Origin of the sequence: Streptomyces griseus subsp. griseus (assembly GCF_003610995.1) — a bacterium.
Taxonomy (GTDB): Bacteria; Actinomycetota; Actinomycetes; order Streptomycetales; family Streptomycetaceae; genus Streptomyces.
In genome coordinates this window covers 4,980,306-5,036,303 of sequence record NZ_CP032543.1, presented here as the reverse complement: position 1 = coordinate 5,036,303, position 55,998 = coordinate 4,980,306, and the positions used below count along the sequence as shown (strand labels likewise).

The window sequence follows — 55,998 nt, the reverse complement described above, 5'->3', positions numbered from 1 at the left end:
ACCGGCTGCATCGGGTGCACCTGGCCGTGCGCGGTGCACTGCCAGGCGTCGGCGAAGAGACCGGGCACCCTGACCCGGCCACCGCACTTCGGGCAACTGGGTTCGCCCCTCATAGAGCCCAACGGTCCTCCCCGCCGGTCGCCCCGTCAAGGACGATCACCCGTCCGCAGCGTGGCCGCTCCCGGGCCGCGGCCGCGGGAGGGCCGGAGAAAGACCGGAGAAAAGTACATGTAGCTTGCATTTATTAGTTCGCCTAACTTATTCTGTGCATGACGCATCGACCTGGAGGAGAGAAGGAGTCAGCCCATGCCAGGACCCACGCCAGGAGCGGACCCGTTCGACGAAGGGACCACGGCCACCGGCATCCTGCGCCAGCCGAAGGCCGTCTGGGCCACGGCGGGCGCCTCGGTGGTCGCCTTCATGGGGATCGGTCTGGTGGACCCGATCCTGCCGTCCATCGCCCAGGGTCTCGACGCCACGCCCAGTCAGGTGTCGCTGCTGTTCACCTCGTACTTCCTGATCACCGCCGTCGCCATGCTCGTCACCGGCTTCGTCTCCAGCCGCATCGGCGGCCGGAAGACCCTGCTCTCCGGACTCGCGCTCGTCGTCGTCTTCGCCGCGCTCTCCGGCACCTCGTCCTCCGTCGCCGAACTCGTCGGCTTCCGGGCGGGCTGGGGCCTGGGCAACGCCCTCTTCGTCTCCACGGCGCTCGCGGTGATCGTCGGAGCCGCGGCGGGCGGCAGTTCCGCCGCGATCCTGCTGTACGAGTCGGCGCTCGGCCTCGGCATGGCGTGCGGGCCGCTGCTCGGCGCCCTGCTCGGGAACGCCAGCTGGCGCTACCCGTTCTTCGGTACGGCGGCGCTGATGGCGATCGGCTTCCTCTGCATCGCCGCGTTCCTGAAGGAGCAGCCGAAGCCCGCCCGTAAGACGTCACTGCTGGACCCGGTGAAGGCGCTGGGCCACGGCGGACTGGCCTCGGTGGCGGCCTCCGCCTTCTTCTACAACTACGCGTTCTTCACGATCCTGGCGTTCACGCCGTTCGTGCTGGACATGACCCCGTACAAGTCGGGGGCGGTCTTCTTCGCCTGGGGCCTGCTGCTCGCGGTCTTCTCCGTGCTGGTCGCCCCGCGCCTCCAGCGCCGCTTCGGCTCGCTCAAGGTGCTCGGCGCCTCGCTGGTGCTGCTCGCCGCCGACCTGCTGGTCCTCGGGTACGGGAACCACACGACGGCCATCCTCGCCACGGTCGTCTCCGGTGCCTTCATCGGCATGAACAACACCGTCTACACCGAGCTGGCCCTCGGCGTCTCGGACGCCCCGCGCCCGGTGGCGAGCGCCGGATACAACTTCGTCCGCTGGTTCGCAGCCGCTGCCGCCCCCTTCCTCGCCCCGAAGATCGAGGAGTGGACCGACCTCCACATCCCGTTCGTGGTGGCCGCGCTCGCCGCGCTGGCCGGAGCGGCCGTCGTGGGCCTACGGCGTACGGCGCTGACCCACGAGGCGGAGGAGCTGGAGCCGGTCCACGCCCTGGAGGACAGCGTGACGGTCTTCGCCGAGCGGTGAGCGGCGGGGGGCTTCAGTCCAGCGGTACGGACGTGCGCAGCGGGTCTCGCAGGTCCGTACCGTGTGTGAGCCAGCGCTCCTGGAGCTCCTGCGCCCCGCGCACCCGCTTCCAGGCGGCCTCGTTGGGGGTCATCGGCAGCAGCGGCAGGAAGCGGACCGGGTCCATCGGCTCGTCCAGCTCCAGGTCCTCGACCAGCCCCCCGGGCTCCGCCACCAGCACCGAGGTGAACGGCGCGCCCGGCCAGAGCGGATCGCCCAGCTCCAGCGAGGCGCCCGGGGCCACGATGAGCCCCTCGACCTGCGGGGAGGCGGCGAGCACGGCGAGGGGGCGCAGCACCTGGTCGGTGCCGGCGAGCCCCACCCGTACCGACAGGACCAGCTCGGCGCGGGGGCCCTTCACCGGGTCGGCGAGCGGTGAGGTGGGGTCGGCCATCGGCTGGCCGGACATGCCGAGCGTGGCGTAGCGCACCACGTCGCCGTCGAGGAAGCGGAGCACCTCGATACGGTCCGTGCCGAGGAACGTCACATCGGCGCGGGCGTCCGGTTCCCCGAGGGCCGAGCGGAGCCGGGCTTCGACCAGAGCGAGAATTTCTGCCATCCGGCGAGCATAGAGTGCGCATGGAGTGGGCAAAGTAAGGGATTCGGTCGGGGACGGCTGATAGCCTGGCCGCCGGTCGGGACAGCGCGCAGAAGCGTCGCTCTCTCTGTCCCGACGACACGTCGTCCCCCACGGGGGACCGGCCGGAGGAGGTGGGGACTGCTATGGATCCAAGTCGACCGTGCAGTACCGATCACCCTTCCGCGTACCGCTGTTCCCGTTGAACCTCCCGCTGAACTGACGCCTCGCCGGCCATCGTCGATGGTCCCGTGACGGTCGTTCGCACCACGGAGGAGCCCCAGGAATCCGTGGAAGAGTCTCTCGTTCTTTTGCCTGTCTGTTGCGAACGCCGTCATCGCGCCTGCGCGGTGGAGCCCGCTTTGCGGACGTGAGCGCACGTCCCCATTCCGGGCTGTTCCACGCCCTCGCCGACGGCCCTCCGTGAAGGAGCCAGCCATGTCGATGATCCGTGACCTGCGCGCCGCCGTGCGCCCGTCCCTGCGTCCCTCCCTCCGTAAGAACAGCACTCCCCACAACGCGTACGACACCACCCGCGACCCGTCCGCCTCCAGCGCCGTCGTCGACTGCGCGGTCTACCGCGACGGCAGCCGCGTGGCGGGCTCCGCCACCCTGACCCCGCACGAGGCGATGCTCCAGGTGCGCGAGGAGGGCGGCTTCGCCTGGATCGGGCTGCACGAGCCGACGGAGGAGGAATTCGCGGGCATCGCCCGGGAGTTCGGGCTCCACCCGCTGGCCGTCGAGGACGCCGTCCACGCCCACCAGCGGCCCAAGCTGGAGCGGTACGACGACACGCTGTTCACCGTCTTCAAGACGATCCACTACGTGGAGCACGCCGAGCTGACCGCGACCAGCGAGGTCGTGGAGACCGGCGAGGTGATGTGCTTCACCGGCCGGGACTTCGTCATCACCGTCCGGCACGGCGGGCAGGGCTCCCTGCGCGCCCTGCGCCACCGCCTCCAGGACGACCCCGAGCTGCTCGCCAAGGGCCCGTCCGCCGTCCTGCACGCCATCGCCGACCATGTCGTCGACGGGTACATCGCGGTGGCGGAGGCCGTGCAGGACGATATCGACGAGGTGGAGATCGATGTCTTCTCCACCCCGGTCAAGGGTGGCCGGCGCGGTTCGGACGCGGGACGGATCTACCAGCTCAAGCGTGAGGTGCTGGAGTTCAAGCGGGCCGTCTCGCCGCTGCTGCGCCCGATGCAGCTGCTGAGCGAGCGGCCGATGCGGCTGATCGACCCCGACATCCAGAAGTACTTCCGGGACGTCGCCGACCACCTCGCCCGGGTCCAGGAGGAGGTCATCGGCTTCGACGAGCTGCTGAACTCGATCCTCCAGGCCAATCTGGCGCAGGCGACCGTCACCCAGAACGAGGACATGCGCAAGATCACCTCCTGGGCGGCGATCATCGCCGTACCCACGATGATCTGCGGGGTCTACGGCATGAACTTCGACTACATGCCCGAGGTGAAGTGGAAGTACGGCTACCCGCTGGTGCTGGGCGCCATCGCGGCCGTCTGTTTCTCCATCCACCGCATCCTGAAGCGCAACGGCTGGCTGTGAGGGCGACAGGACCTATGCTCCCGGCCATGAGCGATGCTGCCGAAGCCCTGCTGGAGAAAGCCCTCGTCGAGGAGGCCACGAAGAAGTCCGGCCTCATCTGGGTCCGGGCCGCCGGGCCCGCCCGGGCCGTGTGGCACATCTGGCACGAAGGCGCGGCCCACCTCGTCGGGGGCGGTCCGGGCGAGCAGCCGCTGCCCGAAGGGCTCACCGACGGCGGCCGCGCCGAGGTGACCGTACGCAGCAAGGACAAGGGGGGCCGGCTGGTCGCCTGGACCGCTTCGGTACGGGTCCTGGCTCCGCACTCCGAGGAGTGGGAGGCGGCCGTCGCCGAGCTCAAGGGCAAGCGGCTGAACGCGCCGGACGCCGAGGTGATGACGGAGCGCTGGGCGCGGGAGTGCACGGTGGTACGGCTGACGCCCGAGGCCATCAGCACGCGGCTGCCGGACACCTCGCTCGCCGCCGCCCCACTGCCGACCGGCGCGACCACCCGGCAGCCCGTACCGGCCGCGCTCCCCCGGCTGCTGCTGAAGCGGCGCCGGAAGGGCTGAGCGGACGCCGGAAGGGCTGAGGGGGCCGCTCAGCCGGAGGACTTGGGGAGCTTGCCGCCGTAGTCGACGGTGTCGTCGTCCTCCGGTGCCTCCAGCGGGACGGCGCCCCCCCAGTCGGCCAGGGTGACGGTGCCCCCGCCGCCGCCCCGGGCCACCCGGACCGGATACGGCTTGCCCTCCAGGGAGACGTCCAACGCCCCGCCCTCGCCCTTGCCGCCCAGCAGCTGGATGGTGCGGTGCCCGGTGACGGTGTCCCGGGCCCCCTTGTTCAGGGTGCCGTGCAGCGTCAGCAGGCCGTCGAGGAGGACCTTCTTGTCGGTGAAGCCGCGCAGCTGGCGGTAGCTGGGGTCGTCCTCGGGGACCTTCACGTACTTGCCGCCCAGCTTCTCGGCGGCCTCCTGGTCGGAGCGGCCCGACTTGCCGTCCTCCTCGTGCAGCCAGAAGTCGGCGTCGGCCTTGATGAACAGCTCGTCCTCGATCCGCAACAGCGCGAAGCTGCGCTTCTTGGAGGAGACCGACCCCATGCCGCCCTTGTCGCTGAGCTTCATGTTCAGCATGTAGGTGCCGCCCTTGCTGACCAGGGTGCCCGCCAGCCGCACCCCGTCGGCGCTGTCGGCCGCCGCCCTGGCCTTCGTGTCGATCTGCTCGGCCGGGAGTTTCCCGATCCCGTTGGTCCCCTTGTCCGGGTCCTCGCCCGCGCAGGCGGTGAGGGCCGCGATGAGCCCCCCACAGAGCACGACTGCGAGCGCGGTCCGGCGGTGATTCCGGACGGCCGGGGCAAAAGAGGTCACGGGCGTACTGCCTCTCAACTGCGATCGGGGGGCAGAGCGCAGCGTACCCGGGGTCCGCGCACCGTCCGGCAGCCAGCCGTACGGGCGGGTCCGCCGGGGCGGGCCATGACGGCAGGGGCTAGCCTGATCATGACGTACGGCGGTTCGGAGAAGGAGGCGGAGCATGGCGGCAGGAGCCCCCAGGGTCTTCGTCTCGCACCTCTCCGGGGTGCCCGTGTTCGATCCGAACGGGGACCAGGTCGGCCGGGTCCGCGACCTGGTGGCGATGTTGCGGGTCGGCGGACGGCCGCCGCGCATCCTGGGTCTGGTCGTCGAGGTGGTCAGCCGGCGACGGATCTTCCTGCCGATGACCCGGGTGACGGGCGTCGAGTCGGGCCAGGTCATCACGACCGGCGTGGTCAACATGCGACGCTTCGAACAGCGGCCCACCGAACGGCTCGTCCTCGGCGAGTTCCTCGACCGCAGGGTGCGGCTGGTGGAGAGCGAGACCGAGGTCACCGTCCTGGATGTGGCGATCCAGCAGCTGCCCGCCCGCCGGGACTGGGAGATCGACAAGTACTTCGTCCGCAAGGGGCGCGGAGGGGCGCTGCGCCGCAAGGGCGAGACGCTGACGGTGGACTGGTCGGCGGTGAGCGGCTTCTCGCTGGAGGAGCACGGGCAGGGCGCCGAGAACCTGGTCGCCACCTTCGAACGGCTGCGCCCCGCCGACGTCGCCAACGCCCTGCACCACCTCTCCCCCAAGCGCCGCGTCGAGGTGGCCGCCGCCCTGGACGACGACCGGCTGGCCGACGTCCTGGAGGAGCTGCCCGAGGACGATCAGGTGGAGATCCTCGGCAAGCTCAAGGAGGAGCGGGCCGCCGACGTCCTGGAGGCGATGGACCCGGACGACGCGGCCGACCTGCTCTCGGAGCTGCCCGAGGAGGACAAGGAGCGGCTGCTGACCCTGATGCGGCCGGACGACGCGGCCGACGTACGGCGTCTGATGGCGTACGAGGAGCGGACGGCGGGGGGTCTGATGACGACCGAGCCGATCGTGCTGCGCCCGGACGCCACGGTGGCCGACGCGCTGGCCCGGGTCCGTCAGCAGGACCTCTCCCCCGCGCTCGCCGCACAGGTGTACGTGTGCCGCTCGCCCGACGAGACGCCGACCGGCAAGTACCTGGGCACCGTCCACTTCCAGCGGCTGCTGCGCGACCCGCCGTTCACCCTGGTCAGCTCCATCGTCGACAGCGACCTGGTGCCGCTGCCCCCGGACACCCCGCTGCCGACCGTGACCAGCTATCTGGCCGCGTACAACCTGGTCTCCGCACCCGTGGTGGATGAGAGCGGGTCCCTGCTGGGCGCGGTGACGGTGGACGACGTCCTGGACCACCTGCTGCCCGAGGACTGGCGCGAGACCGACTTCCACGGCGAGGAGGGCATCCGCCATGGCCGAACGTGAGGAACGGTCGAAGGCCTCCTCCACGGGCGCCTCGGGCCTGATGCGCCCGCCGCGCACCCGGATCGACCAGCCGAAGTCGCCGCGGCGGCGGCTGCTGCCGGAGTACGACCCGGAGGCCTTCGGCCGGTTCTCGGAGCGGATCGCGCGGTTCCTGGGCACGGGCCGGTTCATCGTCTGGATGACGCTGATCATCATCGTCTGGGTGGCGTGGAACGTCTGGGCGCCCAAGGACATGCGGTGGGACGAGTACCCGTTCATCTTCCTGACCCTGATGCTCTCGCTCCAGGCGTCGTACGCGGCCCCGCTGATCCTGCTCGCGCAGAACCGGCAGGACGACCGGGACCGGGTCACCCACGAGCAGGACCGCAAGCAGAACGAGCGCTCCATCGCCGACACCGAGTACCTCAGCCGGGAGATCGCGGCGCTGCGGATGGGCCTCGGCGAGGTCGCCACCCGGGACTGGATCCGCTCGGAGCTCCAGGACATGGTGAGGGATATGGAGGACCGCCGGATCCTCCTCGGATCCGAGAGTGACGAAGGCGACCGCTGACGGGCTACCCGCCCGTAGGGCCGGGCGCCGTAACATCGTCGGTATGGCTACGGAAGACGCGGTGCTTGAGGCACTGGCGACAGTGAACGACCCGGAGATCCACCGCCCGATCACCGAGCTGGGCATGGTGAAATCGGTCGAGATCGATCCTGACGGTGTAGTCGCTGTCACGGTGTATCTCACCGTCTCCGGCTGCCCGATGCGCGACACGATCACCAGGAACGTCACGGAGGCGGTCTCCCGCGTGGAGGACGTCTCCCGCGTGGAGGTCACCCTCGACGTCATGAGCGACGAGCAGCGCAAGGACCTGGCGAACTCGCTGCGCGGCGGGACGGCCGAGCGTGAGGTGCCGTTCGCCCAGCCCGGCTCGCTGACCCGGGTGTACGCGGTCGCCTCCGGAAAGGGCGGCGTCGGCAAGTCCTCGGTGACGGTGAACCTCGCGGCGGCGATGGCGGCCGACGGGCTGAAGGTGGGCGTCGTGGACGCGGACATCTACGGGCACAGCGTGCCCCGGATGCTCGGCGCGGACGGCAAGCCCACCCAGGTCGAGAACATGATCATGCCGCCGTCCGCGCACGGCGTGAAGGTCATCTCCATCGGCATGTTCACCCCGGGCAACGCGCCCGTGGTGTGGCGCGGCCCGATGCTGCACCGGGCGCTCCAGCAGTTCCTCGCCGATGTGTTCTGGGGCGACCTGGACGTCCTGCTGCTGGACCTGCCGCCGGGCACCGGTGACATCGCGATCTCCGTGGCACAGCTCGTGCCGAACGCGGAGATCCTGGTGGTCACGACCCCGCAGCAGGCGGCGGCCGAGGTGGCGGAGCGGGCCGGTTCCATCGCCGTACAGACCCATCAGAAGATCGTCGGCGTCGTGGAGAACATGTCGGGCATGCCGTGTCCGCACTGCGACGAGATGGTCGACGTCTTCGGCTCGGGCGGCGGCGCCCGGGTCGCGGAGGGGCTGACGCGGACGGTCGGGGCGGAGGTGCCGGTGCTCGGGTCCATCCCGATCGACGTACGGCTGCGCGAGGGCGGCGACGAGGGCAAGCCGGTGGTCCTGTCGGACCCGGACTCCCCGGCGGGCAAGGCGCTGCGGTCGATCGCGGAGAAGCTGGGCGGCCGGCAGCGCGGTCTGTCGGGCATGTCGCTGGGGATCACCCCGCGCAACAAGTTCTGACACCCCTGCGTCCCTCAGGCGCCGGACGGGCTGATCGCTCCAGCCCGTCCGGACGCCCACCCGGCCCGTCCGGCGTTCGCGAAGGCGGCCCGCCGGCCGCCCCCGGCCCTACTCGTACGTCGCGATGTCCTTGATCACCGAGAAGCCCAGCCCGTACGCGCTCATCCCCCGCCCGTACGCCCCGATGTGCACACCCTCGTGCGCCGACCCGGCGAGCACCCAGCCGAACTCGGACTCGCGGTAGTGGAACTCCACCGGGACCCCGTCCACCGGCAGGGAGAGCGTCGACCAGGGCGCCGAGCCGAGGTCGTCGGCGAGGGTGAACGCCGTCTCGGTCTGCTGGTCCAGCCAGTCGTCGCGCAGCGTGTGGTCCATCTGCGGCGGCCAGGTGTACGCCAGCAGCCCCGAGCCGGCCAGCCAGGCGGCCGAGGAGACGGTGGTGGCGTCCAGGACCCCCGTACCGTCACCGCTGCGTCTGACCGGGCTGGCGGCCACCGTGATGACGGCCGCGAACCGCTCCTTCTCGGCGGTGGAGCCGTCCGTCTTCACCGAGGGCTCGTCACCGTGCCCGGTGGAACCGTGCTGCACGGTGCCGTCCGCAGCCGTGCCGACCTGCATCAGCCAGCGCGGTCCGGTGAACGCGTCGTCCAGCCCGTACCAGGGGAAATCGGCCTCCAGATAGCCGTCGACGGTACGCGGCCGGGCCGCCGGCACCTCCTCCGCCGTGACCGTGCCAGGGGCACCGTCCGTATCCACCCGACTCGTCGTCTCCATCTGAGCGGCCGCCTCCTCGATCAGTCCTGATCCGGAGCGGCCCGCCCCCCGCGGGCGTGGGCGTCCTCGCAACCGGACAGATGGAGAATAGCCATACCGTCCGGACGAGTCGGGATTGACCTGGTGTCAGGTGGCGTCCGCGTCGAACGGAGGCCGCTCGGGCTGCGCCTGCTGCGGGGTCTTCTTCAGCAGGTCAGGGGCGGTGTCACCGGTCTTGGTCAGGCTGGGTGACGTGGTGGTGCCCGATGCGCCCGCGGAGCCGTTCGCCGCACTGTTGGCGGAATCGGGCGCCGGCGTGCGCCCGTTGACCGCGTCGGTGACGTCGGAAAGCTCCTTGCGGAGGTCGAAGCTCTCGCGGATCTCCTTCAGCCCCAGGTCGTCGTTGCCGTCCATGAGCTGCTTGCGGACGAACGTCTTGGGGTTGAGGTCCTCGAACTCGAAGTCCTTGAACTGCGGGCCGAGCTCCGAACGGATGTCGTCCTTGGCGCTGTCCGAGAACTCGCGGATCTTGCGGATGGTCCGCGTGAGGTCCTGGATGAGCTTGGGGAGCTTGTCGGGGCCGAAGACCAGTACGGCCAGGACTCCGATGGTCAGCAGCTCCAGTGCGCCTATGTCATTGAACACCTAGCTGCTCCTCGTGTTCTCCGCCTGATCCCGGCTTCTCCGTCAGGTCCCGGCCAGGTGGGACGAGTGCCCGGACCCGTCAACGGTACCTGGCCGACCTGTCCGGGCGGTACCTTGCCGTGTCGTTCACGTGCCGCTGGCCGAGCCGAGTGTCAACGTGACGGTCAGCTCCTTGCCGCCTCGGGTGAGCCGCAGCTCCAGCCGGTCGCCCGGACGGTGGGCACGGATCTTCACTATCAGCTCCTCGCCGCTGTGCACCCGCTGGCCCTGGACGGCGGTGATCACGTCACCGGACCGGATGCCGGCCTTGGCGGCCGGGCCGTCCTTGGTGACCGCGGGACCGTCCTCGGCCTTCTCGCCGACCTTGGCGCCGTCGCCGGTGAACTTCATGTCCAGCGTGACGCCGATCACCGGGTGGGTCGCCCGGCCGGTGTTGATCAGCTCCTCGGCGACGCGCTTGCCCTGGTTGATCGGTATCGCGAAACCGAGGCCGATGGAGCCGGACTGGCCGCCGCGCTCGGTCCCCTTGCCGCTGTCGGCGGCGCGGATGGCGCTGTTGATGCCGATGACATGGGCCTGGGTGTCGACGAGCGGGCCGCCGGAGTTGCCCGGGTTGATCGGGGCGTCGGTCTGGAGGGCGTCGACATAGCTGATGTCGCTGCCGTCGCCCTTCTCACCGCCCGCCGTGATCGGCCGCTGCTTGGCGCTGATGATGCCCGAGGTGACCGTGTTGGACAGGTCGAAGGGGGCGCCGATGGCCACCACCGGGTCGCCGACCTGGACGTTGTCGGAGTTGCCCAGCGGCAGGGGCTTGAGGCCGGAGACCCCGCGGACCCGGACGACGGCGAGGTCGTAGCCGCTGTCCTTGCCGACCAGCTCGGCGGCGGCCGTCTCGCCGCTGCTGAACGTCACGGTGATGTCGCCGCTGGACCCGGCCGGGGCGACGACGTGGTTGTTGGTGAGGATGTGGCCCCGGGCGTCGAGGACGAAGCCGGTGCCGGTGCCGGACTCAGCGGTCCCGCTGACGTGCAGGGTGACCACGCTGGGCAGGGCGCTGGCGGCGATGCCCGCGACGCTCTCGGGCGCCCGGTCGGTGGTGGTGCGGCTCGCCTGGGGCAGTTCGACGGTGGTCAGGCCGCCGTTGCGCTCGACGTAGGCGCCGACCCCGCCGCCGATCCCGCTGGCGACCAGGGCCAGCAGCAGCGCTCCGGCGAAGGCCCCGCCGCGCCGGTTCTTCCGCCGCCCCGGCTCGGTGCCGACCGCCGGTCCCACCTGGGTCAGCGGCTGCCCCGGCGCACCCCACGGGTCGTACTGGAGCCACTGCGAGGCCCGCTGCTCCCCACCGGGCCCGGCCAGGGGCGCCCCGGCCCCGTCGGTGCTCCCGTACGGCGCCGGCTCGGGCCCGCTCCCGTACGGCGCCTGCTCCGAGGAGCTCTGCGGCGGTCCGGGGGCGGGAGGCGGGGACTGCGGCGGTACGGGGGCGGGAGGCGGCGGTCCGGGGGCGGCCTGCGGCGGCGACGGGGGTGCGGCCTGCGGGGGTACGGGGGTGCCGTGGGCCGGGGTCGGGCGCTGGACCGGGGGTGCGGGCGCCCACGGTCCGGGGCCGCCGTAGGGCGGGGTGCTGTAGGCGTCGGGCTCGTGCAGCGGCGGCCCGGGCGGGCGGACCGGCTCCTGGGCGGCGGCGGGCGCGGAGATGTCCGTCCGCCCGGCGTCGTCGCTCCGGCCCGACGGGGTTTCGCCCTCACCCGGGCCACGGCTCTCCGGCTCGTCGTGGCCGGGCCGCCCCGTCGTGGGGCGGCTCCACCACTTCGCCTGCGGCCCGGTGGGCTTCCCGTCGTCCATGCTCTCCCCGCAACTGGCCTCTGCACGCCCCACCGAGGCGTCCTTCCCCGGAATTCAACCAGGTTTGCGAATCCCTGCGCAGGGTCCCGTCCACGTCGGGCCGGGAGGCCGGTCAGCGTCGGGGGGTGAGCGGACTCGCCAGGTCGTTGGTCGGGGCGGGCTGCCCCGGCCCCGAGGGCACCGGTGGTGTGGTGAGCGCCTTCGCCGTCGAACCGCTGCCCAGCACCGCCGCGAGCAGCGGGGTGGAGCCACCGGTGGGACGTATCAGCGGCGGCACGGACACGTTCAGCACGGGGAACGTGAAGGGGTGCCCGCCCAGGGCCGAGCTGGAGAACAGCGGCGGGGCCGTCGTCTGCGCCCGCGCGGACAGGGGCGGCTTCACCCCCGGGGCGAGGGGGGCCGGTGGTGTGGTGAGCGTGGGTGCGGGCCGCTGCGAGCCGGTCGAGGACACGTCGGCCGCGGACCGGTTGACCGCCAGACGGTCGCCGCCCACCGACTGCACGCCGCCACGACGGCTGACCGTCTCGTTCGCACCGCCGGCGCGGGTCTCCGCGTCGAGGGGCGTCACGCTGTTGCCGCTGCCCTCGGCGCGCAGGACGGGGTCCGGGCCGGAGTCCAGCGGCAGGGTGCCACCGAGGGCGATGGCCGCCAGGGAGACCGCACCGGCCGCGGCGAAGGCGAAGCGCCGGCCGCGCCAGGGCGAGCGCTCGGCGTCCCGGGCCACCTCGTGGATACGGAAGGCGGAACGGGAGCCGCCGGGCAGCACGGCGGTGGAGCCATGGGCGGTCGGGAGATACCCGAAGTCGTCCAGCGGGGAGGGCCGCACGGTGTCGCGGTGGGTGGAGCCGGAGGACCGCAGCGGCGGAAAGAACTCGTCGGCGAACGGCCCGCCGGAGCCGAACGGCCCGCCGGAGCCGCTGCCGTCCGCGCCAGGGCCCCCGGGAAGGCCCTGCAGACGGGCCAGGAAGCCCTCGGAGGGCGAGGGCGCGGCGGAGGTGGCGAAGGCGCTCTTGAGGCGGCGCTGGGCGTCGGCCTCGACCTTGCACCGGGTGCAGGTCGCCAGATGGGCGAGGACCCGCTCGCGGGCGTCGTGATTGAGCTCGCCGTCGACCAGCGCGGCGAGCCGGTCCCCCAGGTGCGCTTCGGCAGGGGTGGGACCGGTCGGACCTGTGCCACTCACGCCAGTCCGCCCTCCCCCGTCAGGACCGCGTCCGCCAGTGAGCGCTGCTCGGCGCGGGCTTCGGGCGAACGGTGCTTGAGCGCCTTGCGCAGGTGCGAGCGGCCGCGGTGGATACGGCTGCGCACGGTGCCGAGCTTCACGCCCAGGGTCGCGGCGATCTCCTCGTAGCTGAGGCCCTCGATGTCGCAGAGGACGACGGCGGCGCGGAACTCGGGCGCGAGGGTGTCCAGCGCCTGCTGCACGTCGGCGTCGAAGTGGGTGTCGTTGAAGACCTGCTGCGGGGACGGCTCCCGGCTGGGCAGCCGCTCGGCCGCGTCGTCACCGAGGGAGTCGAAGCGGATCCGCTGCTTGCGCCGGACCATGTCCAGGAAGAGATTGGTGGTGATGCGGTGCAGCCAGCCCTCGAAGGTGCCGGGCGTGTATGTCGACAGCGAGCGGAAGACTCTGACGAAGACTTCCTGTGTCAGGTCCTCGGCGTCGTGCTGGTTTCCCGTCAGCCGGTAGGCAAGGCGGTACACGCGACCGCTGTGCGTGCTGACGATCTCTTCCCATGAGGGCGGGGTCCACGCCTGGTCCGCATCGGAGGCGAAGGTCGCGGTCGGTGCGGAGATTTCGGAAGAACGGTCAGCAGTGTTGGTCACGGATTTCGGCTCACCGGCCGACCTGAGAAGGCGCCGCAGCAGCCCGCCCTGATCCACAGGCGCAGCCGCACCTCCCCTATCGGCTCTGGTGGTGTCCAGCGGAGCCCCTACCATAGCCACCTCGCCCGTTAGCTCCGGATAAGCCTTTTCCCTGCTGGGGCCGGGCTTCACCCGGGACTTCGCACAGGCTCACCGGCCCGATCCGCGGGCCGGGGCGCTGCGCTTTCCCCACTCCTTGCACAACGCCCGGTCCCATCTGCGGGTTCCCGGGTCCAGCGGATACAGTCACCGTTGCGCCAACTACGGGGACAGGAGAGGGTCATTACCGCCAACCGGCAGACGAGCTGGGCGTTCGCCGACGCCTTTGTCGCCGAGGACGAAGCCCTGCACCGGGCCCGGGAACGGGCCCGTGAGCTGGGGCTCCGCTCGGTGTCACCGGGCACCGGCGCCGCGCTGCGCCTGCTGGCCGGCGCCGCGGATGCCAAAGCGGTGGCGGAGATCGGCACGGGCACGGGCGTGTCCGGCATCTATCTGCTGCACGGGATGCGTCCCGACGGTGTGCTGACCACGGTGGACCCGGAGCCCGAGCGCCAGCAGTTCGCCCGGGAGGCGTTCCGCGAGGCGGGCTTCGCCTCCAACCGGTCCCGTTTCATCCCCGGCCGCGCGCTGGACGTCCTGCCCCGGCTCGCGGACGGCGGCTACGACCTCGTCTTCTGCGACGGCGACCGGCTGGAGAGCCTCGACTGCCTGGCTGAATCGTTGCGCCTGCTGCGCCCCGGCGGGCTGGTCTGCTTCGAGGGCGTCTTCGCCGACGGCCGCACCGTCGACTCCGCCGCCCAGCCCGCCGAGGTGCTGCGGCTGCGGGAGCTGCTGCGCGCGGTGCGCGAGAGCCAGGAACTGATGCCGACGCTGCTGCCGGTCGGCGACGGGCTGCTCTGCGCGGTCCGGCGCGGCTGACCCCGAGCCCGGGCGCGGTCCGGCGCGGCTGACCCCGCACCCGGAGCGACGCCGGTGAACGCACCACTGCCCGGTACGGAGATCCGTACCGGGCAGTGGTGAAGGTGATGGGCGTTCCGCGTCAGCCGACGACCTTCTTCAGCGCGTCGCCGAGGGCATCGGCCTCGTCCGGAGTCAGCTCGACAACAAGCCGACCGCCGCCTTCGAGCGGAACGCGCATGACGATGCCCCGCCCCTCCTTTGTCACCTCGAGCGGGCCGTCGCCCGTCCGCGGCTTCATGGCCGCCATGCTCGTTCCCCTTCCTGAAACCAGCTCATCGCAACCGGCGGCCCCATGACAGGCGCTGCCTCACCGGCATCGAACACATTGCTTCTTCGCCATTATCCCGCATCAACGACCCCGATGACCAACATCGCTCTGCATCGCTTGCGCAACGCGCTCTCTCAAAACCACTCAATTCGGCGATCCGGCTGCGATACTGCGCCGCCCCGGGGCCCCAGGTGAGGGCCAATTGTTAGACGCAGGTCACATCTGCGCACCGGCCCGCGTCGGCCATGCTTGCCTCCAGTGGCAACGATGCCCGAGCAGTGAGGGGATGGGACCGCAATGGCCGACGAGCAGGCGAGCACCGTGCTGTACGACGTGAGCGAGGGTCTCGCGACGATCACGATCAACCGACCCGACGCGATGAACGCCATGAACACCGCGGCGAAGGTCGCCCTGCGGGACGCGCTGCGGGCGGCGGCCGCGGACACGGCGATACGGGCGGTTCTGCTCACGGCCACCGGGCGCGCCTTCTGTGTCGGACAGGACCTCAAGGAGCACGTCGCCACGCTGACGGCGACCCGTGAGTCGGGCAGCGGGAACGCGCTGAGCACGGTCCAGGAGCACTACAACCCGATCGTGCGGGCCATCACCGAGATGCCCAAGCCCGTGGTCGCCGGGGTAAACGGCGTCGCGGCCGGGGCCGGGTTCGGTTTCGCCCTGGCGGCGGACTACCGGGTGGCCGCCGACACCTCCTCGTTCAACACCTCGTTCGCGGGCGTCGCCCTGACCGCCGACTCGGGCGTGTCCTGGACGCTGCCGCGGCTGGTCGGGGCGAGCCGCGCCGCCGATCTGCTGTTCTTCCCGCGTTCGATCTCGGCCCAGGACGCCCTGGAGCTGGGCCTGGTCAACCGGGTGGTCCCGGCGGAGAGGCTGGCCGAGGAGGCCGCGGCGGTGGCCCGGGCGCTGGCGGACGGCCCGACGGTGGCGTACGCGGCGCTCAAGGAGTCGATGGCGTACGGCGCCGGGCACACGCTCGCCGAGACGCTGGAGAAGGAGGACGAACTCCAGACCCGGGCGGGCGCGTCGCAGGACCACACCATCGCGGTGGAGGCGTTCCTGAAGAAGGAGAAGCCCCTCTACCTGGGGAAGTAGCGGTTCACCCGGCCGGGGAGCCGCCACCCCGGGCCACGCAGTCGGCGAGGTGGTCGTCGACGAGGCCGCACGCCTGCATCAGGGCGTAGGCGGTGGTGGGGCCGACGAAGCGGATGGAGCGCTTCTTCAGCTCCTTGGCGAGCGCGGTGGACTCCGGGGTCACGGCGGGGACGTCGCCCAGGGCGCGCGGGGCGGGGCGGCCGGCCGGGTCGGGGGCGTACGACCAGATCAGCTCGTCCAGCTCGCCGGCCCGCCAGCCGGCGAGCACCTTCGCGTTGGCGAGGGTGGCGTCGACCTTGGCCCGGTTGCGGATGATGCCCGGGTCGGCGAGGAGCCGCTCCCGGTCGGCGTCGGTGAACTTCGCGACCTCGGCGATCTTGAACTCGGCGAAGGCCGTACGGAAGGTCTCGCGGCGGCGCAGGATCGTCAGCCAGGAGAGCCCGGACTGGAAGGCCTCCAGGCAGAGCCGCTCGAAGAGGGCGTCGTCCCCGTGGACCGGGCGGCCCCACTCGGTGTCGTGGTAGGCGAGGTAGTCCTCGGTGGACAGGCCCCAGGGGCAGCGCAGCCCGCCGTCGGGGGCGGCCACGGCTCCGCCGCTCATCGGCCGTCGTCCTCGCCGCGGGCCGGGCCGCCGGACTGCGGGTCGCCGGGCTCCGCGGGCCGGTCCCCCGGCTGCTTGAAGAGATCGGCGCCCGTGCTCACCGCGGAGGCCTGCGCCCCGGCCAGGGCGGACTCCAGCTCGGCGATCCGGGCGTCCCGCTCGGCCAGCTCGGCGCCGAGCCGGGAGAGCGCCTCGTCGACGTCCGCCATCCGGTAGCCCCGGGCGGCCATCGGCAGGCGCAGCGCCTCCACATCCGCCCGGCCGACCGGGCGGGTCGCGGGCAGCGGGTCGGTGAACCGCTCGGGCTCCACGTCCTGGAGCACGGCGCTCCCGCCACCGCCGACCACCGCGAGGGTGACCGCCGTAACGACCACGACCATCGTGAGCAGCAAGAACCAGAACACGCGCATCTCCCCGGGGGCGGAAACCTCGACCGGCTCCGATCGTGCCATGCGGCACCGACAAGTCGGGGCCGACCACGAAAGGCCTTAGGGTCGCAGACGGGCCATCTGCGGGCTATCTGAGGAGGAAGTACGGGATGCGGAGCGGTGCACTCAGGCTGGGGCGGCGGGAATTCGGGCCGCACGAGCCGGTGATCATGGCGATCGTGAACCGGACCCCGGACTCCTTCTACGACCAGGGCGCGACGTTCCAGGACGAGCCGGCGCTCGCGCGGGTGGAGCAGGCGGTGGCCGAGGGCGCCGCGATCATCGACATCGGCGGGGTGAAGGCCGGCCCCGGCGAGGAGGTGAGCGCCGAGGAGGAGGCGCGCCGCACGGTGGGGTTCGTCGCCGAGGTCCGCCGCCGCCACCCGGATGTGGTGATCAGCGTGGACACCTGGCGGCACGATGTGGGCGAGGCGGTCTGCGAGGCCGGGGCGGATGTGCTGAACGACGCGTGGGGCGGGGTCGACCCGAAGCTCGCGGAGGTCGCCGCGCGGTACGGGGCGGGGCTCGTGTGCACGCACGCGGGGGGTGCGGAGCCGCGGACCCGGCCGCACCGGATCGCGTACGACGATGTCATGGCGGACATCCTGCGCGTGACGGTGGGCCTGGCGGAGCGGGCGGTCGAGCTCGGGGTGCGGGCGGACGGGATCATGATTGACCCGGGGCATGACTTCGGTAAGAACACGCGGCACTCTCTTGAGGCGACGCGTCGTCTTGAGGAGATGGCGGAGACGGGGTGGCCGGTGCTGGTGTCGCTGTCCAACAAGGACTTCGTCGGCGAGACGCTGGACCGGCCGGTGAAGGAACGGGTGATCGGGACGCTGGCGACGACGGCGGTGTCGGCGTGGCTGGGGGCGCGGGTGTACCGGGTGCATGAGGTGGCGGAGACGCGGCAGGTGCTGGACATGGTGGCGTCGATCGCGGGGCACAGGCCTCCGGCGGTGGCGCGGCGGGGGTTGGCGTAGGCCGGCCGGCTGCCCGGCGTGCGGGACCCGGGGCGCTGCCCCTGGGCCCCGCCGCTCAAGCGCCGGACGGGCTGGAGAAGATGTCCTCGATCGCCGGACGGGCTTGGGGGTGGCCGGACGGGCCGAAAAGGTGTCCTCGAACACCGGACGGGCTCGGTTGCGCCGGACCGGCCGTGGAGCTCGGGGACGAGACGGCAGTTACCGTCCGACCTCCTTCGTCACCAGCGTCACCGCTTCGTCCACGTCGTCCGTCACGTGGAAGAGCAGCAGGTCCTTCTCCGAGGCCTTGCCGCCGGCGACCACCGTTTCGCGGAGCCAGTCGACCAGGCCGCCCCAGTAGGCCGTGCCGAAGAGGACGATCGGGAAGCGGGTGACCTTGCCGGTCTGGACGAGGGTGAGGGCCTCGAAGAGCTCGTCCAGGGTGCCGAGGCCGCCGGGCAGGACCACGAAGCCCTGGGCGTACTTCACGAACATCGTCTTGCGGACGAAGAAGTAGCGGAAGTTGACGCCGATGTCGACGTGCGGGTTCAGCCCCGACTCGAAGGGCAGCTCGATGCCGAGGCCGACCGAGACGCCCTTCGCCTCCCGGGCCCCCTTGTTGGCGGCCTCCATCGCGCCCGGGCCGCCCCCGGTGATCACCGCGAAGCCCGCGTCGACCAGCGCCTTGCCGATCCGGACGCCGGCCTCGTACTCCGCCGATCCGGCCGGGGTGCGGGCCGAGCCGAAGACGCTGATCGCGCTCGGCAGCTCCGCGAGGGCGCCGAAGCCCTCGACGAACTCCGACTGGATGCGCATCACCCGCCAGGGGTCGGTGTGCACCCACTCGGAGTCGCCCTCGGAGTCCAGCAGCCGCTGATCGGTCGTGCCGGCCTGGACCTGCTCCCTGCGGCGGACCACCGGACCCAGCCACTGTTCCCCGGGGGCCACCGCGCCCTCGGGGACCTCCGCGCCTTCGGGGATTCGTGCGTCCTCGGCGTTGCCCATGTTCCGCTCCCTCCACCGACCCGCGTCGTCCTGGGCCGGGCTGTGTCGTGCTGCGTCCGGCCAGCGTAGATCGGCGGAGGTTACGTACGGGGGAATGCCGTGCGTCGGGCGGTCAGAGGATCAGGACGTCAGCCAGGAGCGGAGGCGGTCCTCGCAGTGGGTGATCTTCTCGACCACCACGTGCTCGTCGCGCTTGTGGGCGTACATCGGGTCGCCGGGGCCGTAGTTCACCGCGGGGACGCCGAGGCCGCCGAAGCGGGAGACGTCCGTCCAGCCGAACTTGGGCCGGGCGGTGCCGCCGACCGCCGCCATGAAGGCCTTCGCGGCGGGGTGGGAGAGGCCGGGCATGGCCGCGCCGGAGTGGTCGTCGATGATCATCTCGGCGACCCCGCAGTCGGCGAAGACCTCGCGGACGTGGGCGATGGCCTCCTCCTCGGTGCGGTCGGGGGCGTAGCGGTAGTTGACGACGACGGTGCAGGCGTCCGGGATGACGTTGGTGGCGACGCCGCCCTCGATGCCGACGGCGTTGAGCCCCTCGTGGTATTCGAGGCCGTCGATGACCGGGCGGCGGGGCTCGTACGCCGCCAGCTTCGCCAGGACCGGGGCCGCCGCGTGGACGGCGTTGGACCCCATCCAGCTGCGCGCGGAGTGGGCCCGCTCGCCTGTCGTACGGAGGTGGACCCGGAGCGTGCCCTGGCAGCCGCCCTCGACCTCGCCGTCGGAGGGCTCCAGGAGGACGGCGAAGTCTCCGGCGAGCCAGTCGGGGTGGGCGGTGGCGATGTGGCCGAGGCCGTTGAGGTCGGCGGCGACCTCTTCGTTGTCGTAGAAGATGAAGGTGAGGTCGCGGTTGGGCTCGGGGACCGTCGCGGCGATCCTGAGCTGGACGGCGACTCCGGCCTTCATGTCGGTGGTGCCGCAGCCCCAGAGGACGCCGTCCGCGTCGAGGCGGGAGGGGACGTTGTCGGCGATCGGCACGGTGTCGATGTGCCCGGCGAGGACGACACGCTCGGTGCGGCCGAGGTTCGTGCGGGCGACGACGTTGTTGCCGTGGCGGTCGACGGTCAGATGGGGCAGGGAGCGCAGCGCTGTCTCGATCGCGTCGGCGAGCGCCTTCTCCTCCCCGCTGACCGAGGGGATGTCGACGAGCCGGGCGGTGAGCGCCGGGCCGTCCAGGGTCAGGTCAAGCGTGCTGTCGGACATGGCCACGACCCTAGAGGACCGGGGTGGGGGCCCTGCCGCGGCCCCGGAGGGCCGGGATATCGGCCCCCGGCCGTACCCTCCAGTACGGTGGGGCCCGTGCCCCGGACAGCCAGCCCCGCCCGCCGTCGCCGCAGCCGTCTTCTCCGCTACGCGGCCGCCTTCGCCGTGCTCGCCGCGCTGGGCGGTTATCTGGCCGTGCAGTACGACTCCTCCACCACCGAGTCCGCACCGCGCTGCGTGGTCCGGGCCCCCGAGGGGGACCACACCTACGAGATGAGCCTGCACCAGGCGGCCAACGCGGCGACGATCTCCGCCGTGGGGACCACCCGCGGGATGCCGGAGCGGGCGGTGACCATCGCGATCGCGACGGCGATCCAGGAGTCCACGCTCCGCAACATCGACCACGGGGACCGGGACTCGGTGGGCCTGTTCCAGCAGCGGCCCTCGCAGGGCTGGGGCACCGTGGCGCAGATCATGGACCCGGTGTACTCGGCCGGGGAGTTCTACGACCACCTCGCCGAGGTCCCGGGGTACTCGCGGCTCCCGCTGACCGTCGCCGCGCAGCGCGTGCAGCGCAGCGGTTTCCCGCAGGCGTACGCGAAGCACGAGCCGGACGCCGCACTGCTGGCCGCCGCGCTGACCGGGCGCGAGCCCGCCGCACTGAACTGCACGCCGTCGAAGAGGACCGCCCAGGGACCCGGGGACGCGGCGCAGGTGCGGGCCGAACTGGTCCGCGTCTTCGGCAAGGACGTCCTGCCCGCCCCGAAGGCGGCGGGCGCCGCGGCGGCCGCCACGGTCTCGGTGCCCGTACCGGCGACGGCCCGGGCGAAGGCGGAGGGCGGCCCTCGGCGCGGCTGGGAGCTGGCGCACTGGGCGGTGGCGCACTCCGACGAGCTGCGGGTCGACCGGGTGAGCTTCGCCGGCCGGGTCTGGGAGGCCGGTTCCGGCTGGCGGACGGAACGTACGAAGGGCGAGGAACCGGACACGAGGGCCGTCGGAATCCGGGTCGCTCAGTAGTACGATCCATCACCCGTACGGTCCCTTGAGGCGGCCGCCCGAGGCCCCCTGGACCCCCTCTTCGACGGTCCGTTCATCCCGCACCGATTCCCTTGCAGCCCAAGGGAAGTGACGGTTCATCGAACGGTTTCGGAATGGATCGTTTGCCCGGGTTCCTCCACTGCGGATTATCGGACGCGTTGCTCAGCTTTTACCTCTGCCCGCCGCAACTTTCCCTCCCCTCGGCCCTGTTGTTCAGTGCGTCCGGCTCACCGGACCGAATCACTGACCATCCCGTCGAAGGAGCACCATGTCCCTCCCCCTGACCCGTCGGATCGCTCGTACCGCGCTGCTGATCGCCGCGGGTGCGGCCCCCGTGGTCGGTGCGGCCGGCGCCGCGAGCGCCGCAGAGCTCCCGCAGACCCCGGACCTCGGCGGTCTGACCGCGCTGGACGGTGCCGGTCTCGGCAACACCGTGGACAGCGCCGCCCGGCAGGGCACCCAGGCCGCCGGTGACACCGGCGGCCGCCTCGTCGGCACCGCCCTGCCCGCCGCGGGCAAGACCGCGGGCCAGACCGCCAAGGTGGCCGCCCCGGCCGTCCAGGACACCGCCGGTCAGACCGCGGGCAGCGCGGGCGAGGCCGTCGGCGGCATCGCCGGTGCCGCCGGTGGCGGCCTGCCGACCGACGCGCTCGCGGGCGGCCTGCCCACCGACGCGCTGCCGCTGGGTGGCCTGCCGATCGGCTGACCCGCCGACGTACGAACATGCGAGAGGGGCCCGGGGGGTGCGCACTCCCCGGGCCCCTCTCGTACGTGCGCCTCACATCAGGGCACGCCCCGTACGCACCGGGTCAGGACAGCCGCTTGACCGCCGCCGCCACCCGCTCGTCGGTCGCGGTGAACGCCACCCGGACGAAGTTCTCGCCCGCCGGGCCGTAGAAGTCGCCGGGCGCGACCAGGATGCCCAGCTGCGCGAGGTACGCCACGGTCTCCCAGCACGGCTCGTCGCGGGTCGCCCAGAGGTAGAGGCTCGCCTCGCTGTGCTCGATCCGGAAGCCGTGCGCCTCCAGGGCGGCGCGCAGGGCCAGGCGGCGGTCGGCGTACCGGGCGCGCTGCTCGGCCACGTGCACGTCGTCGCCGAGGGCGGCGACGGCGGCGGCCTGGACGGGGGCGGGCGTCATCATCCCGCCGTGCTTGCGGATCAGCAGCAGCTCGCCGAGGACGGCCGCGTCGCCCGCGATGAAGGCGGCGCGGTAGCCGGCCAGGTTGGAGCGCTTGGAGAGCGAGTGGACGGCGACGATCCGCTCGTAGTGGCCGCCGCAGACGTCCGGGTGGAGGACGGAGACCGGCTCGGCCTCCCAGCCCAGCTCCAGGTAGCACTCGTCGCTGAAGACCAGCACACCGTGCTCCCGCGCCCAGGCGACGATCCGGACCAGCTCGTCCTTGGCCAGCACCTTCCCGGTGGGGTTGGAGGGCGAGTTGAGCCAGAGCAGCTTCAGCCCGGCCGGGTCCAGCTCGGTCGGGTCGTCGTAGACGACGGGCTCGGCGCCGCAGAGCCGGGCGCCGACCTCGTACGTCGGGTAGGCGAGCCGCGGGTAGGCGACCCTGTCGCCCGCGCCGAGGCCGAGCTGCGTCGGCAGCCAGGCCACCAGCTCCTTGGAACCGACGACCGGCAGCACGTTGGCGTGGGTCACACCGGTCGCGCCGAGCCGCCGCTCCACCCAGCCGGTGAGCGCGTCGCGCAGGGCCTCGGTCCCCCACACCGTCGGATAGCCGGGGCTGTCGGCGGCGGCGACGAGCGCCTGCCGGATCACCTCGGGCACCGGGTCGACCGGCGTACCGACGGAGAGGTCCACGATGCCGTCCGGGTGGGCCTGCGCCGTCGTCTTGTACGGCGTGAGCCTGTCCCAGGGGAAGACCGGGAGGCGGGAGGAGACTGCGGACACGGGACTCTGCTTTCTCGGGTTGCTCGGGGGCTCGGGCCGTTGACGGCCGTACGGGGAAACGCCTCGGTCCCGCACGGTGACAAGCCGTACGGGACCGGGCTGCGCACATGGTGCCGGTGGTTACGCGTTCTGCGGCGGCAGTCCTGCGACGAACGGGTGGTCACGCTCGATGAGGCCCAGCTTGGAGGCACCGCCCGGCGAGCCGAGGTCGTCGAAGAACTCGACGTTCGCCTTGTAGTAGTCCTTCCACTCCTCCGGGGTGTCGTCCTCGTAGAAGATCGCCTCGACCGGGCAGACCGGCTCACAGGCTCCGCAGTCGACGCATTCGTCCGGGTGGATGTACAAGGACCGCTGGCCCTCGTAGATGCAGTCGACGGGGCACTCTTCGATGCAGGCCTTGTCCTTCACGTCGACACAAGGCTGCGCGATGACGTAGGTCACGCTGTCGTTCCTCCTCGGTAGGGCGTTGGCTCTCGCGCGGGAGCGCGGCGTCGTCGATGCCCGCCCCTAGTATCTCCGTTCTCGGGCACGATCCGAACAGGAGGGGCGGACAGAGCTGTGGAATTCACCATGGGCGGACGGCTGGAAGTCCGCATCACACCGGCTGACGTGGGCAAACGCGTCTCCGTCCGGCGGCGTACCGAGAAGGCCGGCGCGGGCGCGGAGTTCACCGACACGGTCGGCGTTCTCACATCATGGGACGAGGGTGTGGTCGCGATCACACGAAAGAGCGGGGAGTCCGTCCACATCGCGGAATCCTCCCTGGTCGCGGGCAAGGTCGTCCCGGCCGCCCCGGCCCGTCGGCGGGGTCCGGCCGCCTCCTTCCAGGAGCTGGCCGCCGTCACCGCGCGGGCCTGGCAGCCGGTGGAGAGCGAGCCCCTGGGCGAGTGGCGGCTGCGCGCCGCCGGGGGATTCACCCGGCGTGCCAACTCCGCGCTGCCGCTCGGCGATCCGGGGATGCCGCTCGGCGAGGCGTTCGGGCGGGTCGAGAGCTGGTACGAGGAGCGGGGCCTGCCCCCGTACATCCAGACGGCGACCGGGGCCGGGGGAACGCAGGAGGCCCTCTGCGCGGAGCTGGAGCGGCACGGGTGGCGGCGCGAGGTCACCGCGGAGGTACGGATCGCCGCGCTGGCGCCGGTCGGTGACCTGGACGCGGAGGTGTCGGCGGTACGGCTGAGCCGCACGCCGGACGAGGCGTGGCTCGCGCGCTACCAGCGGTTCTCCACCCCCGGCCCGCATGTGCTGCGGGTGCTGGGCAGCGGGCCCTCGGTCTGGTTCGCCACGGTGGCGGGCGGCGGGGAGGCCGGTGGGGATGCTCCCGCGGCGATCGGCCGGTGTGTCGTGGACGGGCGCTGGGCGGGGTTCATGGCCGTCGAGGTCGCCCCCGAGCACCGGCGGCGCGGGCTGGCCACGTCCGTGATGGCGGCACTGGCCCGGCGGGCCCTGGACGAGGGCGCCTCGGCCGCCTGGCTCCAGGTGGAGGAGGACAATGGAGGGGCGCGGGCGCTGTACGACGGCATGGGCTTCGCGGCGCACCACCGCTACCACCACTTCCGGCCCGCATAGCGGGGACCGCAGACCCCCCTGGCCGGGCGGGGGCAGCCAGCAGCAGGGACGAGCAGGGGCATGGGTCGCATATGAGCGCGCAGGATTCCGGTACGGCCGACCGCCGGCGGCAGTTCGCCGAGGAGGCCCGGTCGGAGCGGCCGGATCTGGCGCTGCTCTGTCTGCTGCTGGGCGCGGAGGCAGGCCCGGTCGGCCCGGAGGAGCCCCGCCCGGTCGATCCGGACCACACCTCCCCCGACCCGTACGGGATCGACGCGGCCCAGATCGAACTGGACCGGCTCGCCGGGCTGCTGCCGTACGGCTCCCGCTCCCCCGCCGGCTGGGCCTCCGCGCTGGCGGAACTGCTGGGCGGGCGGTTCGAGTTCGGCGGCTCATCGGGCGACTACCAGCGGCTGGAGTCCTCGCTTCTCCAGCAGGTTCTGCGGCGCCGCCGGGGGCTGCCGATCCTGCTCTCGGTGGTCTGGATCGAGGTCGCCCGGCGGGCCGGCGCCCCGGTCTACGGGGTGGCGCTGCCCGGCCACTTCGTCGTCGGCTTCGGCGACCCGGAGCAGCCGGTGCTCGTCGATCCGTTCACCGGGGGCGCGCCACTGACCGGTGACGACGCCGACCTCCTGGTCACCGCGGCGACCGGGTCGCGGCTTGAGCCGTCCATGCTGACGCCCGCGCGGCCGCTGGAGACCGTGCTGCGGATCCTGAACAACATCAGGGCCTGGGCGGCCGCCCGCCCCGAGCGAACGGATGTGGCCCTCTGGGCGGTGGAGCTCTCGCTCCTCCTGCCCTCGCGCCCGGCCCGGCTGCGCTACGAGCGGGCCCAGCTCCTGGTCCAGCGCGGGGAGTTCCAGCGCGGGGCGTCGGAGATGGAGGAGTACGCGGAGGTCCTCGACGCCATCGAACCGACGACGGCCGAGACGATCCGGCGGAAGGCGCAGGCGGCGCGGGCGCTGCTCAACTGAGGCCCTTGGAGGGCCAGGGGCCCGGTGGATCTGGCCGGAAAGCAGTCCGAATTCCGGCTGGAAACCGCACCTTTCCGTCCCCCCGCGCCGGACCCCGGGGAGCCGGTTCCGGCCAGTCCGACACTCCGTGCGCTCCCGATGTACCCCCGAACGCCCCCATCCGCGCCCATCAGGCACGGGAATCCGCCAATTCGTCGGCGTACCCGAATGCTCATGCGCTCCACTGGAGACCCGTCACCCGACGCGCACACACCATCGCATTCTGCGATACGCCTGTAGTGCGCGCGCCAGGAGAGAAATGCCGAGGGCAGCTTGATGACAACCGTTCTGCTGGTCCACACCGTGCCCCTGTGGCGCGCTTCGCTCGCCTCCCTGCTCGGCTCGGGGCAGGGAATAGACGTACGGACCGCCGACCGGGGCGCGATACGTTCGGCACTCGTCGGCGCAGGACCGGTCCCGGGGCCGGATGTGCTCCTCACCGACCTCGACTGTCCGGACGCGCTGGACGTCCTGGAGGAGGTGAGATCCCTGGCCGAACCGCACGGCAGATGCTGTCCGCTGGCGGTCCTCACCCGCAGCGACCGGCCGCGCGGGCTGCGCCGGGCGTACGAGGCGGGGGCCCGCGGCTATATCGACAAGTACCGTCCGGTGGAGGATCTCTCCGAGGTCATGCACAAACTGGCCGACGGCGGGCGGCATATCGACGAGTCACTTGCCTTCAGCCTGTTACAGGTGGCCGACATGCCCTTATCCCCCAGGGAATTGAGCGTGCTCTCCCTTGCCGAGGGCGGGGAAACCGTCTCCGGAATTGCGCAGCGGCTGCATCTGACCCCGGGGACGGTACGGAATTACCTCGCCGCTGCCATCCGGAAGTCGGGGGCGCGTAATCGGGTCGACGCGATCAGAAGAGCGAAGGAGGCGGGGTGGATATGAGCCCGTTCCCGCGGCCGCTCCGGCGGGACTGCTCGTCCGGTTGGCCGTTGTCGCGGCGGGGCTCCTCGTCCGGTTCACCGTTGTCGCGGCGGGGCTCCTCGTCCGGTTCCCAGAGTCCGGCCAGGTCCCGGTAGAGGGCCGAGGTGCGGAGCAGTTCGGCGGAGGTGCCGCAGCAGGTGCGGGGGCCGTCCATCACGAGGATGCGGTCGGCGCGCCGGGCCGAGCTGAGGCGGTGGGCGACGACGACCAGGGCACCCGGCAGGGCGGCGAAGGCCAGTTCGGCACGGGTCTCGGCGGCCGGGTCGAGGCGGCTGGTCGCCTCGTCGAGGACGGTGAGGGGCGGGGCCGCCAGATAGGCCCGGCCGAGGGCGACGAGCTGGCGTTCGCCCTCGGAGAGCCGGTCCGGTTCCAGGGGCGCGTCGAGGGAGCCGAGCCGGGAGATCAGGGGGTCCAGGCCGAGCGCGTCGATCATGGCGGTGACGGACCGGTCGCTCGCGTCGGGGCGGAGGTAGCGGAGGTTGTCCCGCAGCGAACCGGTGAACACGTAGGCGTGCTGGGGCAGCAGAACCCGTACGGAGGTGGCATCGGCCCCGCGCACCGGCCGCCCGTGCCACCGCACCGAGCCGCCGGTGGGCGCCTCCACCCCGCGAGCACGGCGGCGAGCGTCGACTTGCCGCTGCCGCTCGGCCCGACGACGGCCAGGTGCTCGCCGGGGTCGACGGTGAGCGAGAGCCGGTCCAGGACGGGGTGCGCGGCGGGGCCGTACGCGAAGGTGACGGAACGGAGTTGGGCGACGGGGGCGTGATCCTCCGGGAGCGGTGCCCGGTCGTGGGCCTTGTCCTTGGCCGGGGCGGCTGGCACAGCGGGCAGCCGGTCGGCGTCCGTGTCCTCGGCCGGAGGCGGCGGCGCGTCCGTGAAGCGGTCCAGGACCACCAGCAGGCGGCCGCCGACCGTGGAGAGCATGGTCATCAGCGCCTGCACCGCCGGGGCGAGCGCCTGGGTGAGGTACGTCAGCGCGCCGACCAGTGCGCCCGGGGTGAGGCCGTTGCGGAGCAGCCAGGGGGCGCCGAGGAGCAGCAGGAGAGGTGGGAAGCGGCCGCAGACCGCCAGCGCCACCACCCGTACGCCGGACCAGCGGGCCAGTGAACGGGCCGCGCGGACCTGGTCGCCGGCCAGCGCGCCGGACTCCGCCACCGTGCGGTCGGCGGCACCGGCGGCGGCGATGTCCCGCAGATCGGCGGCGGTCCTGCCCGCGTGGGCGGCGTACGCCTCGTCGGCGGTGAGGTAGTCGCGCTGGCGGGCGGCCATCGGCAGCAGGGTGGCCAGGAAGAGGGCGGTGCCCAGGACCAGTGGGGGCGCCACGATCAGCAGGAGCCTCGGCTCCAGGGCCAGCAGCCCCGCCACCGCCCCGGCCACCGTGAACACGAACGACCGCAGCGTCAGGACGAGTCCGGCCCAGCCGTCGCGGGCGATCTCACTCTGATGGGTGACCTGGGAGAGGGAGCGGGCGGTGGTGCCGGCGGGATGCGCGAGGGCGCCGGAGAGCGCGCGGGAGACCGCGCGCCGCACCAGCCCGTCGCGCAGCGGCTCCACCAGGTCGGCGAGGCGCCCGAAGACACCCCGGGTGGCGAGCTGGGCGGGGAGCACGGCCACGGCGGCGACGGCCAGCCAGAGGAGGCCGGTCAGCGGGCGTCCGGCGAGGAAGCCGTGGTCCAGGGCCCTGGCGACGCCGAATCCGCCCAGGAAGGTCTGGACGAACTCCAGCAGGGACCAGCCGGCCAGCCGCAGGACGGTTCCGGTGCGGGCACGGAGGAAGGGGCGGGCGTCACGGGTGACCCGGGTGAGAGCACCGTTGCGGCGGGCGTCGCCCTGGGCGGGTCGGGGTGCGTCGCCCTGGGCCGGTCGGGGTGCGTCGCCCCGGGCCGGTCGGGGTGCCTTCACCGGGCCTCCGCTTCCTGCATCGCTTCGGAGCGCGGCGGTGGTGGTAGCCGCTCCCCCGCCTCCGTACGGAACACCGCCCGGTACTCCGCATCCGCCCACAGCTCCTCGTGCGGACCCGTCGCCCGGACGCGGCCGTCCTCCAGCCAGAGCACCCGGTCCGCGCGGGCCGCCGAGGAGAGCCGGTGGGCCACGATCACGCGGGTGGAGCGCCCGGCCCGCTCGTCGAGGGCGCGGCGGACGTGGTGCTCGGTGACGGTGTCGAGGCCGGAGAGCGCGTCGTCCAGGATCAGCAGCCGGCCGGGATGGGCGAACGCGCGGGCCAGGCCCAGGCGTTGGCGTTCGCCGCCGGAGAGCGGGGCGTCGGTGAGCGGGGTGGCGTAGCCGTACGGGAGGAGCCCGACGAAGCCGTCGGCACGAGCGGCCCGGGCCGCGTCCCGTACCGCCTCGGCGTCGGCGGTCCACGGCCCGAAGGCAATCGTGTCCTCGACCGTGGTGCCGGACAGGGCAGGGCGGGCGAAGGCGTAGGCGACCTCGGGGCGCAGGAGGGCGGGGTCCATGGCGGTCAGGGGTACGCCGTCGAGGAGCACGGTCCCGGTGTCCGGGTCGATGAGCCGTCCGGCGACCGCCGCGAACACCGACTTGCCCGAGCCCGAGCGGCCGACGACGGCCAGCGACGTACCGCCGGGGACGGTGAGGCGTACGCCGGTGAGCAGGGGCTGTCCGTCCTGTACGACGCTCACGTCCCGCAGTTCGAGGTGGCCGGGGCCGCCGGGGACCGGGCCGAGGCCCCGGTGCGGCAGCGGGTCCAGGGTGAGCAGCGGGTCCAGGGTGCGGGCGGCGGCGCGGCTGCGGGCGAGGGCACCGAGCGCGCCGGTGAGGGCGCCGATGCCGACGGCGAGGGCCGCGTACCGGGAGGCGGCGACGAGGTCGCCGACGCCGATCGCGCCCGCGCCGAGCCGGAGTCCGCCGACCGCGAGGACCAGCAGCATGAGGAGCGGCAGCAGCAGGGCGCTCTGGCCGGAGGCACGCCCGTACACGGTCCAGGTGCGGCGGCCGTGGTCGGCCAGGGCGCCCAGCGGTTCGAGGATGCGGCGGTACTCGCGGGCGCCGGTGCGGGCCGCGCGGATGGTGTCCGCGCCGTCGAGGGCCTCGGTGAGGCGGTGGGCGATGACGGACTGGGCGCGCTGGTAGTCGGCCCCGGCGTCGGCGGTGCGGCGGGTGAAGGTGTGCAGGAGGGCGACGAGGAGGGGCGCGCCGAGGAGGAAGGCGGCCGCCGTCCAGGGGTCGATGAGGAAGAGGCCGGTGACCGCCCCGAGCGGGAGCAGGACGCCCGCGACGGCTCCGGCGGCGGTGACGGGTGCCGCCGCCGCGTCGGCGGTGCGGGCGGTCAGCCGGGCGGTGAGGTCGCCGGTCGGTACGGCGAGGGCGGCGCGCGGTTCGGCGGCCAGGACCCGGGCGGTGGTGCGGGTGCGCAGATGGGCGGTGAGGCGGGCGGTGGTGCTGGTGCCGAGGACGGCCGCGCCCGCGTCGAACCCGGTCTCGGCGAGGGTCAGCACGGCGCAGAGCAGCAGCCCGGACCAGGGCACGGGCCCGCCGTCGATGAGCCCGTCGACGGTGTGGCCGAGGGCGGCGGGCAGGGCGAGGGCGGCGAGCGCGCCGCCGGTGGAGCAGAGGAACAGGGCCAGGAGGGCGGCGGGATGGCGCCGGGCGAGCCGCCGGGTGCCGGACGCGGTCGCGGGGCGGGGCTTCAGCCGCACGGGGTGTTCCTTTCCGGCTCGCGGTGGTCGGTCCGCACGTACTCTCCCCTTCCGGTCCGCGACAGCCTCTCCCCTTGTGGCTTGCGGGAGCCTCTCCTCTTCCGGCTCACGGCAGCGCATAGGGGCTCGCGGGAGTGGCCGGCGTACGGACGCCGCCGGTCCCGGGCGGAAGAACCGCTCGGGACCGGCGGACGGGCCGCCCGGTCCGCCGGTGAGGTCACCAGCAGACCGGGCGGCGCTGCATCACGGGGTGCAGAGGGTCACGCTGAGGGAGCTGTACTCACAGACCAGCAGCGAGACCTGGCTGCCCGTGGCGAGCTCGCCGAAGTTCTCCTCGGCCGGGGTCTCCATCGCCTGAAGGTCAAGAAGCGCCATGATGGTGTTTCCTTTCTGGGACGGTAACCGGAACCCGTTGCTCCGGCTGGGTGTTGAGCGGTGGTGGTGCTACGACCCCTGAAGGAGCCGGTCCGTGGGGCCGCTCGCGCGGCCGGGGTGGGCCGCCGGTGGAGCGGCGGCGAGGAAGGGAAGCGTGGTGGGCGGGCCCGGCGCGGTGTCCAGCGCGCTGCCCAGGGCGAGCAGACAGCCGGCGGTCCCGGTGGCCAGGTCCATCGACAGCCGCATCAACTGCTCACCGGCGAAGGCGAGTCCGCCTCCGTCCGGGAGCGCGTGACCGGCCAGGAGACGGGTGTGGAGGCGGACCGCCCGCTGCCGGTTCTCCCCGTCGCACAGCGGCGTGGCCGCCAGGTGCATCAGGAGTCCGGCCGAGCCGCGCAGCAGTCCGGGCTGGATGTAGAAGGCGGAGAGCGCGGCCGGGAGCAGGGCGCGGCCCTTGGCCTCCAGCTCCGGGTCGGGACGGTGGGCCAGGTAGGCGTCGATGACGGCCGCGATTCCGGCGCTGCCCGCTCCGAGGTAGGGCATCAGCCGCTTGCCCTCGACGACGAGGAGTTCGCCGTCGTCACCCGCCCGGCACCGGTCCAGGTCACGCCGCAGAGCCGCGGCCGCCAGGTCGAGGAGGGCGGTGTCCCCGGTGGTCTCGTACCGCCGTATCAGCAGCAGGGCGACCCCGGTCGCACCGTGCAGGAGGCCGGTGCGGGGTGAGGGCGAGCCGTCGACCAGGGCGCGTACGGCGAGAGCGGTGCAGCGGCCGGCCGCTGCGGCGAGCGCCGGGGCTTCGGTGGCGGAGGCGGTGCGGGCCAGGTCGTCGAGGGCGAGGCCGATACCGGCGTACCCGCTGTGCAGGCCGGGTGTCAGCCCTTCCAGGGGCTGGTCCAGGATGATCCGGGTGAGGTCGGCGGCCTCGGCGGAGCGGCCGATCCGGTTCAGGGTCCAGGCGATGCCGGTGAGGCCGTCGTAGAAGCCGAGGGGGGAGCCGGAGGCCGGGTCCTTGGCCTGCCGCACCAGCCACTCCTCGGCCGGCTCGCAGCGCGGGGCACCGGTCTCGTGCAGGGCGAAGAGCACCCCGGCCGCCCCGTAGGCGAAGGACTGGCCGCCGGTCGCGGTGGCGAACTGGGCGATGTCGCCCGGGAAACATCGGTCCTCGCGGTCGGGCGTACAGGAGGCGGCGATGGCGCGGGCCATCGCGGCGCGGCTCTCGGGCCAGTCACCGGGCGCGGGCGGCAGTGGCGAGGGTGTCTCCGTGCCCCGCTGGATCTCCTCGACCGCCGGGCGCAGGCTCTCCTCCGCCACCGGGAAGATGTGCGCGATCTCCCGGGCGAGACCGGCGGCCTTCGTGCGGTCGATGCCGAAGAGGGTGGTGAGCGGCAGGTACAGGGCAAGCCGCAGACAGGCGAGTGCGTACCGGTCGATCTCGGTGCCGCGCCGGTCGGGCGGGGCCACGAAGGCCGGGTTGGCGACGATCTGGCGGCGCCGGTCGGCGGCCGGGGAAGCTGCCTCGAAGTCCAGCAGGACGATCCGGGAGGTCTCCTCGTCGACCATGACGTTGCTCATGTGCAGGTCGCTGATGACGATGCCGCGAGCGTGTACGGCCTCGACGGCGCTCTCGACCTGCCCGTACAACTCCTCCGCCCACACCGCGTGTTCGGCGAGCAGCTCGGGGGACGGGTTCTGCCGGGCGAGCGGGAAGCGGCGGGCGAAGACGGTGTTGAGCGTGGTGCCCGGTATGTACTGCAGCACGAGGAAGTGGTGGCCGCCGACCTCGAACGCGTCGTGCACGGCCGGTACGCACTCCAGTCCCGCCAGCCGCTCCAGCGCGGTCCGCTCCCGCTCCAGCCGGGCGACGGCATCCGCCCCGTCGGCGGCGAGCCCGGCGTAGGGGCGGGCCTCCTTGAGGACGACCTGCTCGCCGGTACGGGTGTCGCGGCCGAGGTAGACCCCGCCGCCGTTGGAGAAGTGGAGCGCCTTCTCGACGGTGTACGGCACATCGCCGAGGCCGGTGGCGGCGCGCGCTTCGAGGTGCGGCTTCAGGAACTCCGGCGGGGTCACCCAGGCCGGTATCCGGAAGGCCGGGCCCCGGTCGTCGGGGACGAGGCGGCCCTGCGGGTCGGCGACGGCGGGCACGGGCCGCCCGTCGGGGCCCGCGCAGAATCGGGCGGCGAACGCCCCGTACCGGGTGTGCACCGGACCGTTCCCGCACCGCAGATCGCTGAGGATGTACGGGCCGTGCTCGCCCTCCAGCAGCTTCATCAGCGCGGCGCACACCTCGGGGAACGTGTCCTCGGAGTGCGGGTAGACCGTGATGAACTTGCCGCTCCCCGCCCGGTCCGCGTACTTGGCGTTCCGCAGGTTCAACAGGCCGGGCGACGGTACGCACTTGAAGGGCAGCCGGTGGGCCAGACAGTGTCCGGCGACCCTCTCCAGCACCGATGCGGCGTTGTCGGCGGCGGCCGCTATGTGGATCTTCCACCCCTGGGCCGGCAGCCGGAGCCCGTCCGGGCTGAAGGAGAGCCAGTCGCCGCGCCGGGAGCGGGTCCACCCCTGGGGGGCGGCGCCCCGGACCGGTGCGTAGAACGTGCGCTCCTCGGCGCCGTCCTCAAGCGAACGGTGGGGTGCGTCGTAGAAGCGGCGGTCCGCCTGGCAGTACGCGGCGTACTCCGGATTCACGACATTCCCCTCGCTCGGTCGTTGCTGGCGAGAGAGAAATTGTCATAACGATGAGCATCGCCAATAGTCACCGATGTCATGACTCATACATGCGCACGATCCATGCGGACCGCATCGCGCAACCGTGCTTTCCCTGCTGCGGGCAGGGGCGCACGCGGGGCGCGTTCAGCCTGGGGCGCGCACCGGTCCGTCCCCGCCCGGGGACGGAATCAGCCCGCCGCGCGCACCAGCCCGTCCCCGGCCGACGTAGGGAGACAGAGCACGGACCGCCCGTCCCGGCGGCGCCGCACCAGCCCCGCGTCCAGCAGGACCCGCAGGTGACGGCCGACGGGGCCCAGCCCCTGCCCGGTCAGCGCGGTGAGCCGGGTGGTGGACAGCGGCGAGGCCGGCAGCACGGGAACTCCCGCCCGCGCCGGGCCGATCAGCGCACCGAGTGCCTGCGGTACGGGGCTGCGGGCGGGACGCGGAGAGGAGCCGACAGGCAGACTGCGGGGGGACGGATCACCCCGTACGAAGGAAACGAAGGAGACGACGACCTCGTGACCAGCCAGGACACCTTCAACTCCCCCGAGAGCTCCGAGAGCTCCGAGAACCAGGCCCCCGGCCGCAGCCAGCGGGAGGCCATGCTCGCGGGCGAGCTCTACCTCGCCGACGACCCGGAGATCGCGGCGGACGCCCTGCGCTCGGCGCTCCTGAACGAGCGCTTCAACGCCACATCGGCCGGCGACCCCGAGGCCCGGCGCGCCGCGCTGGCCGAGCTGCTGGGCGAGCTGGGCGAGGGCGCCGAGATCCGTCCGCCGCTGCGGGTGGACTACGGGCACCAGATCACCGTGGGCCCGCGCACGTTCGTCAACTTCGGGGCGGTCTTCCTGGACGTCGCCCGCATCACGATCGGCGCCGACGTCCAGATGGGCCCCAACGTCCAGCTCCTCACCCCCACCCACCCCATCGACCCGGAGCCGCGCCGCGCCAAGTGGGAGGCCGCGCAGCCGATCACGATCGGGGACAACGTGTGGCTGGGTGGCGGGGCGATCGTCTGCCCCGGCGTGAGCATCGGGGAGAACACGGTGGTCGGCGCGGGCGCGGTGGTCACGAAGGACCTGCCGGCGAATGTGGTCGCGGTGGGCAATCCGGCCCGGGTGATCCGCAAGATCGGGGAGGCGGAGGGGAAGGCGGCCCCGACGGCTCCGTAACCGTGGGCCTGGGGTCGTGGACCGACCCGGCTCCACGACCCCGCCCCTCCCCGGCCTCGCCCCTACGCCGCCCGCCACGCCTCCGTCGCGCACGAGACCTCGAAGTGCCACCACCCCTCGTCCTGGCCACGGACGAGCAGTTCCTTGATCGCCCGGAGGTCCGCGCCGCCCGGCACGGTGAACGCGACCAGTGGGAACTCCGCGCTGAACACCTCGCCGCCCAGCCCGAACGGGGCGAGCCGCGCGTGCACGGCGCGGGCGTCCCGGCCGAGCGGACCGTCCGGCACGGGCAGCACCCGTACGGTGCAGTTGCCCGAGTCCGCCGCCCGCCCGGTGGCCCAGTGCACCCCGTCCGCGTCGGTCGTGAACCGTACGGTCTCGCCCTCGGCGACCCCGTCCTGGAGGAAGGGCACGTTGTCGAGGCGGGCGGTGTCGGCGCTCAGCCGGGTCGCCCACAGCCCCTCGGTGTCGTACGGCAGCCGGCCCTCACGCGGCACGAAGCGGAACCAGACCTTGATCCGTCGGCCGACGTCCTGGGCCGGGTGCCCGTCGCGGGGCGGGCGCGGCGGACCGGCGTCGGGCGAGCTCATGGCCCCATGGTCCCCCCTGTGCCGGGCTCCCGCTCGTCCGGCCTCGTGCCGCCGGGGGCCGCGGCGGGCACGCGGAACACCAGTTCATGAAGTCAACGAGCACCCCAACTGTCTACGAAGTCGACCAATCGACTTACCCCTGACGTCAGTTGTTGCGAATCCGGACTCTCCCACGAGACACATCCCGCACACCTCTTGACGCGTACAGGCCCATCGGGGAAACATCACCGTAACGAGAGAGCGCTCTCTCGCATTCCCCCCTCAGGCGCTCTCCCGCCCGTCCGTCGTGCACGCGTACCACGACCCAGGAGACGTACCTTCATGCATGTTCCCCCCACCGCACCACGCTCCGCACCGCGCAGGCACCGCAGGTCCAAGGCCCTCGGGTTCGCCGCGCTCGCCGTATCGCTGCTCATGGCCGTCCCCACCGCCCAGACAGCGTTCGGCGAAGAGTCCCAGCAGGTCCAGGCCGTCCCCGGCGGCGGTGACCTCGGGCCGAACGTCCATGTCTTCGACCCCTCCACGCCCGACATCCAGGGCAAGGTCGACGAGATCTTCAAGAAGCAGGAGTCCGCGCAGTTCGGCCTCGACCGCTACGCGCTGCTGTTCAAGCCGGGCACGTACGACAACATCAACGCGCAGATCGGGTTCTACACCTCGATCGCGGGCCTCGGGCTCAACCCGAACGACACCACCTTCAACGGCGATGTGACGGTCGACGCGGGCTGGTTCGACGGGAACGCCACGCAGAACTTCTGGCGCTCGGCGGAGAACCTGACGCTGAACCCGGTCAACGGCACCAACCGCTGGGCGGTCTCCCAGGCCGCGCCGTTCCGCCGGATGCATGTCAAGGGCGGGCTGAACCTGGCGCCCGACGGGTACGGCTGGGCCAGCGGCGGCTACATCGCCGACAGCAAGATCGACGGCCAGGTCGGGCCGTACTCCCAGCAGCAGTGGTACACCCGCGACAGCTCGGTCGGCGGCTGGGGCAACGGCGTCTGGAACATGACGTTCTCGGGCGTCGAGGGCGCGCCGGCCAACAGCTTCCCGGAGCCGCCCTACACCACGCTCCAGACGACCCCCATCTCCCGCGAGAAGCCCTTCCTCTACCTCGACGGGGACGACTACAAGGTCTTCGTCCCCCAGAAGCGGGAGAACGCGCGGGGTGTCTCGTGGGCCAACGGCACACCGGCGGGTGAGTCGATCCCGCTGGACCAGTTCTACGTCGTGAAGGAGGGGGCGGACGCCGCCACCATCAACGCCGCCGTGGAGCAGGGCCTGCACCTCCTGTTCACCCCCGGCGTCTACCACATCGACGAGCCGATCACGATCAACCGCCCGGACACGGTGGCCCTCGGTCTGGGCCTCGCGACGATCATCCCGGACAACGGGGTGACCGCGATCAAGGTCGGTGACGTGGACGGCGTCAAGCTCGCGGGCCTCCTGGTCGACGCGGGCCCGGTGAACTCCGAGACGCTGATCGAGGTCGGCCCGGAGAACGCCTCGGCCGACCACGCGGCCAACCCGACATCGCTCCAGGACGTGTTCGTACGGATCGGCGGAGCGGGCCCCGGCAAGGCGACCACCAGCATCGTCGTCAACAGCGACGACACGATCATCGACCACACCTGGGTGTGGCGCGCGGACCATGGCGAGGGCTGGGGCTGGGAGACCAACCGGGCCGACTACGGGGTCCGGGTCAACGGTGACGACGTCCTGGCGACCGGTCTGTTCGTCGAACACTTCAACAAGTACGACGTCGAGTGGTACGGCGAGCGCGGCCGGACGATCTTCTTCCAGAACGAGAAGGCGTACGACGCCCCCAACCAGGAGGCGATCCAGAACGGCGACACCAAGGGCTACGCGGCCTACCGGGTCGACGACTCGGTCGAGGAGCACGAGGGCTGGGGCATGGGCAGCTACTGCTTCTACAACGTCGACCCGACCATCGTCCAGGGCCACGGCTTCAAGGCCCCGGTGAAGCCCGGGGTGAAGTTCCACAGCCTGATCGTGGTCTCGCTGGGCGGCCAGGGACAGTACGAGCATGTGATCAACGAGGTCGGGTCCCCCACGTCCGGAACGGACACGATCCCCTCGCAGGTGGTGTCCTTCCCGTAGCGCTTGATACGACTGACTACGGGAGCTGTACGGGAGCGGGGCCCGGCTGCTGATGAGCGCCGGGCCCCGCTCCGCTGCCTTCTCCGTGCCCCCAGGTCCGAACGGCCGCGGCCCCCGCCCGAGGTGTCCGGGCGGGGGCTGCGGGCTGGGCGTACGGCGGGAGGATCAGCCCTCGCCGGTCAGGTTGATGGTGACCGTGCGCTCTGCCGGGGTCTTGCCCGCCAGGGCCGTCTTCATCGCCTGGGCGACGTCGTCCGCGCCGACCGGGTGCTGCTGGCCGTCGGCCTTGACGGCCGTGATGCCGTCGAAGACGCCGTCCAGCAGGGTCTCGATCGCCTTCTTGTCGTAGACGTCGACCAGGCGGCCGTCCACGGCCTTCATGGAGAGGATCTGCGGCAGCGAACGTGCCGGGCCGAACTGGATCTGCTTCGGGCCCGCCTTGATGGTGATCAGGTCCGACATCGCGGGCTCGGCGAACTCCTTCATCGCCCGGGTCAGTTCGGCCTGGGTGATGGTGGGCTCCCTGGTGGCGACGGGCAGTTCGACCACCTTGGCCTGACCGGTCTGCACCTGGGCGCGGTAGGCGTCGCGGACCGAGACCAGCGACTGGCCGACGTCCAGCGTCTTTCCGGGCTTGCCCGGTACCGCGACCGCCTTGTTCGGCTCGAAGCGGATCGTGCCGTCCTGGGACGAACCCGCGGTGCCCGCCAGGTCGTTCAGTGCGACGCCCAGCTTCTCCTCGTCGACCGGGATCACCGGGTCCGCGGTGCGCGCCCCGCCGAACAGCGAGCCGATCACCGAGACCGGGTTGTAGTCGCTGCCCGCGGCGCCGCGCACGGTCTCCTGGCTGTCCAGGGTGAGACCGGCCTTCTCCGGGTCCAGCTTCTGCTCCTGGCCGTCCACGGACAGCGTCAGCGGCGCCTGGGACCGCTCGCCGAGCGCGGCGTCCAGCTTGGCGACCGCCTCCTCCTTCGTGCCGCCGCCGATGTCCACGCCGAGCACCGTGGTGCCCTTGGGCACCTCGGAGTGGTTCAGCAGGAGGCCGGCGCCGTAGGCGATGCCGAGCAGCACGACCGCCGCCACGGCGAGGAGGACCAGCTTGGAGCGGCCCTTCTTCGCGGGGACGGAGGGTGTCGGTGCGGGGCGCGCGGCGGGGGTGGCCGAGGGGGATGCCGTGCCCGGGCCGCCGGGACCTCCCGGGAACGGGCCACCCTGGCCTCCCGCGAACGGGCCACCGGTGCCACCGGTGTCCGGCCTGCCCGGGAACGACGTCCGGGGCTCGCTGGGCACCACGGGGATGCCGCTCGTCAGCGTGTCGCCCGAGACATGGCCGCCGGGGCCGAAGTCGGCGTCGGGCCCCGGGGACTGCGGCGTCAGGATCGCGGTGTCGTCGGAGAGCCTGGGCGGTACGCCGCCGGGGGTGCCCGGGACCATCGGGCCGGGGCCGCCGAGGCCCGGGACGCCGTCGAGGTTGGGGGTCAGCGACGAGGTGCCGGTGACGGGGCCGGTGGTGGGGCCGGACGGGCCGGGCGAACCCGGCGTACGGACTCCGAGGTCGGGTGTGGAGCGCGGGCCCGCGCCGGGGGGCTCCGTGCTGTAGCCGTCCAGAGCGCTGCCGGAGCCGGGCATACCGGGGGCGGGGAGGCCGGAGCCGGACGGGCCCGGGCCGCCGCCCGGGTGCGGAGCGGCGTCCGAGAAGTACGGCAGGTCGGGGCGCGAGCGGCCGCCGTCGTCGGGACCGCCGCCGGGGCCCGGACCGACGCCCGCTCCCGCGCCGAGAGGCCCCGTGCCGCCGGAACCCGTCCCGGGCGCACCACCGGAACCAGGCGCACCGCCCGTACCGGAAGCCGGTGCGGATCCCGGGGCCGGGTTCTTGCGCGGGGCGAACCAGTCGCTCCCGCTCTTCGCCTTGGCCGGCTCGTCGGCGGCAGCGGACGGATCGGTGGGGCCACCGTCCCGGGGGTGTGCGGACGGGCCACCGGACGTGCCGGTTCCGCCCGACGCGCCGCCCGTCAGGCCCGAAGGCGCGGACGGCGGCGTGCCGGGGCGCGGAGCGCTGCCGGTGCGCTCCGCTTCGGCACGGCCGGCGGCGATGTCGCTCTCGGCCATCGGCGTACGCATCACGACCGGCGGGATGGGACGCGACCCGGGGATGTTGATCCGGATGCGCGTCGTCAGCGTCGTCTCGGTCTTCGGCTCTTCGGGCCGGGGCGGATCGACGGATTCCGGGGTCTCGTCCGAGCCGGCCGGCGACGAATACTGGCGGGATCCGTACGGCGGCGTACCCGACGGGTACGCGGCTCCACCGCGCCCCTGGGGCCCGGAGGACGAACTGTCAGTTTCACGACTCAAAGCAGGTTCTCCCGATTGGCTCCGCCGCCCGTACTTCCCCCATGCCGCAGGCCAGGGGACGGCTCGGCGCGCGCACCACCATACTGGCCGCCGCCGTAGGACACTCCGCGACCGGGGGAAACCTCCACGTCGGCATCACACCTGTGGGGGGCATTCCGGGCGCGGACTTAGCACTTCAGATACCGGACCGGCCGTTACGCGTGGCTGATTGCGGCACTTTCGAGGTGGTGGCGCACATCACAGCGACGGCGGTTCCGCCGAGCATGAAGAGCACCAGGCCGAGTTCGTCGCCGAAGACGTAGTCGCCTTCCGGCCGGCCGGACAGCAGGAGGAAGACGGTGACGAACCAGCCGGCCGCCGGCGCGAGTGCGCCGATCTGGGTGCCGGTCAGGATGCGGCCGCCGTAGAAGAGGCCCGCCGATCCCGCCAGCGCGATGATCAACCCGCCCGGGAACCACGCCGCTTGGACCAGCGTCCCGGCGAGCGCGACGAGGGCGCCGAGCACCGCGAGCCCGAAGTAGGCAGCGATCCGGGCCGGGTTCGGCCGGGCGGTGAAGCCGGTGGGTTCGGGCACCCTGGGGGGCGCGTTGGTCCGTGGGGCGTTGCTGCTGGGGGCGCCGGAACGCGCCGCGGCGGTACGGGCTCCGTCGGCGCGCGAGGCACCGGTGCGCGCCGCGCCTGCTCGGTCACGGCCCTTGCCCGCGTTCCCGCTCATGCGCCCGCCCCCGGTACGGAATCCGGCCGGGCGGCCGAAGCGGAACCCGCGCCGGTCACGGAAGCGGAACCCGCTCCGGCAGCCGAAGCGGAACCGGAAGCCACACCCCGTGCGGAAACGGTCCCGGCACCCGTATCGGCACCCGTCCCGGCAGCCACCCCCGCGAACAGGTCGTCCTCCCGCGCTCCCCCGCCGGCCCCGGGCACGCCCCGCACCAGCTGGTAGCACTCCGTCGTCAGCAGCGGCTGGCCCAGGTCGTTGGAGAGGGCGAAGAAGGAGCCCTCGCCGTCCACCGCGATCTGCGTGGCGTGGGCGCGCATCGCCGCCGCCTTCGCCCCGGCGTACGCCGTCCCGTCGATCTCCGCCGTGATCTCGTCCCCGTCGACCACACCGGGGACGTCGTCCACCGCCGCGATGCCCGGGAAGGCGTCCGGCGCCGTCGTGCGGAGGCGGTCGAAGGCGGCCTCCACCACGGCCCGCTCCGCGCGGTTCCAGTAGACCTTGGCGATGGTGTGCGGGGCGCCGGTGCCGTACGCCGGGTCGGCGGCCAGGTCGGCGGCGCGCACCGCGACGCGGTGGGCCTGGATGTGGTCGGGGTGGCCGTAGCCGCCGTCGGGGTCGTAGGTGATCAGGACCTGGGGGCGGACCTCGCGTATCACCTCCACGAGGGGGGCGGCCGCCTCGTCCAGCGGGGCGGCCCAGAAGGCGCCGGGGCGCTCGTTCTGCTCGGTGCCCATCATCCCGGAGTCCCGGAATCGGCCCGCGCCGCCGAGGAAGCGGTGGTCGGTGACGCCGAGCTCCTTCATCGCCGCCGCCAGCTCGCCCACGCGGTGGGGGCCGAGGACGTCGTCGCGGTCTGCGGCGAGGTGGGCGAGGGCGGGCGGGATGACCTCGCCCTCCTCGCCCAGCGTGCAGGTCACCAGGGTGACGTGGGCGCCCTCGGCCGCATACCTGGCCATGGTGGCGCCGTTGTTGATCGACTCGTCGTCCGGGTGCGCGTGCACCAGCAGCAGACGGCGGGCGGGGAGGTCCTTCATGGGGACCACCCTACGAGCCCGGCGGCCCCCGGTGCTCCCCGCTCCCCGCAGACCACGTCAGCCGTGGGCGTACCCGGCCGGAAACCGGGTACACGCGGTCGGAAGGCGTAGGCACGCGGTCAGAACTTGATGCTTCCGATCATCCCCGCCACGTTGGACGTCAGGTCCGAGATGGTCGGGGCCACGGACGAACTGGCGATGTAGAACCCCAGCAGCACGCAGACCACCGCATGTCCGCCCTTCAGTCCGGATTTCCGGATCAGCAGGAAGACGATGATCGCCAGCAGCACCACCGCCGAAATCGAGAGCGCCACGGCGGTTCACCTCCATCAGTACGGTCGGTCGGGACGAAGACACGGGGATACATGGAGCCGACGGGTTCTTACCCACCGAGCGCTACGGATCATAACTATCCGTGCCAACGCATTGATCGGGGCACAGCAGCACGAGGGGCGCACGGACCGCTGCGCGAGGCTAAGTTCGGGGCCATGACCTCACCGAAGCTGTCCTTTCCCCGCCAGCACGCACGGACCCAGCGGTTCACTCTCGGCGCACCGCGCGCCTTCACCGTCTCACCGGATGAGACGCGAGTGATCTTTCTGCGCTCCACCTCGGGCACCGACCGCACCAACCGGCTCTGGGTCCTCGACCCGGCCTCCGGCGAGGAGCGGCTCGTCGCCGATCCCGAGGCGCTGCTGGGGGGTTCGGCGGAGCGGCTGTCGCCGCAGGAGCGGGCCCGGCGCGAGCGGACCCGTGAGGGATCGGCCGGAATCGTCTCCTACGCGGTGGACGCGGCGGCCGAGCTGGCCGCGTTCGCGCTGTCCGGGAAGGTGTACGTGGCCGAGCTGCGGGCCGGCACGGCGCGGGCGCTGCCGGTGCCGGGCCCGGTCATCGACCCACGCCCCTCCCCCGACGGGCGCCTCATCGCGTACGTCTCCAAGGGGGCGCTGCGGGTCGTGGGCGCCGAGGGCGAGGAGGACAGGGCGCTGGCGGAGCCGGAGGACGCCCATGTCACCTACGGCCTGGCCGAGTTCGTCGCCGCCGAGGAGATGCACCGCTTCCGGGGCTTCTGGTGGTCGCCCGACTCGGACCGGCTGCTGGTGGCGCGGGCCGACGACAGCCCCGTACAGCGATGGTTCATCGCCGATCCCGCGCACCCGGAGCGCAGGCCGGCCGAGGTGGCCTATCCGGCGGCGGGGACGCCCAACGCCGAGGTGCGGCTCTACGTGATGGACCTGGAGGGGGCCCGTACGGAAGTGGTCTGGGACCGGGCGGCGTTCCCGTACCTGGCCCAGGTGCACTGGTCCGCAGCCGGTGCTCCGCTGCTCCTCGTGCAGGCCCGTGACCAGCGCAGCCAGCGGTATCTGGCGGTGGACCCGGAGTCGGGTGAGACCCGGATCGTCCATGTCGACGAGGACCCGGTGTGGCTGGATCTGTTCGGCGGGGTGCCCGCGTGGGCGCCGGACGGGCGGCTCGTACGGATCGCGGACGAGGGCGGTGCGCGGGTGCTGGCCGTCGGCGACCGGCCGCTGACCGGATCGCAGTTGCACATCCAGGCGGTGCTGGACATCGGGGAGTCGGACATTCTCGTCTCCGCCGTCGCGGGCGAGGAGGCGGCGGCACCGGAGACCGGCGAGAGCCATGTGTACCGGGTCAACGAGCTGGGAATCGAGAGGATTTCCGAAGGGGTGGGTGTGCACTCCGCCGTCCGTTCGGGCGACTTGACCGTACTCGTCTCGGCCACTCCGGACGAGCCCGGATCGGCCGCCTGGGTCCTCCGGGACGGCAAGCGGCTGGTCCGGATCGCGAGCCACGCCCAGGAGCCGGTGCTCGCGGCACGGGTCACGCTCACCGAGGGGGGCGCACGGCGGATTCCGTGCGCCGTGCTGCTTCCGTCGGACTACCAGGAGTCGGACGGTCCGCTTCCGGTACTGATGGATCCGTACGGTGGACCGCACGGCCGCCGGGTGGTCGCCGCCCACAACGCGCACCTCACCTCGCAGTGGTTCGCGGACCAGGGGTTCGCGGTGGTCGTGGCGGACGGGCGTGGCGCGCCGGGCCGCTCGCCCGCCTGGGAGAAGGCCGTACGGGACGACTTCGTCCTCACCCTGGACGACCAGATCGAGGCCCTGCACGCACTGGCCGGGGAGTTCCCGCTGGATCTGGACCGGGTGGCCATCCGGGGCTGGTCGTACGGGGGTTACCTCTCCGGTCTCGCGGTGCTGCGGCGCCCCGACGTCTTCCACGCGGCGGTGGTGGGCGCCCCGGTGACGGACTGGCGGCTCTACGACACGCACTACACCGAGCGCTATCTCGGCGATCCGGCCGCGCAGCCCGAGGTGTACGCGTACAACGCCCTGATGACCGAGGACGGGCTCTCGCACGCGGCCGAGCAGGTGCGGCCGATGATGATCGTCCACGGGCTCGCGGACGACAACGTGGTGGTCGCGCACGCCCTGCGGCTCTCCTCGGCGCTGCTGGCGGCCGGGCGGCCGCACGAGGTGCTGCCGCTGAGCGGGGTGACGCACATGACGCCCCAGGAGCAGGTCGCGGAGAACCTGCTGCTGCTCCAGGTGGACTTCCTCAAGAGGTCGCTGGGGCTGACCGGCGCCTAGCCCACCGGCGGGTCAGGGCCGGGGCGGGGCCGGAACGCGGCCAACCGGCCGGAGCGACAAGACGACGCTCCGGCCGGTCCACGGCACCCGCACGGCCGTACGTTGCCCAGCATGAGGCGTCCGTATATCGGTGTGACGACGGTCAAGTTGCCTGGCTGTTAACGGATGCGGCGGCGGCGCGGAAGGGAGCGGGTGGTGTCGGGCGGTAGGTTTCTGCACTGATCATCACACCGTCCGCACGGGGGAACACCTTGACCAGGACCATCCATGGGCCGCTGCGCCTCGCCGCCGCCCTGACCGCCTGTACGGCCTTCCTCGCCGGCTGCGGCGGGAGCGGCTACAACCTGACCGAGCCGCCCTTCTCGGGCAGTCCGGCCTGCGCCACGCTCACCGGCCGGCTCCCCGCCAAGCTGGGCGGGTACGCGCTGGAGAGATCGGACGTGACCGGTGCCGCCGCCTGGGGGACGGCGACGTCATCGTCTACTGCGGGATGCCCGCACCGGAGACCGGCGGCGACTGCCTCGACGAGGGCGGTGTCGACTGGGTCGCCCAGCCGCCCGCCGACGACCGGACCGCCAAGATGTTCTCGACCCACGGCCGTGAGCCCGGCGTCCAGGTCCGGCTCCGCAACGAGACCACCGACGCCTCGGCCGTCCTCTCCGCCCTCGGCCCGGCCGTGCAGGACATCAAGGCCGGGGAGCCCTGCGGAACCACGGGCTGACCCCGTCCCCGTGACGCACGCGGGCCGGAGTTCAGCCCTCCGCCACCGGCCCCTCCGGCCCGCCCGGATCCTTCCCGGGCCCGTCCAGCCCCTCCCCGACCTCGCCCACGTCCTCCACCGGCCGCCCGCGCGTCGTCGTCCCCGGGGCCTCCACATCCGGCCCCGGTGAACGGCCCGCCGACCGCCCCGGCGCCGCCAGCTCCCCCTCCTGCGGCACCACCTGCTTCTCCTCCGCGAAGTGGCACGCCGAGTCGTGCCGGGCCGGGGTGTCCACCAGCCGGAACTCCGCCGGGACCGCCAGCAGCGGCACCTCCAGCTCGCACCGCTCCTGCGCCTTCCAGCAGCGGGTGCGGAAGCGGCACCCCGACGGGACGTTGGCGGGTGAGGGCACATCGCCGTGCAGGATGATCCGCTCCCGGTACGCGCGGGCCTCCGGGTCGGGGACCGGGACGGCGGAGAGCAGCGCCTGGGTGTACGGGTGGGTGGGGTGGTCGTAGATCTCCGCGTCGGAGCCGATCTCCACGATCCGGCCGAGGTACATCACGCCGACCCGGTCCGAGATGTGCCGCACGATGGAGAGGTCGTGCGCGATGAAGACGAAGCTGAGGCTGAACTCCGCCTGGAGCCGGTCCAGCAGGTTGACGACCTGGGCCTGGACGGAGACGTCGAGGGCCGAGACCGGTTCGTCCGCGACGATGATCTCCGGGTTGAGCGCGAGGCCGCGGGCGATGCCGATGCGCTGGCGCTGGCCGCCGGAGAACTGGTGCGGATAGCGGTTGATGTACTCCGGGTTGAGCCCGACGACGTCCAGCAGATCCTGGACCCGCTGCCGGCGGCTGCCCTTGGGGGCGACCTCGGGGTGGATCTCGTACGGCTCCCCGATGATGTCGCCGACCGTCATGCGCGGGTTCAGCGAGGTGTACGGGTCCTGGAAGACCATCTGGATGTTGCGGCGCACCGCCTTCAGCGCCCGGCCGGAGAGCTTGGAGATGTCCTCGCCCTTGTAGCGGATGGCCCCGGCGGTGGGCTTCTCCAGGTGGACCAGCATGCGCGCGACGGTGGACTTGCCGCAGCCGGACTCCCCCACGATGCCGAGCGTCTCGCCCGCGTGGAGGTCGAAGTCGACGCCGTCCACGGCCCGGACCGCGCCGACCTGCTTCTTGAAGAGGATGCCCTGGGTCAGCGGGTAGTGCTTGGCCAGCTCCCGCACTTCGAGGATCGGCTCGCCCTCGACGTACGGCCGCGTGCCCTCCCCCGCCTTGGAGAGCAGGGTCGAACCGGCCGCCGCGCCCCCTCCGCTCCCCTCACGGTCAGCGTGCATCGAGAGTCTCCTTCCAGAAGTGGCAGGCGCTGCGGCGCTGTTCGTCCACCTCGTAGAGCGGCGGCACCTCGCTGCGGCACACGTCCTGGGCCATCGGGCAGCGCGGGTTGAACGCGCAGCCGGGCGGGATGTGCAGCAGGTTGGGCGGCAGGCCCTTGATCGCGTACAGCTCCTGGCCCTTCTGGTCCAGGCGCGGGATCGACCGGAGGAGGCCCTTGGTGTACGGGTGGGCGGGCGCCTTGTAGATCTCGTGGACGGGGGCGGTCTCCACGATCCGCCCCGCGTACATCACCGCGATCTTGTCGGCCACGTCGGCGACCACGCCGAGGTCGTGGGTGATCAGGATGAGGCCCATGTTCAGCTCGCGCTGGAGCTCCGCGAGCAGGTCCATGACCTGGGCCTGGACGGTGACGTCCAGGGCGGTGGTCGGCTCGTCCGCGATGATCAGGGACGGCTCCAGGGCCAGCGCCATCGCGATCATGATGCGCTGGCGCATCCCGCCGGAGAACTGGTGGGGATACTGCCCGACCCGCTCCTTCGCCGCCGGGATGCGCACCCGGTCCATCAGCTCCACGGCCTTGGCCCGCGCGTCCTTGCGGGACATGCCCCGGTGGACGACGAACATCTCGCCGAGCTGCTCGCCCACGGTGAGGACCGGGTTCAGCGAGGAGAGCGCGTCCTGGAAGATCATGGCCATCTCCTGGCCGCGGATCTTGCGCCGCTCCTCCCCCTTGAGCTTCAGCAGGTCCTGGCCCTTGAAGAGGATCTCGCCGCCGGTGATCTTCCCGGGCGGCATGTCGAGGATGCCCATGACGGCCTGGGCGGTGACGGACTTGCCGGAGCCGGACTCCCCGAGGACGGCGAGCGTCTCGCCCTCGGCCACCGAGTAGTTGACCCCGTTGACGGCCTTGGCCACGCCCTCGCGGGTGTGGAACTCCACGTGCAGATCGCGCACTTCGAGCAACATGGCAACCGGCTCCTCAGCGCAGCTTGGGGTCGAGGGCGTCGCGCACCGCGTCGCCGAGCATGATGAACGCGAGCACGGTGACCGCCAGCGCTCCGGCGGGCCAGAGCAGCATGTGCGGGGCGTTGCGGATGTAGTTGGAGGCTGCGGAGATGTCGATGCCCCAGGAGACGGCCGGGTCCTTCAGGCCGACCCCGAGGAAGGAGAGCGTCGCCTCCAGCGAGATGTACGTGCCGAGCGCGATGGTCGCCACGACGATGACGGGCGCGATGGCGTTCGGGGTGATGTGGCGCAGCAGCATCCGGGAGTTGGAGGCGCCGAGCGCGCGGGCCGCCTGGACGTAGTCGTTCTGTTTGGCGGTGATCACCGAGCCGCGGGCGATACGGGCGATCTGCGGCCAGCCGAGCAGGACGATGAAGCCGACGACGGGCCAGACGGTGGAGCTGGTGACGACGGAGAGGAAGACCAGGCCGCCCAGGATGACGGGGATGCCGAAGAAGACGTCGGTGAGGCGGGAGAGGATCGAGTCCCACCAGCCGCCGAAGAAGCCCGCGAGCCCCCCGAGCACACTGCCGAGGACGGCGACGCCGAGGGTGGCGCAGACGCCGACGGTGACCGACGTACGCGTCCCGTACACGACCCGGGTGTAGACGTCGCGGCCCTGCGGGTCGAAGCCGAAGGGGTGGCCGGGCTCGGAGCCCTTCTGGGCGTCGTCCAGGTTGGCCTGGAGGGGGTCGCCGCTCGCGATGAGCGAGGGCCAGATCGAGATGACCACCAGGAAGAGGATGACCAGCGCGGAGATGATGAAGACCGGGTTGCGCCGCAGGTCGCGCCAGGCATCGGACCAGAGGCTGCGCGGCTTTCCGGCCGGTCCGGAGCCCTCGGGCCCGCCCGGGGTCCTCTCCAGGGTGGTGCCCTCCTCCATGGCGAGGTCCGTCGCGCCGCCGGCGCCCGCCTGGGAGATCGCTTCGTCCGGGGTCTGCGGCTCAGGCATAGCGGATCCTCGGGTCGAGTACGGCGTACAGGAGGTCGACGATCAGGTTGGCCGCCAGGAAGACGAGGACCAGGATGGTGACGAACCCGACCACGGTCTGGGAGTTCTGGCGCAGGATGCCCTGGTAGAGCTGGTAGCCGACCCCGTGGATGTTGAAGATCCGTTCGGTGACGATGGCCCCGCCCATCAGGGCGCCCACGTCCGTACCGATGAAGGTGACGACGGGGATCAGGGAGTTGCGCAGCAGATGCCGGACGACGACCCGGCGCCGGGGCAGGCCCTTGGCGATGGCGGTGCGTACGTAGTCGGCGCGGGCGTTCTCGGCGATCGAGGTCCGGGTGAGCCGGGTGACGTAGGCGAGCGAGACCGAGGCGAGGACCAGGCCGGGGACGAGGAGTTCGTCGATGGTGGGGTCCGAGGAGACCGAGGGCTTGATGATGCCCCACTTGACGCCCAGCAGGAGCTGGAGCAGCAGGCCGGTGACGAAGGTCGGGACGGCGATGACGACCAGGGTCAGGATGAGGACCGTGGTGTCGACGGGGCGGCCGCGCCGCAGGCCGGTGACGACGCCGAGGCTGATGCCGATGACGACCTCGAAGACGATCGCGACGATGGTGAGCCGGATCGTGATGGGGAAGGCGGTGGCCATCAGCTCGGTGACCTTCTGCCCGTTGAACGCGGTGCCGAAGTCGCCGGTGAAGAGGTTCCCCATGTACGTCAGGTATTGCTGCCAGACCGGCTTGTCGAGGCCGAACTCGGAGCGCAGCTGGGCGGCGGTGGCCGGATCGCACTGGCGGTCGCCGCAGAGGCCCGCGATGGGGTCGCCCATCACGTTCACCATGAGGAAGATCAGCAGCGTGGTGCCGAAGAAGACGGGGATCATCTGCAGCAGCCGCCGGATCACATAACGTCCCATGAGGGGCTCCGGGGGTCGGGGCGGGTCTGGCGGGATGGACCGGGGCCGGGACGCGCGTCGGGCGTCCCGGCCCCCCGGCCTCAGCGGGTCACGTGGCCGTGGTCTCCGTACGGCCGGGTCACTTGACCGTGATCTCCGTGTAGACCGGGACGCTGAACGGGTTCAGCTCCACGTTCTCGATCCGGTCCGAGTAGCCCGCGCTGCCGTTCTGGTACCAGAGCGGGATGGCCGGCATCTGCTCCACGAGCACCTTCTCGGCGTCCTGGAAGGTGGTGATGGCCTTCGCCTTGTCGGTCTCGGCGTTCGCCTTGTCGACCAGGCCGTCGAAGTCCTTGTTGGTCCACTTGCCGTCGTTGGACGAGGCGTTGGCGTAGTAGAGCGGCTGGAGGAAGTTCTGGATCAGCGGGTAGTCCATCTGCCAGCCCGCGCGCCAGGGACCCGTCAGCTTCTGGGTGGAGACCTGGCTGCGGAAGTCGGCGAAGGTGCCGATCGCGCCGCCGACGCAGGCCTGGTTGTTGCCCATGACGTTGTTGATGCTGTTGCAGACGGCGTCGACCCACTCCTTGTGGGAGCCGGTGTCCGCGTTGTACGAGATCTTCAGCTGGCCGCCGGGGATGCCGCCGCCCTCGTCGATCAGCTTCTTGGCCTCGGCCTTGTTGTACGTGCACTCCTTGCCGCAGAGCCCCTTCTTGAAGCCGCCGTCCTCGCCGAGGACCGGGGAGGTCCAGTCGGTCGCGGGGGTGCGGGTCTTCTGGAAGATCTGGTCGGTGATCTGCGGCCGGTTGATCGCCATGGAGAGCCCCTGGCGGACCTTGCGGGCGTCGTCGGTGTCCCACTTCTTGTCGTAGAACGGGAAGGCGAGGGTCTGGATGATGCCGGCGGGGGTGTTGATGTACCGGTCGCCGAGGTCCTGCTCCACGTTCCTGAGCTGGGAGGCGGGCACGTCGTCGACGAGGTCGAGATTGCCCGAGGTCAGGGAGGTGTAGGCGGTGTTGTTGTCGGTGAAGACCTTGAGGTCGACGCCGCCGTTCTTCGCCTTGTCGTCGCCCGGGTAGTCGTCCCAGCGGCGCAGGTTCATCGAGGAGCCCTTGGCGTACGACTGGACGGTGTACGGGCCGTTGCCGATGGGCTTGGAGAGCCAGGCGTCGTGGTCGTCGTAGAACGCCTTGGGCAGCGGGGCGAAGGCCGCGTAGCCGAGGGTGTCGGGCCAGAGGGAGAACTTCTGGCTGAGCTTGGCGGTGAAGGTCAGGTCGTCGACGACCTTGAGGCCGGAGAGGGTCTCGGCGGAGGCCGAGCCGGACTCGGGGTGGACCTTGTCGTACCCGTCGATGTACTGGAAGAAGTAGGCGTTCTTCTGGTTGTTCTTCAGCGCCGCGCCGTAGTTCCAGGCGTCCACGAAGGACTTGGCGGTCACCTTCTCGCCGTTGGAGAAGGTCCAGCCGTCCTTGATCTTGACCGTGAAGTTCTGGGCGTCGTCCGAGTCGATGGACTCGGCGAGCATGTTCTGCGCCTCGCCGGTCTTGGGGTCGTACCGGATGAGTCCCCGGAAGACCATGTCGAGGACCTTGCCGCCCTGCACCTCGTTGGTGTTCGCGGGCTCCAGCGGGTTCTGCGGGTCGCCCCAGGAGGAGCTGACGATCCCGTCGGCGCCGCTGCCGCCGCTGTCATCGCCTCCGCCGCCGCAGGCCGTCGCTGCCAGGGCGACGGCCACCGCACATGCGGCCCACCTGGCCTGTGTGGCTCCGCGCATGAAGTGCCTCCTAGAGTCATCGAGTAGCTCAATGCCTCATATCACCCCATACCGCCACGGATCGCATGCGGGCTTACCCCGTACGGGAACGGGGCGGTCCGGACACGACGATGCCCGGCCCCCTCGGAGGGGGCCGGGCATCTGACGTACTGCTACCGGAAGCGGTTACGCCGCGTGAACGACGTCCTTCTCCTCGGCGAAGTGGCACGCCGACTCGTGCGCGGCCGGGCCGCCCGAGGCGGCGAAGCGCTCGGGGATCGCCAGCAGCGGCGTCTCGGTGGCGCAGCGCTCCTCCGCCTTCCAGCACCGGGTGCGGAAGCGGCAGCCCGAGGGCGGATTCGCCGGTGACGGAACGTCACCGGTGAGGATGATCCGCTCGCGGCCCTCACGCGCGGAGGGGTCGGGCACCGGCACCGCGGAGAGCAGCGCCTGGGTGTACGGGTGCGTCGGGTGGTCGTAGATCTGCGTGTCCGTACCGATCTCGGCCATCTTGCCGAGGTACATGACGCCGACCCGGTCCGAGATGTGCCGGACGATGGACAGGTCGTGCGCGATGAAGAGGTAGGAGAGGTTGAACTCGTCCTGGAGCTTCTCCATCAGGTTGATGACCTGCGCCTGCACCGACACGTCCAGCGCCGAGACCGGCTCGTCGCAGATGATGATCTCCGGGTTGAGCGCGAGGCCGCGGGCGATGCCGATGCGCTGGCGCTGGCCGCCGGAGAACTGGTGCGGGTAGCGGTTGATGTACTCCGGGTTCAGGCCGACGACGTCCAGGAGCTCCTGGACCTTCCGCCGCCGGTCGCCCTTCGGAGCCACCTCGGGGTGGATCTCGAACGGCTCCCCGATGATGTCGCCGACCGTCATGCGCGGGTTCAGCGAGGTGTACGGGTCCTGGAACACCATCTGGATGTTGCGACGCACCGCCTTCAGCGCGCGCCCGGACAGCCTGGTGATGTCCTGGCCCTTGTAGAAGACCTCGCCGGCGGTGGCCTTCTCCAGCATCATGAGCAGCTTGGCGACGGTGGACTTGCCACAGCCGGACTCGCCCACGATGCCGAGCGTCTCGCCCTGGAAGAGATCGAAGGAGATCCCGTCCACGGCCTTGACCGCGCCGATCTGCTTCTTGAAGAGGATGCCCTGGGTCAGCGGGAAGTGCTTGACCAGGTTGCGCACCTGGAGGATCGGCTCGCCCCGCTCCACCGGCGCCTCGATGGCGGCGACCGCCTCCTCTTCGGTGGCGACGTCGACCGTCTCCACCTCGGTGACGTTAGGGGTGGCGTCCACGGACTCCTTGTCGAGCTCAGCCATGGATCGTCTCCTTCCAGAAGTGGCACGCGCTTCCGCGGCCCGGCAGGTCGGTGCCGTCGCGCTCGGTGACCGGGTGCAGCGGGGGGACATCCGTACGGCAGATGTCCTCGGCCTTGGGGCAGCGGGGGTTGAACGCGCAGCCCGAGGGGATACGCGTCAGGTTGGGCGGCAGGCCCTTGATCGCGTAGAGCTCCTGGCCCTTCTGGTCCAGACGCGGGATCGAGTCGAGGAGACCGCGGGTGTACGGGTGCGACGGGCGGCTGTAGAGCTCGTGCACCGGAGCGGTCTCCACGATCCGGCCCGCGTACATCACCGCGATCTTGTCCGCGACGTCGGCGACCACACCGAGGTCGTGGGTGATCAGGATGAGCCCCATGTTGTACTCGCGCTGGAGCTCCGCGAGCAGGTCCATGACCTGGGCCTGCACGGTGACGTCCAGGGCGGTGGTCGGCTCGTCCGCGATGATCAGGTCGGGCTCCAGGGCGAGCGCCATCGCGATCATGATGCGCTGGCGCATACCGCCGGAGAACTGGTGCGGGTAGTCGTCGACCCGCTCCTTGGCCGCCGGAATGCGCACCCGGTCCATCAGTTCGATGGCCTTGAGCTTGGCGTCCTTCTTGGACATGCCCAGGTGGACGCGGAACATCTCGCCGAGCTGGTAGCCCACGGTCAGCACCGGGTTGAGCGAGGAGAGGGCGTCCTGGAAGATCATCGCGACCTTGCGGCCCCGGATCTTGCGGCGCTCCTCCTCGGCCATGGTGAGCATGTCCTTGCCGCGGAAGAGGATCTCCCCCTGCGGGATGCGGCCCGGCGGCATGTCGAGGATGCCCATGATCGCCTGGGCGGTCACGGACTTGCCGGAGCCGGACTCGCCGAGCACGGCCAGCGTCTCACCGGCGTCGACGGTGTAGTTGACACCGTTGACGGCCTTGGCGACGCCCTCGCGGGTGTGGAACTCGACGTGCAGGTCCCGGACTTCGAGCAGCGGGCCCTGGTGGTCCTCCTCGCCGCGAGGGGCGGGGACGTTCGCGGTTTTTTCCATGGTGGTCACGTACGCCTCCCTCAGCGCAGCTTGGGATCGAGGGCGTCGCGGACCGCGTCGCCGAGCATGATGAACGCCAGCACGGTGATGCTGACGAAGCCGGCCGGGAAGAGCAGCGGGTGCAGCGACTCGCGGATCCGCCCCAGGGACTGATTGATCATGACGCCCCAGGAGATGGTCGGCTCCTGGATACCGACACCGAGGAAGCTGAGCGTCGCCTCGGCCGAGATGATCACACCGAGCGAGATGGTCGCGAGCACGATCAGCGGGGTCAGTGCGTTCGGCAGCACGTGCCGGAACATCAGCCGGCCGGTGGAGGCGCCGAGCGAGCGGGCCGCGGTCACGTAGTCGGACTGCTTGGTCTGCATGGCGGTGGACCGCATGATGCGGGCCATGCTCATCCAGCCGAGCACGGTGAGTGCGGTGAGCACACCCCAGATGCCGCCGATACGGAAGCCGTCGTCGTCGCGGAAGCTGTTGAGGATGACGATGGCGCCGACCAGGAACGGGATGCCCATGACGATGTCGATGCCGCGGGAGATGATCGCGTCGACCCACCGGCCGTAGAACCCGGCGACGAGGCCGAAGATCAGGGCGATGAGGGCCGATCCCAGGGTGGCGAGGACACCGACGGTGATCGAGGTCCGGGTGCCGTAGATGGTGCGGGCGTAGACGTCGCAGCCACGGGCGTCGTAACCGAACCAGGCGTCGGCGCTGGGCTTCTGCAACGACCGGCCCAGCTCGCACAGTTGCGGGTCGGCGCTGGCGAACAGCGACGGGAAGGCGGCCATGGCGACCAGCACCAGGATGATGCCGCCGGGGATCAGGAAGAGCGGTCGGCGAACGAGGTCGCGCACCGCGTCCTGGAGGAGGCTGCGCGGCTTGGCCAGCTCCTTGACGGGAGCCGTGCCCTGCGCCGATGCGGCCTTGGCCTCCTCGGCGGACTCCGGGGTGGCGGAGGTCTTGGTTGCGTCAGGCATAGCGAATCCTCGGGTCAAGCACGGCATAGAGGAGATCCACGATGAGCGCCATCACCACGTAGACGATGACGAGGAGGGTCACGAAACCGACCAGCGCCGGTCCGTCCTCGATCTGGATCGCCTTGAAGAGGTTGTAACCGACACCGGGGATGTTGAAGATCCGCTCGGTGACGATGGCCCCGCCCATGAGCGTTCCGAGGTCCGCGCCGAGGTAGGTGACCACGGGGATCAGCGAGTTCCTCAGGACGTGGATCCCGGTGATCCGGGACGGGGAAAGGCCCTTCGCCTTGGCCGTACGCACGTAGTCCATGCGCAGGTTCTCCGCTACGGAGGCTCTGGCGAGGCGTGCGATGTAGGCGAGCGAGACGGAACCGAGCACGAGGCCGGGCAGAAGGTAGCTGACGAAACCTTCGTTGGTCCCCGAGACGGGGAAGATGCCGGCCTTGACGCCCAGGAAGATCTGGCTGACCTGCCCGAGGACGAAGATCGGGATGGCGATGACGGTCAGCGTGGAGAGCAGGACAAGGTTGTCCAGGAACTTTCCGCGCCGCATGCCCGCCATCACACCGGCGGCGACACCGATGATCGTTTCGAAGACGAAGGCGATGCCGGCGATGCGGAGGGTCTCCGGCCACGCGTCGGCGATCATTTCGCTGATGGGACGGGAGCCACTGAGGCTCGTCCCGAAGTCACCCTGGACCAGACCCGCGAGGTAGTAGCCGTAGCGGATCGGCAGGGGATCGTCCAGGTGGTACTGCGCGGTCAGCGCAACTCTGATGCTTTCCGGAACAGGACGCTCTCCGTACAGGTTCTGTACCGGGTCACCACCCATGGCGGTGACGAGAGCGAAGACCAGAAAGGTGGTCCCGATGATGACCGGGAGCATCTGGAGCAGCCGTCTTGCGACGTAGCGGCCCATGGTTCCTCCTCGTGGGAACGACGGGGGGCGGATGTGGGTCCGCCCCCCGTCGTCAGGCCCTAATTTTTGACTACTGCGTCACACGCGACGCAGGTCAGGACTTCTCGACCTTGGTGAGTTCAACCTGGTTGAACAGGTTCATCTCGACGTTCTTGACGTTGGTCGAGTGACCGAAGACGTTCTTGCCGAAGCGCAGCGGGATGACCGGCATGTCCTTGGCGAGGATGTCCTCAGCGGCCTGCCACTTGACGATGGCCTCTTCCTCGGTCTTGGCCTCACGGCCGTCCTGGAGGAGCTTGTCGAACTCCTTGTTGCTGTAGCCGTAGTAGTTCGAGGAACCACCGGTGCTGTACAGCGGGCCGAGGTAGTTCTCCATGGACGGGTAGTCCATGATCCAGCCCATGCGGAACATGCCGGAGAACTTCTTGTTCTCGACCTGCGTCAGCAGCTCGGCGAACTTCGGCACGGCCTGGCTCACGCAGTCGAGGCCCAGGTTCTTCTTGAGCTGGTCACACGTGGCGTTGATCCACTGCTCGTGGCCACCGTCGGCGTTGTGACCGATGTTGATCTTGTTGCCGTCGATGCCACCGGCCTCGGCGAGCAGCTTCTTGGCGGCGGCGGGGTCGAACTTGCACGCCTCGCCACAGGTGTCCTCGCGGTAGCCGCCCACGACCGGGGAGACGAAGGAACGCGCGGAGGACTGCGAGTCCTGGAAGACCACCTTGATGATCTCGTCACGGTCGATGGCCATCGAGATGGCCTTGCGGACGCGCGGGTCGCTGTACTTCTTGTCGTACGTCGGGAAGGCGACGAACTGGAAGGTCGAGGCCTGCGACGTCTTGAAGCGGTCACCCAGCTCGCTCGGGGCGGTGCCCATGACCTCGGTCGGGATCTGGTCCACGATGTCGAGGTTGTTGGCGAGCAGGTCGTTGTACGCGGTGTTCTGGTCCTGGAAGATCCGGAACTCGACCGAGTCGACCTTGGGCTTGTCACCCAGCTTGTAGTCCTTGTAGGCCTTGACCTTCACGAACTTGTCGTGGTTCCACTTGCCGTCCATCTGGAACGGGCCCTGCCCGATGGGGGCTTCCTCGTACGTCTTGAGGTCGGAGAGCGCCGCCTCGGGCATCGGGTAGAAGACCGTGTAGCCCAGAACGGACTTGTAGCCGGCGAACGGGGCCTTGAGGGTGACCTCGAAGGTCTTGTCGTCGATGACCTTGAGGCCGGAGAGCTCCTTGGCCTTCGGCTCGGCGGCCTTCTTCGGGCCTTCCTCGCCGTCCGGGTCGACGGGGTTCATCTCGTCGTAGCCCTGGATGGTGCCGAAGAAGTAGTTGCCGTCGGCGGCGTTGGGGCCGTAGGCGCCCCAGTTCCAGGCGCCGACGTAGTCCTTGGCGGTGACGGGCTTGCCGTCGTGCCAGGTGGCGTCCTTAA

At 71.6% G+C, this 55,998-nt stretch carries 51 protein-coding genes and 2 pseudogenes (2 of these 53 running past the window's edge); 18 read left to right on the top strand and 35 right to left on the bottom strand.

Features of this window, described 5'->3' with window-relative positions:
* Positions 1–113, bottom strand: partial view of a DUF6758 family protein gene (locus D6270_RS22875; protein ID WP_109163739.1) — the beginning only. Its footprint begins 565 nt before the window's first position; only the first 113 of its 678 coding nucleotides appear in the window; its start codon is at positions 111–113; its stop codon lies beyond the left edge, outside the window.
* A 193-nt stretch (positions 114–306) separates the two neighbouring features.
* On the opposite strand from D6270_RS22875, the gene D6270_RS22870 reads away from it, so the two are divergent.
* Positions 307–1,560, top strand: coding sequence for an MFS transporter (locus tag D6270_RS22870; protein WP_109163740.1), 1,254 nt, complete (start codon positions 307–309; stop codon positions 1,558–1,560).
* A gap of 13 nt (positions 1,561–1,573) precedes the next feature.
* On the opposite strand, the gene D6270_RS22865 is transcribed toward D6270_RS22870, so the two are convergent.
* Positions 1,574–2,158 (bottom strand): suppressor of fused domain protein, encoded by a 585-nt coding sequence (locus D6270_RS22865; RefSeq protein ID WP_109163741.1) that lies wholly within the window; start codon positions 2,156–2,158, stop codon positions 1,574–1,576.
* A gap of 456 nt (positions 2,159–2,614) precedes the next feature.
* Here D6270_RS22865 and D6270_RS22855 point away from each other — a divergent pair, with 456 nt between their 5' ends.
* Entirely contained in the window at positions 2,615–3,742 is a 1,128-nt protein-coding gene (locus D6270_RS22855) for a magnesium and cobalt transport protein CorA (protein WP_109167299.1), read from the top strand.
* Positions 3,743–3,768: 26 nt separating this feature from the next.
* Positions 3,769–4,290 (top strand): hypothetical protein, encoded by a 522-nt coding sequence (locus D6270_RS22850; protein ID WP_109167300.1) that lies wholly within the window; start codon positions 3,769–3,771, stop codon positions 4,288–4,290.
* A gap of 29 nt (positions 4,291–4,319) precedes the next feature.
* Here the strand turns inward: D6270_RS22850 and D6270_RS22845 are convergent, their stop codons facing one another.
* On the bottom strand, positions 4,320–5,081 hold the full coding sequence (locus D6270_RS22845) for a hypothetical protein (RefSeq protein WP_109163742.1): 762 nt from the start codon (positions 5,079–5,081) through the stop codon (positions 4,320–4,322).
* A 163-nt stretch (positions 5,082–5,244) separates the two neighbouring features.
* On the opposite strand from D6270_RS22845, the gene D6270_RS22840 reads away from it, so the two are divergent.
* From D6270_RS22840 to D6270_RS22830, 3 genes are read left to right on the top strand one after another with little or no spacing between them, the layout of a single operon-like run.
* Positions 5,245–6,522: a magnesium transporter MgtE N-terminal domain-containing protein gene (locus tag D6270_RS22840; RefSeq protein WP_109163743.1), complete on the top strand. Its 1,278-nt coding sequence runs from the start codon at positions 5,245–5,247 to the stop codon at positions 6,520–6,522.
* Positions 6,509–7,072 (top strand): DUF1003 domain-containing protein, encoded by a 564-nt coding sequence (locus D6270_RS22835; RefSeq protein WP_109163744.1) that lies wholly within the window; start codon positions 6,509–6,511, stop codon positions 7,070–7,072. The genes D6270_RS22840 and D6270_RS22835 overlap by 14 nt, the downstream gene beginning before the upstream one ends.
* 43 nt (positions 7,073–7,115) lie before the next feature.
* A complete protein-coding gene (locus tag D6270_RS22830; RefSeq protein ID WP_109163745.1) occupies positions 7,116–8,249 on the top strand; it encodes an Mrp/NBP35 family ATP-binding protein in 1,134 nt (377 codons plus the stop codon).
* Between the two features lie 108 nt (positions 8,250–8,357).
* Here the strand turns inward: D6270_RS22830 and D6270_RS22825 are convergent, their stop codons facing one another.
* The 5 genes from D6270_RS22825 to sigE form a co-directional block, all read right to left on the bottom strand.
* On the bottom strand, positions 8,358–9,023 hold the full coding sequence (locus D6270_RS22825; RefSeq protein ID WP_109163746.1) for a hypothetical protein: 666 nt from the start codon (positions 9,021–9,023) through the stop codon (positions 8,358–8,360).
* Between the two features lie 126 nt (positions 9,024–9,149).
* The gene (locus tag D6270_RS22820) at positions 9,150–9,647 is read right to left on the bottom strand and encodes a sec-independent translocase (RefSeq protein ID WP_109163747.1); all 498 of its coding nucleotides are present in this window, start codon (positions 9,645–9,647) and stop codon (positions 9,150–9,152) included.
* Between the two features lie 126 nt (positions 9,648–9,773).
* The gene (locus D6270_RS22815) at positions 9,774–11,489 is read right to left on the bottom strand and encodes a S1C family serine protease (protein WP_109163748.1); all 1,716 of its coding nucleotides are present in this window, start codon (positions 11,487–11,489) and stop codon (positions 9,774–9,776) included.
* Positions 11,490–11,601: 112 nt separating this feature from the next.
* Positions 11,602–12,669: an anti-sigma factor family protein gene (locus D6270_RS22810; protein ID WP_109163749.1), complete on the bottom strand. Its 1,068-nt coding sequence runs from the start codon at positions 12,667–12,669 to the stop codon at positions 11,602–11,604.
* Positions 12,666–13,424: an RNA polymerase sigma factor SigE gene (gene sigE, locus D6270_RS22805; RefSeq protein ID WP_202417997.1), complete on the bottom strand. Its 759-nt coding sequence runs from the start codon at positions 13,422–13,424 to the stop codon at positions 12,666–12,668. Before sigE ends, D6270_RS22810 begins: the two co-directional genes overlap by 4 nt.
* 177 nt (positions 13,425–13,601) lie before the next feature.
* Here sigE and D6270_RS22800 point away from each other — a divergent pair, with 177 nt between their 5' ends.
* Positions 13,602–14,267, top strand: coding sequence for an O-methyltransferase (locus D6270_RS22800; protein WP_093692458.1), 666 nt, complete (start codon positions 13,602–13,604; stop codon positions 14,265–14,267).
* A 121-nt stretch (positions 14,268–14,388) separates the two neighbouring features.
* Here D6270_RS22800 and D6270_RS22795 read toward each other — a convergent pair whose 3' ends face one another.
* Complete coding sequence (locus D6270_RS22795) at positions 14,389–14,556, bottom strand: DUF3117 domain-containing protein (protein ID WP_003966491.1); 168 nt, start codon at positions 14,554–14,556, stop codon at positions 14,389–14,391.
* Between the two features lie 318 nt (positions 14,557–14,874).
* On the opposite strand from D6270_RS22795, the gene D6270_RS22790 reads away from it, so the two are divergent.
* Positions 14,875–15,687: a 2-cyclohexenylcarbonyl CoA isomerase gene (locus D6270_RS22790; protein WP_109163750.1), complete on the top strand. Its 813-nt coding sequence runs from the start codon at positions 14,875–14,877 to the stop codon at positions 15,685–15,687.
* Between the two features lie 4 nt (positions 15,688–15,691).
* On the opposite strand, the gene D6270_RS22785 is transcribed toward D6270_RS22790, so the two are convergent.
* Both D6270_RS22785 and D6270_RS22780 read right to left on the bottom strand, forming a co-directional pair.
* Positions 15,692–16,288: a DNA-3-methyladenine glycosylase I gene (locus tag D6270_RS22785; RefSeq protein ID WP_109163751.1), complete on the bottom strand. Its 597-nt coding sequence runs from the start codon at positions 16,286–16,288 to the stop codon at positions 15,692–15,694.
* Complete coding sequence (locus D6270_RS22780; protein WP_225977078.1) at positions 16,285–16,698, bottom strand: cell division protein DivIVA; 414 nt, start codon at positions 16,696–16,698, stop codon at positions 16,285–16,287. The genes D6270_RS22785 and D6270_RS22780 overlap by 4 nt, the downstream gene beginning before the upstream one ends.
* 128 nt (positions 16,699–16,826) lie before the next feature.
* On the opposite strand from D6270_RS22780, the gene folP reads away from it, so the two are divergent.
* Positions 16,827–17,699 carry a dihydropteroate synthase gene (folP, locus tag D6270_RS22775; RefSeq protein WP_015611164.1) on the top strand — a complete coding sequence of 291 codons (873 nt, stop codon included), beginning with the start codon at positions 16,827–16,829 and terminating at the stop codon, positions 17,697–17,699.
* Between the two features lie 198 nt (positions 17,700–17,897).
* Here the strand turns inward: folP and D6270_RS22770 are convergent, their stop codons facing one another.
* Entirely contained in the window at positions 17,898–18,683 is a 786-nt protein-coding gene (locus D6270_RS22770) for an LOG family protein (protein ID WP_109163753.1), read from the bottom strand.
* Positions 18,684–18,803: 120 nt separating this feature from the next.
* Entirely contained in the window at positions 18,804–19,883 is a 1,080-nt protein-coding gene (dapE, locus tag D6270_RS22765) for a succinyl-diaminopimelate desuccinylase (protein ID WP_109163754.1), read from the bottom strand.
* A gap of 96 nt (positions 19,884–19,979) precedes the next feature.
* Here dapE and D6270_RS22760 point away from each other — a divergent pair, with 96 nt between their 5' ends.
* Both D6270_RS22760 and D6270_RS22755 read left to right on the top strand, forming a co-directional pair.
* Positions 19,980–20,900, top strand: coding sequence for a hypothetical protein (locus tag D6270_RS22760; protein ID WP_204117068.1), 921 nt, complete (start codon positions 19,980–19,982; stop codon positions 20,898–20,900).
* Between the two features lie 289 nt (positions 20,901–21,189).
* Entirely contained in the window at positions 21,190–21,627 is a 438-nt protein-coding gene (locus D6270_RS22755) for an ATP-binding protein (RefSeq protein ID WP_109163756.1), read from the top strand.
* A 103-nt stretch (positions 21,628–21,730) separates the two neighbouring features.
* Here the strand turns inward: D6270_RS22755 and dapC are convergent, their stop codons facing one another.
* Together dapC and fdxA are read right to left on the bottom strand one after the other, a co-directional pair.
* Positions 21,731–22,825, bottom strand: a complete 1,095-nt coding sequence (dapC, locus tag D6270_RS22750; protein WP_109163757.1) for a succinyldiaminopimelate transaminase — start codon at positions 22,823–22,825, stop codon at positions 21,731–21,733.
* Positions 22,826–22,945: 120 nt separating this feature from the next.
* Entirely contained in the window at positions 22,946–23,266 is a 321-nt protein-coding gene (gene fdxA / locus D6270_RS22745) for a ferredoxin (RefSeq protein ID WP_109163758.1), read from the bottom strand.
* Between the two features lie 117 nt (positions 23,267–23,383).
* Between fdxA and D6270_RS22740 the strand changes: the two genes are divergently transcribed.
* The 3 genes from D6270_RS22740 (at position 23,384) to D6270_RS22730 (ending at position 26,277) form a co-directional block, all read left to right on the top strand.
* The gene (locus D6270_RS22740) at positions 23,384–24,391 is read left to right on the top strand and encodes a GNAT family N-acetyltransferase (protein WP_109163759.1); all 1,008 of its coding nucleotides are present in this window, start codon (positions 23,384–23,386) and stop codon (positions 24,389–24,391) included.
* A gap of 71 nt (positions 24,392–24,462) precedes the next feature.
* A complete protein-coding gene (locus D6270_RS22735; protein WP_109163760.1) occupies positions 24,463–25,344 on the top strand; it encodes a transglutaminase family protein in 882 nt (293 codons plus the stop codon).
* Positions 25,345–25,659: 315 nt separating this feature from the next.
* A complete protein-coding gene (locus tag D6270_RS22730) occupies positions 25,660–26,277 on the top strand; it encodes a response regulator transcription factor (RefSeq protein WP_109163761.1) in 618 nt (205 codons plus the stop codon).
* On the opposite strand, the pseudogene D6270_RS22725 reads toward D6270_RS22730, so the two are convergent.
* From D6270_RS22725 to D6270_RS22705, 5 genes and pseudogenes are all read right to left on the bottom strand, one after another.
* Positions 26,246–28,218 (bottom strand): annotated as a pseudogene (locus D6270_RS22725) (ATP-binding cassette domain-containing protein). The gene D6270_RS22730 and the pseudogene D6270_RS22725 overlap by 32 nt on opposite strands.
* A complete protein-coding gene (locus tag D6270_RS22720; RefSeq protein ID WP_109163763.1) occupies positions 28,215–29,975 on the bottom strand; it encodes an ABC transporter ATP-binding protein in 1,761 nt (586 codons plus the stop codon). Before D6270_RS22720 ends, D6270_RS22725 begins: the two are co-directional and overlap by 4 nt.
* 243 nt (positions 29,976–30,218) lie before the next feature.
* Positions 30,219–30,350: a SapB/AmfS family lanthipeptide gene (locus tag D6270_RS22715; protein ID WP_093692443.1), complete on the bottom strand. Its 132-nt coding sequence runs from the start codon at positions 30,348–30,350 to the stop codon at positions 30,219–30,221.
* 69 nt (positions 30,351–30,419) lie between these two features.
* A complete protein-coding gene (lanKC, locus tag D6270_RS22710; protein ID WP_109163764.1) occupies positions 30,420–33,035 on the bottom strand; it encodes a class III lanthionine synthetase LanKC in 2,616 nt (871 codons plus the stop codon).
* Between the two features lie 209 nt (positions 33,036–33,244).
* A pseudogene (locus D6270_RS22705) lies at positions 33,245–33,490 on the bottom strand (ArsR/SmtB family transcription factor); the annotation flags it as partial.
* 168 nt (positions 33,491–33,658) lie between these two features.
* Here D6270_RS22705 and D6270_RS22700 point away from each other — a divergent pair.
* A complete protein-coding gene (locus D6270_RS22700) occupies positions 33,659–34,228 on the top strand; it encodes a sugar O-acetyltransferase (RefSeq protein WP_109167302.1) in 570 nt (189 codons plus the stop codon).
* Between the two features lie 62 nt (positions 34,229–34,290).
* Here D6270_RS22700 and D6270_RS22695 read toward each other — a convergent pair whose 3' ends face one another.
* Positions 34,291–34,818, bottom strand: coding sequence for a DUF4265 domain-containing protein (locus D6270_RS22695; protein ID WP_109163765.1), 528 nt, complete (start codon positions 34,816–34,818; stop codon positions 34,291–34,293).
* Between the two features lie 321 nt (positions 34,819–35,139).
* Between D6270_RS22695 and D6270_RS22690 the strand changes: the two genes are divergently transcribed.
* On the top strand, positions 35,140–36,936 hold the full coding sequence (locus tag D6270_RS22690) for a pectate lyase-like domain-containing protein (protein WP_109163766.1): 1,797 nt from the start codon (positions 35,140–35,142) through the stop codon (positions 36,934–36,936).
* Between the two features lie 165 nt (positions 36,937–37,101).
* Here the strand turns inward: D6270_RS22690 and D6270_RS22685 are convergent, their stop codons facing one another.
* From D6270_RS22685 to D6270_RS22665, 4 genes are all read right to left on the bottom strand, one after another.
* Positions 37,102–39,288, bottom strand: a complete 2,187-nt coding sequence (locus D6270_RS22685; RefSeq protein ID WP_204117069.1) for a peptidoglycan binding domain-containing protein — start codon at positions 39,286–39,288, stop codon at positions 37,102–37,104.
* A 175-nt stretch (positions 39,289–39,463) separates the two neighbouring features.
* Positions 39,464–40,003, bottom strand: a complete 540-nt coding sequence (locus D6270_RS22675) for a DUF6113 family protein (protein ID WP_109163767.1) — start codon at positions 40,001–40,003, stop codon at positions 39,464–39,466.
* Entirely contained in the window at positions 40,000–41,040 is a 1,041-nt protein-coding gene (mshB, locus tag D6270_RS22670) for an N-acetyl-1-D-myo-inositol-2-amino-2-deoxy-alpha-D-glucopyranoside deacetylase (protein ID WP_109163768.1), read from the bottom strand. Before mshB ends, D6270_RS22675 begins: the two co-directional genes overlap by 4 nt.
* 119 nt (positions 41,041–41,159) lie before the next feature.
* A complete protein-coding gene (locus D6270_RS22665) occupies positions 41,160–41,354 on the bottom strand; it encodes a hypothetical protein (protein ID WP_109163769.1) in 195 nt (64 codons plus the stop codon).
* A gap of 174 nt (positions 41,355–41,528) precedes the next feature.
* Here D6270_RS22665 and D6270_RS22660 point away from each other — a divergent pair, with 174 nt between their 5' ends.
* Both D6270_RS22660 and D6270_RS33300 read left to right on the top strand, forming a co-directional pair.
* Positions 41,529–43,655 carry a S9 family peptidase gene (locus D6270_RS22660; RefSeq protein WP_109163770.1) on the top strand — a complete coding sequence of 709 codons (2,127 nt, stop codon included), beginning with the start codon at positions 41,529–41,531 and terminating at the stop codon, positions 43,653–43,655.
* Between the two features lie 490 nt (positions 43,656–44,145).
* Entirely contained in the window at positions 44,146–44,376 is a 231-nt protein-coding gene (locus tag D6270_RS33300) for a hypothetical protein (protein WP_225976928.1), read from the top strand.
* Between the two features lie 31 nt (positions 44,377–44,407).
* Here the strand turns inward: D6270_RS33300 and D6270_RS22650 are convergent, their stop codons facing one another.
* From D6270_RS22650 to D6270_RS22605, 10 genes are all read right to left on the bottom strand, one after another.
* A complete protein-coding gene (locus D6270_RS22650; protein ID WP_109163772.1) occupies positions 44,408–45,697 on the bottom strand; it encodes an ABC transporter ATP-binding protein in 1,290 nt (429 codons plus the stop codon).
* Positions 45,687–46,664 carry an ABC transporter ATP-binding protein gene (locus D6270_RS22645; protein ID WP_109163773.1) on the bottom strand — a complete coding sequence of 326 codons (978 nt, stop codon included), beginning with the start codon at positions 46,662–46,664 and terminating at the stop codon, positions 45,687–45,689. Before D6270_RS22645 ends, D6270_RS22650 begins: the two co-directional genes overlap by 11 nt.
* Positions 46,665–46,677: 13 nt before the next feature.
* On the bottom strand, positions 46,678–47,655 hold the full coding sequence (locus D6270_RS22640) for an ABC transporter permease (RefSeq protein WP_109163774.1): 978 nt from the start codon (positions 47,653–47,655) through the stop codon (positions 46,678–46,680).
* Complete coding sequence (locus D6270_RS22635; RefSeq protein ID WP_109163775.1) at positions 47,648–48,571, bottom strand: ABC transporter permease; 924 nt, start codon at positions 48,569–48,571, stop codon at positions 47,648–47,650. Before D6270_RS22635 ends, D6270_RS22640 begins: the two co-directional genes overlap by 8 nt.
* Positions 48,572–48,689: 118 nt before the next feature.
* Positions 48,690–50,321 carry a peptide ABC transporter substrate-binding protein gene (locus D6270_RS22630; protein ID WP_109163776.1) on the bottom strand — a complete coding sequence of 544 codons (1,632 nt, stop codon included), beginning with the start codon at positions 50,319–50,321 and terminating at the stop codon, positions 48,690–48,692.
* A gap of 165 nt (positions 50,322–50,486) precedes the next feature.
* Entirely contained in the window at positions 50,487–51,629 is a 1,143-nt protein-coding gene (locus D6270_RS22625) for an ABC transporter ATP-binding protein (RefSeq protein ID WP_109163777.1), read from the bottom strand.
* A complete protein-coding gene (locus D6270_RS22620) occupies positions 51,622–52,680 on the bottom strand; it encodes an ABC transporter ATP-binding protein (RefSeq protein WP_109163778.1) in 1,059 nt (352 codons plus the stop codon). The genes D6270_RS22625 and D6270_RS22620 overlap by 8 nt, the downstream gene beginning before the upstream one ends.
* Positions 52,681–52,691: 11 nt before the next feature.
* A complete protein-coding gene (locus tag D6270_RS22615) occupies positions 52,692–53,651 on the bottom strand; it encodes an ABC transporter permease (RefSeq protein WP_109163779.1) in 960 nt (319 codons plus the stop codon).
* Positions 53,644–54,570: an ABC transporter permease gene (locus tag D6270_RS22610; protein WP_109163780.1), complete on the bottom strand. Its 927-nt coding sequence runs from the start codon at positions 54,568–54,570 to the stop codon at positions 53,644–53,646. Before D6270_RS22610 ends, D6270_RS22615 begins: the two co-directional genes overlap by 8 nt.
* Before the next feature lie 94 nt (positions 54,571–54,664).
* Positions 54,665–55,998, bottom strand: partial view of a peptide ABC transporter substrate-binding protein gene (locus D6270_RS22605; protein WP_109163781.1) — the 3' portion only. It continues 295 nt past the right edge of the window; the window shows 1,334 of its 1,629 coding nt (coding positions 296–1,629); its start codon lies off the right edge, out of view; it ends in the stop codon at positions 54,665–54,667.

Excerpts from the sequence above, each read along its gene's own strand:
- D6270_RS22870 (WP_109163740.1), top strand. The coding sequence starts at position 307 with ATGCCAGGACCCACGCCAGGAGCGGACCCGTTCGACGAAGGGACCACG.
- D6270_RS22865 (WP_109163741.1), bottom strand. The coding sequence starts at position 2,158 with ATGGCAGAAATTCTCGCTCTGGTCGAAGCCCGGCTCCGCTCGGCCCTC.
- D6270_RS22855 (WP_109167299.1), top strand. The coding sequence starts at position 2,615 with ATGTCGATGATCCGTGACCTGCGCGCCGCCGTGCGCCCGTCCCTGCGT.
- D6270_RS22850 (WP_109167300.1), top strand. The coding sequence starts at position 3,769 with ATGAGCGATGCTGCCGAAGCCCTGCTGGAGAAAGCCCTCGTCGAGGAG.
- D6270_RS22840 (WP_109163743.1), top strand. The coding sequence starts at position 5,245 with ATGGCGGCAGGAGCCCCCAGGGTCTTCGTCTCGCACCTCTCCGGGGTG.
- D6270_RS22835 (WP_109163744.1), top strand. The coding sequence starts at position 6,509 with ATGGCCGAACGTGAGGAACGGTCGAAGGCCTCCTCCACGGGCGCCTCG.
- D6270_RS22830 (WP_109163745.1), top strand. The coding sequence starts at position 7,116 with ATGGCTACGGAAGACGCGGTGCTTGAGGCACTGGCGACAGTGAACGAC.
- D6270_RS22825 (WP_109163746.1), bottom strand. The coding sequence starts at position 9,023 with ATGGAGACGACGAGTCGGGTGGATACGGACGGTGCCCCTGGCACGGTC.
- D6270_RS22815 (WP_109163748.1), bottom strand. The coding sequence starts at position 11,489 with ATGGACGACGGGAAGCCCACCGGGCCGCAGGCGAAGTGGTGGAGCCGC.
- sigE (WP_202417997.1), bottom strand. The coding sequence starts at position 13,424 with ATGGTAGGGGCTCCGCTGGACACCACCAGAGCCGATAGGGGAGGTGCG.
- D6270_RS22795 (WP_003966491.1), bottom strand. The coding sequence starts at position 14,556 with ATGGCGGCCATGAAGCCGCGGACGGGCGACGGCCCGCTCGAGGTGACA.
- D6270_RS22790 (WP_109163750.1), top strand. The coding sequence starts at position 14,875 with ATGGCCGACGAGCAGGCGAGCACCGTGCTGTACGACGTGAGCGAGGGT.
- D6270_RS22785 (WP_109163751.1), bottom strand. The coding sequence starts at position 16,288 with ATGAGCGGCGGAGCCGTGGCCGCCCCCGACGGCGGGCTGCGCTGCCCC.
- D6270_RS22780 (WP_225977078.1), bottom strand. The coding sequence starts at position 16,698 with ATGCGCGTGTTCTGGTTCTTGCTGCTCACGATGGTCGTGGTCGTTACG.
- folP (WP_015611164.1), top strand. The coding sequence starts at position 16,827 with ATGCGGAGCGGTGCACTCAGGCTGGGGCGGCGGGAATTCGGGCCGCAC.
- D6270_RS22770 (WP_109163753.1), bottom strand. The coding sequence starts at position 18,683 with ATGGGCAACGCCGAGGACGCACGAATCCCCGAAGGCGCGGAGGTCCCC.
- dapE (WP_109163754.1), bottom strand. The coding sequence starts at position 19,883 with ATGTCCGACAGCACGCTTGACCTGACCCTGGACGGCCCGGCGCTCACC.
- D6270_RS22755 (WP_109163756.1), top strand. The coding sequence starts at position 21,190 with ATGTCCCTCCCCCTGACCCGTCGGATCGCTCGTACCGCGCTGCTGATC.
- D6270_RS22735 (WP_109163760.1), top strand. The coding sequence starts at position 24,463 with ATGAGCGCGCAGGATTCCGGTACGGCCGACCGCCGGCGGCAGTTCGCC.
- D6270_RS22730 (WP_109163761.1), top strand. The coding sequence starts at position 25,660 with ATGACAACCGTTCTGCTGGTCCACACCGTGCCCCTGTGGCGCGCTTCG.
- D6270_RS22715 (WP_093692443.1), bottom strand. The coding sequence starts at position 30,350 with ATGGCGCTTCTTGACCTTCAGGCGATGGAGACCCCGGCCGAGGAGAAC.
- D6270_RS22700 (WP_109167302.1), top strand. The coding sequence starts at position 33,659 with ATGCTCGCGGGCGAGCTCTACCTCGCCGACGACCCGGAGATCGCGGCG.
- D6270_RS22695 (WP_109163765.1), bottom strand. The coding sequence starts at position 34,818 with ATGAGCTCGCCCGACGCCGGTCCGCCGCGCCCGCCCCGCGACGGGCAC.
- D6270_RS22690 (WP_109163766.1), top strand. The coding sequence starts at position 35,140 with ATGCATGTTCCCCCCACCGCACCACGCTCCGCACCGCGCAGGCACCGC.
- D6270_RS22675 (WP_109163767.1), bottom strand. The coding sequence starts at position 40,003 with ATGAGCGGGAACGCGGGCAAGGGCCGTGACCGAGCAGGCGCGGCGCGC.
- mshB (WP_109163768.1), bottom strand. The coding sequence starts at position 41,040 with ATGAAGGACCTCCCCGCCCGCCGTCTGCTGCTGGTGCACGCGCACCCG.
- D6270_RS22660 (WP_109163770.1), top strand. The coding sequence starts at position 41,529 with ATGACCTCACCGAAGCTGTCCTTTCCCCGCCAGCACGCACGGACCCAG.
- D6270_RS33300 (WP_225976928.1), top strand. The coding sequence starts at position 44,146 with ATGCCCGCACCGGAGACCGGCGGCGACTGCCTCGACGAGGGCGGTGTC.
- D6270_RS22650 (WP_109163772.1), bottom strand. The coding sequence starts at position 45,697 with ATGCACGCTGACCGTGAGGGGAGCGGAGGGGGCGCGGCGGCCGGTTCG.
- D6270_RS22645 (WP_109163773.1), bottom strand. The coding sequence starts at position 46,664 with ATGTTGCTCGAAGTGCGCGATCTGCACGTGGAGTTCCACACCCGCGAG.
- D6270_RS22640 (WP_109163774.1), bottom strand. The coding sequence starts at position 47,655 with ATGCCTGAGCCGCAGACCCCGGACGAAGCGATCTCCCAGGCGGGCGCC.
- D6270_RS22635 (WP_109163775.1), bottom strand. The coding sequence starts at position 48,571 with ATGGGACGTTATGTGATCCGGCGGCTGCTGCAGATGATCCCCGTCTTC.
- D6270_RS22630 (WP_109163776.1), bottom strand. The coding sequence starts at position 50,321 with ATGCGCGGAGCCACACAGGCCAGGTGGGCCGCATGTGCGGTGGCCGTC.
- D6270_RS22625 (WP_109163777.1), bottom strand. The coding sequence starts at position 51,629 with ATGGCTGAGCTCGACAAGGAGTCCGTGGACGCCACCCCTAACGTCACC.
- D6270_RS22615 (WP_109163779.1), bottom strand. The coding sequence starts at position 53,651 with ATGCCTGACGCAACCAAGACCTCCGCCACCCCGGAGTCCGCCGAGGAG.
- D6270_RS22610 (WP_109163780.1), bottom strand. The coding sequence starts at position 54,570 with ATGGGCCGCTACGTCGCAAGACGGCTGCTCCAGATGCTCCCGGTCATC.